This is a genomic window from Acinetobacter ursingii DSM 16037 = CIP 107286 (assembly GCF_000368825.1).
Lineage (GTDB): Bacteria > Pseudomonadota > Gammaproteobacteria > Pseudomonadales > Moraxellaceae > Acinetobacter > Acinetobacter ursingii.
This window is the reverse complement of the sequence record NZ_KB849717.1, coordinates 1206943-1264613: the sequence shown is the minus strand read 5'-3', so window position 1 is coordinate 1264613 and position 57671 is coordinate 1206943. Positions and strand designations below refer to the sequence as shown.

Annotated in this window: 52 protein-coding genes and 1 tRNA gene (2 of these 53 only partly in view); 30 read left to right on the top strand and 23 right to left on the bottom strand. The window is 41.3% G+C overall.

Translation table 11 applies throughout. The features are described from left to right. Both F944_RS13465 and F944_RS13460 read right to left on the bottom strand, forming a co-directional pair. Positions 1-1051: the 5' portion of a monovalent cation:proton antiporter-2 (CPA2) family protein gene (locus tag F944_RS13465; RefSeq protein ID WP_004991563.1), read on the bottom strand. It extends 803 nt beyond the left edge of the window; 1051 of the gene's 1854 nt are visible here — the first part of the coding sequence; its start codon is at positions 1049-1051; its stop codon lies beyond the left edge, outside the window. An 88-nt stretch (positions 1052-1139) separates the two neighbouring features. Beyond that, positions 1140-3368 (bottom strand): primosomal protein N', encoded by a 2229-nt coding sequence (locus F944_RS13460; RefSeq protein WP_004991560.1) that lies wholly within the window; start codon positions 3366-3368, stop codon positions 1140-1142. A 156-nt stretch (positions 3369-3524) separates the two neighbouring features. Here F944_RS13460 and gspF point away from each other — a divergent pair, with 156 nt between their 5' ends. The 4 genes from gspF to F944_RS13440 all read left to right on the top strand — a co-directional run bounded on the left by gspF (position 3525) and on the right by F944_RS13440 (position 6346). After that, positions 3525-4730 carry a type II secretion system inner membrane protein GspF gene (gene gspF / locus F944_RS13455; protein WP_004991557.1) on the top strand — a complete coding sequence of 402 codons (1206 nt, stop codon included), beginning with the start codon at positions 3525-3527 and terminating at the stop codon, positions 4728-4730. Positions 4731-4753: 23 nt separating this feature from the next. Continuing rightward, entirely contained in the window at positions 4754-5206 is a 453-nt protein-coding gene (gene gspG, locus F944_RS13450; protein WP_004991554.1) for a type II secretion system major pseudopilin GspG, read from the top strand. Between the two features lie 330 nt (positions 5207-5536). Further along, the gene (locus tag F944_RS13445) at positions 5537-5875 is read left to right on the top strand and encodes a hypothetical protein (protein WP_004991552.1); all 339 of its coding nucleotides are present in this window, start codon (positions 5537-5539) and stop codon (positions 5873-5875) included. A gap of 132 nt (positions 5876-6007) precedes the next feature. Beyond that, positions 6008-6346 (top strand): tRNA-binding protein, encoded by a 339-nt coding sequence (locus F944_RS13440; protein WP_004991549.1) that lies wholly within the window; start codon positions 6008-6010, stop codon positions 6344-6346. A gap of 65 nt (positions 6347-6411) precedes the next feature. Here F944_RS13440 and lnt read toward each other — a convergent pair whose 3' ends face one another. Then, a complete protein-coding gene (gene lnt, locus F944_RS13435) occupies positions 6412-7971 on the bottom strand; it encodes an apolipoprotein N-acyltransferase (RefSeq protein ID WP_004991547.1) in 1560 nt (519 codons plus the stop codon). Continuing rightward, positions 7968-8807, bottom strand: a complete 840-nt coding sequence (locus F944_RS13430) for an HlyC/CorC family transporter (RefSeq protein WP_004991545.1) — start codon at positions 8805-8807, stop codon at positions 7968-7970. Before F944_RS13430 ends, lnt begins: the two co-directional genes overlap by 4 nt. Positions 8808-8997: 190 nt before the next feature. On the opposite strand from F944_RS13430, the gene tusA reads away from it, so the two are divergent. Together tusA and F944_RS13420 are read left to right on the top strand one after the other, a co-directional pair. Further along, positions 8998-9255, top strand: a complete 258-nt coding sequence (gene tusA, locus F944_RS13425; RefSeq protein WP_004991544.1) for a sulfurtransferase TusA — start codon at positions 8998-9000, stop codon at positions 9253-9255. A gap of 2 nt (positions 9256-9257) precedes the next feature. After that, positions 9258-9854: a LysE/ArgO family amino acid transporter gene (locus tag F944_RS13420; RefSeq protein ID WP_004991541.1), complete on the top strand. Its 597-nt coding sequence runs from the start codon at positions 9258-9260 to the stop codon at positions 9852-9854. A 57-nt stretch (positions 9855-9911) separates the two neighbouring features. Here F944_RS13420 and F944_RS13415 read toward each other — a convergent pair whose 3' ends face one another. Further along, complete coding sequence (locus F944_RS13415) at positions 9912-11039, bottom strand: AOC03_06830 family ribosome hibernation factor (RefSeq protein WP_004991535.1); 1128 nt, start codon at positions 11037-11039, stop codon at positions 9912-9914. A 383-nt stretch (positions 11040-11422) separates the two neighbouring features. After that, on the bottom strand, positions 11423-13135 hold the full coding sequence (locus tag F944_RS13410) for an electron transfer flavoprotein-ubiquinone oxidoreductase (protein WP_004991534.1): 1713 nt from the start codon (positions 13133-13135) through the stop codon (positions 11423-11425). A 189-nt stretch (positions 13136-13324) separates the two neighbouring features. On the opposite strand from F944_RS13410, the gene F944_RS13405 reads away from it, so the two are divergent. The 5 genes from F944_RS13405 (at position 13325) to F944_RS13385 (ending at position 17767) form a co-directional block, all read left to right on the top strand. After that, positions 13325-13951 (top strand): DUF1285 domain-containing protein, encoded by a 627-nt coding sequence (locus tag F944_RS13405; protein WP_004991533.1) that lies wholly within the window; start codon positions 13325-13327, stop codon positions 13949-13951. A 47-nt stretch (positions 13952-13998) separates the two neighbouring features. Further along, on the top strand, positions 13999-14868 hold the full coding sequence (gene murI, locus F944_RS13400; protein WP_010588581.1) for a glutamate racemase: 870 nt from the start codon (positions 13999-14001) through the stop codon (positions 14866-14868). Between the two features lie 103 nt (positions 14869-14971). Beyond that, on the top strand, positions 14972-15997 hold the full coding sequence (locus F944_RS13395; RefSeq protein WP_004991531.1) for a DUF4062 domain-containing protein: 1026 nt from the start codon (positions 14972-14974) through the stop codon (positions 15995-15997). Between the two features lie 82 nt (positions 15998-16079). After that, positions 16080-17093 (top strand): ferrochelatase, encoded by a 1014-nt coding sequence (gene hemH, locus F944_RS13390; protein WP_004991527.1) that lies wholly within the window; start codon positions 16080-16082, stop codon positions 17091-17093. 29 nt (positions 17094-17122) lie between these two features. After that, complete coding sequence (locus F944_RS13385; RefSeq protein ID WP_004991525.1) at positions 17123-17767, top strand: MBL fold metallo-hydrolase; 645 nt, start codon at positions 17123-17125, stop codon at positions 17765-17767. Between the two features lie 52 nt (positions 17768-17819). Here F944_RS13385 and F944_RS17130 read toward each other — a convergent pair whose 3' ends face one another. Together F944_RS17130 and F944_RS13380 are read right to left on the bottom strand one after the other, a co-directional pair. Further along, positions 17820-17996 carry a hypothetical protein gene (locus F944_RS17130; protein ID WP_004991523.1) on the bottom strand — a complete coding sequence of 59 codons (177 nt, stop codon included), beginning with the start codon at positions 17994-17996 and terminating at the stop codon, positions 17820-17822. A gap of 136 nt (positions 17997-18132) precedes the next feature. Continuing rightward, positions 18133-18321, bottom strand: a complete 189-nt coding sequence (locus F944_RS13380; RefSeq protein ID WP_004991521.1) for a DNA gyrase inhibitor YacG — start codon at positions 18319-18321, stop codon at positions 18133-18135. A 96-nt stretch (positions 18322-18417) separates the two neighbouring features. Between F944_RS13380 and F944_RS13375 the strand changes: the two genes are divergently transcribed. The 7 genes from F944_RS13375 (at position 18418) to F944_RS13345 (ending at position 24282) form a co-directional block, all read left to right on the top strand. Then, positions 18418-19056 carry a class I SAM-dependent methyltransferase gene (locus F944_RS13375; RefSeq protein WP_004991519.1) on the top strand — a complete coding sequence of 213 codons (639 nt, stop codon included), beginning with the start codon at positions 18418-18420 and terminating at the stop codon, positions 19054-19056. Next, the gene (locus tag F944_RS13370) at positions 19046-20251 is read left to right on the top strand and encodes a TIGR03862 family flavoprotein (RefSeq protein WP_004991517.1); all 1206 of its coding nucleotides are present in this window, start codon (positions 19046-19048) and stop codon (positions 20249-20251) included. Before F944_RS13375 ends, F944_RS13370 begins: the two co-directional genes overlap by 11 nt. A 77-nt stretch (positions 20252-20328) precedes the next feature. Further along, positions 20329-20742 (top strand): GFA family protein, encoded by a 414-nt coding sequence (locus F944_RS13365; protein WP_004991516.1) that lies wholly within the window; start codon positions 20329-20331, stop codon positions 20740-20742. A 316-nt stretch (positions 20743-21058) separates the two neighbouring features. Then, positions 21059-22093, top strand: coding sequence for a DUF1852 domain-containing protein (locus tag F944_RS13360; protein ID WP_010588580.1), 1035 nt, complete (start codon positions 21059-21061; stop codon positions 22091-22093). Positions 22094-22116: 23 nt separating this feature from the next. Further along, positions 22117-23148, top strand: coding sequence for a methionine synthase (locus F944_RS13355; protein WP_004991511.1), 1032 nt, complete (start codon positions 22117-22119; stop codon positions 23146-23148). 80 nt (positions 23149-23228) lie between these two features. Then, positions 23229-23768 (top strand): flavin reductase, encoded by a 540-nt coding sequence (locus F944_RS13350; protein ID WP_010588579.1) that lies wholly within the window; start codon positions 23229-23231, stop codon positions 23766-23768. 172 nt (positions 23769-23940) lie between these two features. Then, positions 23941-24282: a hypothetical protein gene (locus F944_RS13345; RefSeq protein ID WP_004991506.1), complete on the top strand. Its 342-nt coding sequence runs from the start codon at positions 23941-23943 to the stop codon at positions 24280-24282. A 341-nt stretch (positions 24283-24623) separates the two neighbouring features. Here F944_RS13345 and F944_RS13340 read toward each other — a convergent pair whose 3' ends face one another. From F944_RS13340 to F944_RS13330, 3 genes are all read right to left on the bottom strand, one after another. Then, complete coding sequence (locus tag F944_RS13340; RefSeq protein WP_004991504.1) at positions 24624-24956, bottom strand: HopJ type III effector protein; 333 nt, start codon at positions 24954-24956, stop codon at positions 24624-24626. A gap of 260 nt (positions 24957-25216) precedes the next feature. Further along, positions 25217-25465: a type B 50S ribosomal protein L31 gene (locus F944_RS13335; protein ID WP_004991503.1), complete on the bottom strand. Its 249-nt coding sequence runs from the start codon at positions 25463-25465 to the stop codon at positions 25217-25219. 100 nt (positions 25466-25565) lie between these two features. Next, positions 25566-26858 carry an ABC1 kinase family protein gene (locus tag F944_RS13330; protein WP_004991501.1) on the bottom strand — a complete coding sequence of 431 codons (1293 nt, stop codon included), beginning with the start codon at positions 26856-26858 and terminating at the stop codon, positions 25566-25568. Positions 26859-27106: 248 nt separating this feature from the next. On the opposite strand from F944_RS13330, the gene F944_RS13325 reads away from it, so the two are divergent. Both F944_RS13325 and F944_RS13320 read left to right on the top strand, forming a co-directional pair. Further along, positions 27107-28375, top strand: a complete 1269-nt coding sequence (locus tag F944_RS13325; protein ID WP_004991499.1) for an SfnB family sulfur acquisition oxidoreductase — start codon at positions 27107-27109, stop codon at positions 28373-28375. 120 nt (positions 28376-28495) lie between these two features. After that, positions 28496-29749: an acyl-CoA dehydrogenase family protein gene (locus F944_RS13320; RefSeq protein WP_026039853.1), complete on the top strand. Its 1254-nt coding sequence runs from the start codon at positions 28496-28498 to the stop codon at positions 29747-29749. Positions 29750-29900: 151 nt separating this feature from the next. Here the strand turns inward: F944_RS13320 and F944_RS13315 are convergent, their stop codons facing one another. Both F944_RS13315 and F944_RS13310 read right to left on the bottom strand, forming a co-directional pair. Continuing rightward, entirely contained in the window at positions 29901-31250 is a 1350-nt protein-coding gene (locus tag F944_RS13315; protein ID WP_004991494.1) for an MATE family efflux transporter, read from the bottom strand. A 26-nt stretch (positions 31251-31276) separates the two neighbouring features. Then, complete coding sequence (locus F944_RS13310; protein WP_004991493.1) at positions 31277-31738, bottom strand: DMT family transporter; 462 nt, start codon at positions 31736-31738, stop codon at positions 31277-31279. A gap of 120 nt (positions 31739-31858) precedes the next feature. Here F944_RS13310 and hemW point away from each other — a divergent pair, with 120 nt between their 5' ends. Further along, positions 31859-33016: a radical SAM family heme chaperone HemW gene (gene hemW / locus F944_RS13305; protein ID WP_004991492.1), complete on the top strand. Its 1158-nt coding sequence runs from the start codon at positions 31859-31861 to the stop codon at positions 33014-33016. Positions 33017-33107: 91 nt separating this feature from the next. Here hemW and F944_RS13300 read toward each other — a convergent pair whose 3' ends face one another. Next, positions 33108-35576: a TonB-dependent siderophore receptor gene (locus F944_RS13300; protein ID WP_004991491.1), complete on the bottom strand. Its 2469-nt coding sequence runs from the start codon at positions 35574-35576 to the stop codon at positions 33108-33110. Between the two features lie 214 nt (positions 35577-35790). Here F944_RS13300 and F944_RS13295 point away from each other — a divergent pair, with 214 nt between their 5' ends. Both F944_RS13295 and F944_RS13290 read left to right on the top strand, forming a co-directional pair. After that, on the top strand, positions 35791-36309 hold the full coding sequence (locus tag F944_RS13295) for a sigma-70 family RNA polymerase sigma factor (RefSeq protein WP_004991490.1): 519 nt from the start codon (positions 35791-35793) through the stop codon (positions 36307-36309). Positions 36310-36336: 27 nt separating this feature from the next. Beyond that, on the top strand, positions 36337-37320 hold the full coding sequence (locus tag F944_RS13290) for a FecR family protein (RefSeq protein WP_004991489.1): 984 nt from the start codon (positions 36337-36339) through the stop codon (positions 37318-37320). A 47-nt stretch (positions 37321-37367) separates the two neighbouring features. Here F944_RS13290 and F944_RS13285 read toward each other — a convergent pair whose 3' ends face one another. Continuing rightward, positions 37368-38123 (bottom strand): SDR family oxidoreductase, encoded by a 756-nt coding sequence (locus F944_RS13285; RefSeq protein WP_004991488.1) that lies wholly within the window; start codon positions 38121-38123, stop codon positions 37368-37370. Between the two features lie 115 nt (positions 38124-38238). On the opposite strand from F944_RS13285, the gene F944_RS13280 reads away from it, so the two are divergent. Beyond that, positions 38239-39135 (top strand): LysR family transcriptional regulator, encoded by an 897-nt coding sequence (locus F944_RS13280; protein ID WP_004991487.1) that lies wholly within the window; start codon positions 38239-38241, stop codon positions 39133-39135. Positions 39136-39209: 74 nt separating this feature from the next. On the opposite strand, the gene ahpC is transcribed toward F944_RS13280, so the two are convergent. The 4 genes from ahpC to F944_RS13260 all read right to left on the bottom strand — a co-directional run bounded on the left by ahpC (position 39210) and on the right by F944_RS13260 (position 45746). Further along, positions 39210-39773 (bottom strand): alkyl hydroperoxide reductase subunit C, encoded by a 564-nt coding sequence (gene ahpC, locus F944_RS13275; RefSeq protein WP_004991486.1) that lies wholly within the window; start codon positions 39771-39773, stop codon positions 39210-39212. Positions 39774-39981: 208 nt separating this feature from the next. Continuing rightward, positions 39982-40057, bottom strand: a tRNA-Lys gene (locus tag F944_RS13270). Between the two features lie 243 nt (positions 40058-40300). After that, a complete protein-coding gene (locus F944_RS13265) occupies positions 40301-42142 on the bottom strand; it encodes a long-chain-acyl-CoA synthetase (protein WP_004991484.1) in 1842 nt (613 codons plus the stop codon). Positions 42143-42338: 196 nt separating this feature from the next. Then, positions 42339-45746, bottom strand: a complete 3408-nt coding sequence (locus F944_RS13260) for an Rne/Rng family ribonuclease (RefSeq protein ID WP_004991482.1) — start codon at positions 45744-45746, stop codon at positions 42339-42341. Between the two features lie 751 nt (positions 45747-46497). On the opposite strand from F944_RS13260, the gene F944_RS13245 reads away from it, so the two are divergent. Then, positions 46498-47430, top strand: a complete 933-nt coding sequence (locus F944_RS13245; RefSeq protein WP_004991479.1) for an RluA family pseudouridine synthase — start codon at positions 46498-46500, stop codon at positions 47428-47430. Further along, entirely contained in the window at positions 47427-48092 is a 666-nt protein-coding gene (locus tag F944_RS13240) for an HAD-IA family hydrolase (RefSeq protein ID WP_004991477.1), read from the top strand. The genes F944_RS13245 and F944_RS13240 overlap by 4 nt, the downstream gene beginning before the upstream one ends. A 42-nt stretch (positions 48093-48134) precedes the next feature. Here the strand turns inward: F944_RS13240 and F944_RS13235 are convergent, their stop codons facing one another. Next, entirely contained in the window at positions 48135-48830 is a 696-nt protein-coding gene (locus tag F944_RS13235) for a DUF1345 domain-containing protein (protein WP_004991474.1), read from the bottom strand. A 134-nt stretch (positions 48831-48964) separates the two neighbouring features. After that, on the bottom strand, positions 48965-49849 hold the full coding sequence (locus F944_RS13230) for a LysR family transcriptional regulator (protein WP_004991472.1): 885 nt from the start codon (positions 49847-49849) through the stop codon (positions 48965-48967). 226 nt (positions 49850-50075) lie between these two features. Here F944_RS13230 and F944_RS13225 point away from each other — a divergent pair, with 226 nt between their 5' ends. The 3 genes from F944_RS13225 (at position 50076) to F944_RS13215 (ending at position 54628) form a co-directional block, all read left to right on the top strand. Continuing rightward, positions 50076-51020 carry a cation diffusion facilitator family transporter gene (locus F944_RS13225; protein ID WP_004991468.1) on the top strand — a complete coding sequence of 315 codons (945 nt, stop codon included), beginning with the start codon at positions 50076-50078 and terminating at the stop codon, positions 51018-51020. A gap of 84 nt (positions 51021-51104) precedes the next feature. After that, complete coding sequence (locus F944_RS13220) at positions 51105-52160, top strand: MBL fold metallo-hydrolase (protein ID WP_004991466.1); 1056 nt, start codon at positions 51105-51107, stop codon at positions 52158-52160. A gap of 116 nt (positions 52161-52276) precedes the next feature. Continuing rightward, positions 52277-54628 carry a membrane-bound PQQ-dependent dehydrogenase, glucose/quinate/shikimate family gene (locus F944_RS13215; protein WP_004991463.1) on the top strand — a complete coding sequence of 784 codons (2352 nt, stop codon included), beginning with the start codon at positions 52277-52279 and terminating at the stop codon, positions 54626-54628. Positions 54629-54729: 101 nt separating this feature from the next. Here the strand turns inward: F944_RS13215 and F944_RS13210 are convergent, their stop codons facing one another. After that, positions 54730-56250: a catalase gene (locus tag F944_RS13210; RefSeq protein ID WP_004991461.1), complete on the bottom strand. Its 1521-nt coding sequence runs from the start codon at positions 56248-56250 to the stop codon at positions 54730-54732. 304 nt (positions 56251-56554) lie between these two features. Further along, a complete protein-coding gene (locus F944_RS13205; protein ID WP_010588575.1) occupies positions 56555-57181 on the bottom strand; it encodes a TetR/AcrR family transcriptional regulator in 627 nt (208 codons plus the stop codon). A gap of 68 nt (positions 57182-57249) precedes the next feature. Here F944_RS13205 and F944_RS13200 point away from each other — a divergent pair, with 68 nt between their 5' ends. Then, positions 57250-57671, top strand: partial view of an acyl-CoA dehydrogenase family protein gene (locus tag F944_RS13200; protein ID WP_004991457.1) — the start only. Its footprint extends 1243 nt past the window's final position; only the first 422 of its 1665 coding nucleotides appear in the window; it begins with the start codon at positions 57250-57252; its stop codon lies beyond the right edge, outside the window.

Sequence of the window (57671 nt, the reverse complement as noted above, 5' to 3'; positions counted from 1 at the left end):
CCTGAGTGAGGACTTTCTCGCTTTTTGCTGCACTGAGTACCACAAACGCAAACTCGCCCCCTTGTGCCAGACAGGTGCCCATCAACAGGCTATTTTTCCAACTGTACTGATTAAATCGGGCAATCCCCGTTAAAATGATCAGTTTGATCAGCATTAAACTGATTGCACCCCCAATAATCAGCCACGGCATATCGACAAATAGCGAGATCTGAGCAGTCATGCCCACAGTCATAAAGAACAGACCCAAAAGTAATCCTTTAAACGGGGCAATGCTGGCTTCAAGCTCATGACGAAATTCGGAATCAGCTAGTAATACTCCAGTTAAAAATGCACCCAGTGTCGTACTGATACCTAATAAATCCATCAGCAAAACCACGGCCAATACAATAAATAAACCAACCGCAGTAATCAGTTCACTTGCACCACTATCCACGACAAAGCGAAAGAAATAACGCAGAATATATCGACTAAATAAAAACAAACCAGTAAAGGTCGCTACAATGGCAGCAAAGTAAGCAATTCCATGATGTGTGGTCTGTGTGCCAGCCAAAAGCGGAATCACGGCTAATAACGGAATTGCGGCAATATCTTGAAAAAGTAAAATGGAAAAGGATGATTGTCCATAAGTTGTATTGAGTTGTTGTTTTTCACTTAATAATTGTAAGACAAAGGCCGTTGAAGACAGTGCCAATGCAAATCCGATCACAAAACTACTGGCTAGATTTTGCTTGAATAAAAGTAGTGTGATCAGCATTAAAATCACACCCGTGATCACCACTTGCATACTTCCCATGACAAAAATGGAATGTCGCATTTCCCATAAACGCTGTGGACGAAGTTCCAAGCCAATAATGAACATCAATAAAATCACGCCAAATTCTGCTAGATGCATAATGGCATTGGCATCACTGGCGATATTTAAAACACTGGGACCGAGTAAAATACCCGTAAATAGATAACCAAGTACCGTGGCAATGCCAAAGCGTTTACCCAGTGGCACGATCAGTAAGGCTGCGCCTAAAAATATAGTGATTTGTAATAATAATGACATGGATTACCTTGATCGTTTTGAGCTCAGTTCCTTATCTCACCAGTATAAACATCATTTAAAACAAGATAGATGTCAGATCATGAACATTTTAGTTAAATTCCTGTGGATCAACATCAATCGATAAACGTAATTGATGCTGTTTAGGTAAATGTACCACTTGCGCCCACCATTGCCGTAAAAAGAAGTGCATACGTGCGCGATCTTGCGACAAGATCACCATATGCGCCCGATAGCGTCCAGCTTTGCGTTCCATCGGCGCGGGAATAGGCCCCCAAATCTCAATACTATCCTGCGCCATTAACTGTAATTGGGCTGCGATGTCGGCTAAGAATTGCTGACTATAGTCACGGTTTTTAGAATCTGAACGAATCAATACTGCATAACGATAAGGAGGCAACAATGCAGCTTTACGCTCTTGCAGCATATGTTTGGCGACAGCACGATAATCTTTTTCGATCAGCGTGGTGAGCATGGGATGATCAGGTCTCAATGTCTGTAAATAAACGTCACCTTTATGTTCCCCCCGCCCAGCGCGACCAGACACTTGTACAATCAATTGTGCAGTACGTTCAGGTGCACGAACATCGACAGACAGTAAACCTGCATCAATATCTAAAATCGCAACCAAGGTGACAAAAGGAAAATGATGACCTTTGGCGAGCATTTGTGTACCCAGCAAGATCATGGGTTGATTTTGCTGAATCCGATCATAAATTTTCTGCCAGCTTCCGACCCGACTGGTGCTGTCGCGGTCGACCCGAATCACATCATGATCTGGAAAAAGTTCATTCAAATGTTCTTCAACTTTACCTGTTCCCATTCCGAGAGTCTTTAGGCTCTGATGCTGACACTCTGGACATTGATCGGGTAAGCGCTGAATCGTACCGCAATGGTGACAATGCAGATAAGTGTAAGGTTGAGTATGCAGCGTAAAATGCGCATCACAATGTGGACAATTGGCTTGCCAGCCACAGCTTTCGCAAACCAAAACAGGTGCATAACCCCGACGATTCAGAAAAATGAGCACTTGTTCTTTTTTATCCAGTTTTTTTTTGATTTGCTCAATCAGTTGTTGACTCAACCCTTGCTTTTTCTTGGCAACCTTTAAATCAATCACATGCATTTTGGGCATAAGTGCCACACCCGCACGTTGATTGAGTTGTAGCAGTTTTAATTTTTCCTGTTCGACCAGATGGTAACTATCAATACTTGGTGTGGCTGAGCCTAAAATAACAGGGCAGTTTTCTAAGTGCCCTCGATACAGCGCCACATCCCGTGCATGATAACGAAAACCTTCCTGTTGTTTGTAGGAAATATCGTGTTCTTCATCCAAAATGATTAAACCAAGATTATGCAAAGGCGTATAAATAGCAGAGCGTGTGCCTAAAATGATTGAAGCTTTACCCATTTTGGCTTGTTGCCATGCTTGCAGACGTTTGGAGTCGTTTAAGCCCGAATGCATCAACGCAACATCACAATGAAAACGCGATTTAAATCGGGAAATGGTTTGTGGGGTTAGTCCGATTTCAGGCACTAAAACCAACACTTGCTTCCCTTGTTTCAACACCTCATGCATGATGTGTAGATAGACTTCGGTTTTGCCACTGCCTGTTAAGCCGTCCAGTAAAAAAGCTTGATAATGATGGAGCGACTGAACCACATGTTGAATGGCTTTTTTCTGATCATCGTTGGGAGTGAGGGGCATTTGTGCCAATTGAACGGGTGTCGGTCGAAAATCTTGTGTTTCTAAATGACATTCGACCAGATCCTTTTTTGCCAAAGCGCGTAAAGTCGCAGTTTCTACTCCACTTAAATTTAAAATATTTTCGGTCGTTCCAGTTGGGTGTAATTTTAAAATTTGATAGGCTTCAAATTGCTTTTGCGAGCGTTTAAGTTTGGATTCTGCATCTTCACAAGGTTTGATTTTCCAGATATGCGCCAAAATATCCAATGGTTTGCCTTGTCGTAACAGTGCAGGCAAAGCCGCTTGCATCACCTCCCCAATCGGAAACTGATAATACTGTGCTGACCATGTCAACAAAGTTAAAACTTTGTCATCTAAAATGGCATCATCATCAAGCAACTCAAAAATAGCTTTGAGCTGAAACCGTGAATCCAGTGGAACATCTGGCGCGATTTTCTCGGTAATGATGCCAATCAGTTTTTGCCGACCGAAAGGAATTGCCACGCGCGCGCCAACCTGAGCCTGTTGATATTGAGCCTGAGTTAAGCTGTAATCAAAGGTCTCATACAGATAGACAGGTACAGCGACCCGAATACGGTAAATCTCTGTTTGAGGTGGCGGCGTGTTTGGCATAAATCTGTATCGTCACTATTTTTTAAGATGATTCGTTTTCGGATGATAGGCGCTGTGCTAAAGTGTGCAAAGCTGTAATGCTCCGAAATATGAGGGATTGTGTAGGAAAGATGCAACAGCTAACCGATTATTTTTTGGAAAAAATTAGAAAAGATCATGCCTGCCTATCAATTTACTGCCATTGACGCTTCGGGAAAACAGCAAAAAGGGGTGCTGGAAGGGGACTCTGCACGACAAATTCGCCAGCAATTGCGAGATAAAACTTGGACGCCGATCGCCGTTGAACCTGTTGAGCAAAAAGATAAACATCAGCAACGTTCATGGTTTCAAAAAAAGTTTAGTGCTTATGATCTAGCACTCATGACGAGGCAGCTTTCTGTATTGGTGGCAGCGGCGATTCCGCTTGAAGAAGCATTACGCGCCGTGGCTAAACAAAATGAAAAAGCCCATGTGCAGAATTTACTCCTTTCGGTACGTTCCAAAGTACTTGAAGGACATTCGCTGGCACAGGGCATGCAGCAATCAGGACGTTTTCCTGACTTATATATTGCCACCATTGCCGCAGGTGAACGCTCTGGACATTTGGATCTAATACTCGATCAACTTTCTGACTACACCGAAAACCGTTTTGCCATGCAAAAGAAAATTCAGGGTGCGATGATTTATCCGATTATTCTTTTGCTGATGTCTTTTGCAATTGTGATGGGGCTCATGACCTATGTCGTGCCAGATATTGTTAAAACGTTTGACCAGAGTAAACAGGCTTTGCCGTGGATTACCGTGGCTTTGATGAAAGCCAGCGATCTGATTCGTCATACATGGCCGTTCCTATTGCTGATCAGTATCATTGGCATTATTGCTTTTGTCCGCTTTTTAAAAACCACCGCAGGCCATTATGCATTTGATCGTTTAACGCTCAGATTGCCATTATTTGGTAAATTATCACGTGGTATAAATTCGGCGCGTTTCGCCAGTACCTTATCGATTTTGACTCAATCGGGTGTTCCCTTAGTCGATGCACTTAAAATTGGGGCAGCGGTGAGTAGTAATTGGGTGATTCGTGATGCGATTAATATTGCGGCGGAAAAAGTCACGGAAGGGGGAAACTTGGCAACCCAGCTTGAACGCTGTGGTTATTTCCCACCAATGATGGTACAAATGATACGCAGTGGTGAAGCATCGGGCGAACTAGACCGAATGTTGCAGCGAGCATCCGATATGCAGGATCGTGAAGTCACAACATTCATCTCAACCTTATTGGCGCTGCTTGAGCCGTTGATGCTGGTGTTTATGGCGGCCATTGTACTGGTGATTGTCATTGCGGTCATGCTGCCAATTGTAAATATGAATAATATGATTTAATGAGTTGTATGTTAGAGATGAAAATGAATAAGCAGAAAATGCAGGGTAATAAAATTATGAACAAACAGTCTGGATTCACACTTATTGAAGTGATGGTCGTGATCGTAATTTTAGGTGTTTTAGCTGCATTGATTGTTCCAAATGTGATGGGGCGTGGTGAAAAAGCCAAAGTCGATACCACACAAATCACCTTAAAAGGTGTGGCAGGAGCATTAGATCAATACAAACTAGACAATGGTCATTATCCATCTATGCAAGAAGGTGGTTTGGATGCGCTTGTGACTCAGCCTGCCACTGCGAAAAACTGGTTGCCCGGCGGTTATGTCAAAGGGGGCTATCCGAAAGATAGCTGGGAAAATGATATTCAGTTTGTGATTCCTGGTACCGAGGGCCATGCCTACGACTTATATTCTTTCGGGGCAGATGGAAAATCTGGCGGTGAAGGAAACGATGCGGATATTTACTACAAACCTTAAAATTTAGTTTTAAGATTATAGGTAGCATTTTTAAATGAAGTGCTATCTATTTAAAATAATGTACTTGGCTTGATGGGAATTATGGATGGGCTGAATCGAATTAAAAAATAAAACATTGTAATGATAATACATCTCAATTTGTAATTTTAATTTATTATATTGATTTTTATATAATTTGATAAAATATCAAGATATGAGATTTATAATAAGAACTATTCCCATATTTACTGATTACAAGATAAATGAATTATGAATAAAAATAGACTTTTTATTTAATTAAAACCTTGCATAATAGTTTTTAAGTCAGCCATTTTACTGTCGGAGGATAGCATGAAAGCATTATTTTTTTCGGATGAAATTCATCAGTTTCATTGGTCAATGCTCAAATCTGTTCTCCTGATTTTGAGTTTACTTCCACTGAGTCAAGGTATTTTAACCCTTTGGCAAATGTCAGACGCAACTAGCCAAATTATGGTAGGTTTCATTGCGCTGAGTATATTTAGTGCGATTCTGATTTTAAGTTTTTATTCAGCGTTAAAAGCAACGGTATTAAAAATTGTGCTTGAACAACAAATTTCAAATGTTGAGCAAGCTATCGTTTCTATTTATCGTTATGTTCCGATGTTGAGTCTAGCTGCTATGTTATCTTATCTGACTGCGACACTATAAAGATGATATATGATCGAACGAGGCTGATGCCTCGTTTTTTTATGGCGTAATTATTTTCTAATTTTTACTCTTTTCAATCAGTTTAAACAGTATGCATAATCCTCATTGAAATAAATAACAGGAATAAGTGCGATGGATTTAATCGAATGGCAGGATTTTTTAAAAGTAGAACTGCGTGTCGGTAAAATTATACAGGCTGAGGTTTTTGAAAAAGCACGTAAGCCTGCGTATATCTTGCATGTGGATTTTGGCGAAGAATTGGGGATTAAAAAATCCAGTGCACAAATTACCAAGCTGTACCAACCAGAAGATTTAATCAATAAACTGGTGGTTGCAGTGGTGAATTTTCCTAAAAAACAGATCGGCCCGATTCAGTCCGAATGTCTGGTTACTGGGTTTCATAATGCAGAGGGAGATGTGGCGCTTTGTGTGCCTGATTTTGACGTGCCAGTGGGAACAAAATTATTATAGTTTTGATGCATTTAAAAACCGAGATTCAGCAGAAATCTCGGTTTTTTGAAGCGGTCAATCGGACGTTAACGTCGTGATTTAAAGCTGACATCGACTTGTTTAGGGCGATAAAACCAACCCATGATTAAGAGTAACAATGAAAAGCCCAAGATTGGCCAGTCACTTAAACGGGTATATAGAGTCTCACCCTGCATCGCAGGCAATTCACCACGGAGTACAGCTTCTTTATCAATGGGTGCTTGTTTAACAATATGACCATTCTGATCGATAAACGCTGTTACACCCGTATTGGTGGCACGAATAAACCAGCGTCCATTTTCTTTAGCGCGCATCTGCACCATTTGTAAATGCTGCATGGGGCCTGCGGTTCCAGTAAACCATGCATCATTGGAAACCGTCACCAGAAAGTCACTATTTTCCGCATTACGTCGGGTTAAATTTGGATAAGCAATTTCATAACAAATGGCAGCAGCAAGTGGATGGCCTTTAATCATCAATGGTTTTTGATCACTCGCCCCCTGACTAAAACCACTCATCGAAGGATCATTTTGCAAGGCTGGTAACACCCAACTCAGTAGTCCAGAAAGCGGAATATATTCACCAAAAGGGACTAAACGTTGTTTTTTATACAGCCCTGATGAATCACTGCCCGAGGCCATAATACTGTTGTAGTACTGTGGCGTTCCAACCTGTTGAGAAGCATCCATATCCCAATACGGAATGCCTGTCACCCATGCTGAACCTGTTTTCTTGGCTTGCTGCTGCATGGCATCCAGAAAAGGTTCAATGTCGGTTTGAAACATCGGAATGGAGGATTCAGGCCAAACGATTAAATCACGACCCCATTCTGTGCGGGTCAAATTGGCATAGATCATCAAGGTTTTAACTTGATATTCAGTCAGCCATTTTAGATCTTGCGGAATATTACCTTGAATCAGTGAAACGGATAGGGGTTTGCTGTTTTTGGGCTGTACAAATTCAATTTTCGATGCTCCCCACGCACCCAATAATAATAAGGCTGATGGAATCACCCAGAAAATACGACGTTGTAAAATTTCAACCAATGCGCAGGCCAGTATGATGACCGCAAAGGAAACTCCGAAAATTCCGAATAACGGCGCATAACCATCCAGAAAACGTTCGGTGAAAGCATAACCTGCAAAAAGCCATGGGAAACCTGTAAACACCCAAGTTTTTGCCCATTCAAAGAAGATCCAGAGTGGTGCAAACGTCAGCGGTGTTTCGGGGAAAAACCGACGATATAGCCAAGTTTGAACTGCGCTAAACAGTCCCATGACTAAGGCCATAAAGCCAATCATGAGTACACTTAAAACAGCATTGGTATCGCCGTAGACATGGATCGAGGTATAGAGCCAAAATGCTCCGACAAACCATAAGCCAAAACCATAGGCCCAACCGATCCCAAACGCTTGTTTAGCTGTACGGTTTTTGAGAGAAGCATATAATAATGCTGGCGACAAAATCGCCAGCCACCAGTAATAGTAAGGCGCAAGTGCCAGACTAAAAATAGCACCAGCACAGAGTGAAATCAGCAGGGGAATAATAAAGGGGAGTTGTTTTTGTTGCTGGGAAGATCCTAACAATGTATTAAAATATGTTCTCATTTACGAACAGCTCGAATCAGATGAATGGTACGTGCATCTGCTTCAACGATGGTAAATTCCCAATTTTCAAGTTCAACGGTCTGACCCTGCAAATCACTGACTAAACCAATTTCCTGAAGCAATAAACCGCCCATAGTTTCTACTTCATCGTCAGAAAAGTCTGCATCTAAAACGGTATTAAAGTGTTCAATCGGTGTAAGTGCCTGTACCAACCAAGTGTTTGCTGTTTGCTGTGTCGGATCTGGCACAATGTACTGCGCCTCTTCATCGGCATTGTCATGTTCATCTTCAATTTCACCGACAATTTCTTCTAAAATATCTTCAAGCGTGACCAGACCAGATGTCGTCCCGTACTCATCAATCACAATCGCGATATGCGTTTGCGTGTGTTTAAGCATACGCAAAACTTGATCAGAACGAGCACTTTCTGGAACAAACAGCGGTTGTCGCATTAAGGCACGTACATCAACTTTCGCACCTTGTTCGGTCAGAAAAGGCAGTAAGTCTTTAGCAAGGAGAATTCCCACTACATTATCAGGTTGATCGGATGAGAAGACAGGAAAACGAGAATGTGCTGATTCAACCAGAACGTGCAAAATATCCAGTAATTCATCGTCTTCTTGCAAGCTGATCATGGCAGTACGTGGAGTCATGACTTCACGAATTTTGGTGGCAGGAAGGTCTAGAACGCCTTCTAGCATTGCCACAGTATCGGGTTCTAAAAAACGCTGTGAATCCTGAACGAGTTTTAACAGTTCGTCACGGGTTTCTGGTGCAGTGCCTAACCATTTTCTTAAGCCACGCATACCCCACGATGGGCCTGATTCCTCTTGCATGATCTTTCCTAAAGACTCTTAATGTGTCAATCAATGATTTTTAATCATACCGAAGAAAAATGGCTTATGCATTACTAAAACGATTGGAAAACGTAAATGATTCAAATTGATGAGTCAGCTTTTTTTGCTTTTTCTAGGAGACTTAACTTTATGGTAAACTATGCCCCTGTTTTTGAACTCAAGTATAGGCATGTTTTCACCAGATTTAACTCCGACCATTCAATTGAATACACGCGGTTTGCGTTGTCCTGAACCTGTGATGATGCTGCATCAAGCCATTCGGAAGTCTAAGTCAGGGGATGTGGTGGAGGTATTGGCGACTGACCCATCCACTTCATGGGATATTCCCAAGTTTTGTATGCATCTGGGACATGAATTGTTGGCTCAGGAAGAATTGAAGGATGCAACAGGTTTAAAAGAATATCGTTATCTGGTGCAAAAAGGATAATGATGTCGACCTATTTTTCAGGTTTATTACTAGGGTTTTCCTTAATCTTAGCCATTGGCGCACAAAATGCTTTTGTTTTAAAACAAGGTTTGCTCAGACAACATGTCTTTTGGGTGTGTTTAATCTGTGCGGTTTCAGATGCATTGCTGATTTCATTGGGTGTTTTTGGTTTCGCAAGTTTACTCAGCCAACAAGTATGGTTGATTCAAGCAATGAAATGGTTTGGTGCCATTTTTTTATTCGCTTATGGTTTACGCAGCTTTTATAGCGCTTATACCACCAAAGACGGGTTACATGCGGCAGGGCAGAAAGTCAATTCTTTAGCACAGACTTTAATTTTATGTTTAAGTTTTTCGTGGCTGAATCCGCATGTTTATCTGGATACCGTTGTGCTATTGGGTTCTATTTCTTCTCAATATGCCAATAAAACTGCTTTTGCTGCTGGAGCGGTGACAGCATCGTTTGTTTTCTTTTTTAGTTTGGGTTTTGGTGCAAGATTGCTTGAACCCGTATTCGAAAATCCAAAAGCTTGGAAGGTTTTGGATATCATTATTGGTGTAGTGATGTGGTTGATTGCATGGTCTTTGCTTGATTCATAAGCTTGCAATGCGTCAGTAAAATGATCAAGCCTTATACAAAGGCTTGATTTTATAAATTTAAATTGCATATCGACTAAGTAAAGTCACTGGGGTTTTGCCACTTAAATACACTTCGGGTAAAAATACAATATGACCGCCATGCGTCTGAGCCGCATCGATGATATGGTGAATAACATCGGTAGGCGTAGAATCATCTTCTGGTGCGGCGCTAAATTCTATACGCTGCTCGATTTCATCAATAAAACCATTTACCGAATAACCTTGTTGTACATAGAGCGTGTCGATATTGCCCTGTAAAGCAGCCTGATAAATGTGTTGTAAATCAGTCACAACCCGCTCACTTCCATAAACTTGATCCAGTTGATTGGCATGATTTTGATGAATTTTGTTCTGATAATCTTTTAATGCATTTTGAACACTGTCTACGATATGGCGTGGTTCGCTATTCTCCAGTTGAGTGACATTGTCGACCTTGATAATAATTTGGTTGGGATGATCGCAGATGGTTTCGTAGAAACTGATATTGCGACGATCAGCAACAAGCACAATTGGCAAAGGTTTTTGTGTATGAATCACCTGTACATTTTTATCCACTCGATTTAAAAACTCTTTAAGATAACGATCTTCCTGTGCAGCAGCAGATCGCTCTGCGGCAGTCAGACTATATAATGTTTCATTTTTGACTGGAAAAGCCCCATGTGGCAAAAGCGGAGTGAGTTCAAGATCCAGTTCTGAAAACTCGTGAATAACGCGATTGTTGGATGCTTGTATCAAGCGGCCCATTTCGCGGGTCACGACCACAATATAATAATCCAGTGCATAAGACAGTTCTCGAATAAAGTCGCGCAATACAAATTGCGTATCAATCATAATTCTGGCTTGAGTTTTAAACGGTAAACAAATCACCTCGACCTGATCAGCGGTCGCAAAAATGGCCAAAGTATCTAGATAATAATTGGGATTTAATTCATCCGTTTTTTCATGGATACGCTTTAAAAATTGGGCAACAAAAACTTTGTCATAAGTTTTCAGTAATTGTTCTTCGAGTTGTTTGAGTTGATTTTTTAGTGCGATATGGTCTTGTTGATTATCTGGAAAAGTACGATGGGTAGGAACAAAAATCGAAACTGCTGGGTTAGCACGTATATTTTGAAGTGATTGCAGTGTGTGTTTTAAATCAAGCATGACTCTCATCCTTTTTTCAAATCATGTGAAGAAAAGTGATCCCTTGCCCAAGATGTGATCTGAATATGGATTCATAGACAAAGACTTGAGTAAATTGGCTAAAAGGTGACAAACCCGCAATTAACAAAGGAATCAGAAAAAATAAAATGTTTAAAAATTAGTCTATGCATTTCTGCGCTCAAATTAGGTAACAAAGATTGATAGAAATGTAAGCAGATGAGCAGAATAGAAATAACGCACTGGCAAGAAATAAAAATGCACCGCAATTTAAATTACGGTGCATTTGAAAACAGATTAAGTTTTATCGTTCTGGGGATGAGAAGCCGTTATAGCTTCGCAAGATGAGATATAGCAAAGCACTGCTTTGCTATAACGCAAGGAATTTACATATTCGGATAGTTCGGACCACCGCCACCTTCAGGTGTCACCCAAGTAATGTTCTGTGATGGATCTTTAATATCACAGGTTTTACAGTGGACACAGTTGGCGGCATTGATCTGGAAGCGCTTATTGCCTTCACCTTCATCCACAATTTCATAAACCCCTGCTGGACAGTAACGCTGTGCAGGTTCATCCCATTTCGGTAAATTGACATTGACTGGAATACTTGGATCAGTCAATTTCAAATGTGACGGTTGGTTTTCTTCATGTACCGTGTTGGAGACAAACACTGAAGATAAACGGTCAAAAGTCAACTTGCCATCTGGTTTTGGATAAGTCGGTTTAAAGGTGGCTTTATCCTGAGTCTTTAATACGCTGTAGTCTGGTTGTAAGTCATGCAAGGTAAACGGCACTTTAAAGATATTTTGATCCAGAAAGTTAAACGCACCACCAATCCACAAACCAAACTTATGCATTGCAGGGCCAAAGTTACGGCTACGATGTAACTCTTCTTTGAGCCAGCTATTGTCAAACTTTTGCGTATAGGCGGTGAGTTCTTTATCAAAGAAGTCTTCACCTTCAAGCACACGGGCAATGGCTAAATCACCGCCTTTTTCTACACCACGCGCAATCGCTTCAAAGACTGCTTCACCACACAACATGCCTGATTTCATGGCAGTGTGAGAACCTTTGATTTTGGCAAAGTTTAAGAAGCCAGCATCATCACCAATCAGACAGCCACCCGGGAAAGTGAGTTTAGGTAAAGAGTTTAAGCCACCTTTAACAACCGCACGAGCGCCATAAGAAATGCGTTTACCACCTTCTAAATACTGCTTAATCAGAGGATGAGTTTTCCAGCGCTGCATTTCCATGAACGGGAACATATGCGGATTTTCATAGGATAAATCCACGATCATTCCCAAAGTCACTTGGTTGTTTTCAGCGTGATATAACCACCAACCACCTGAAGAGCCAGTTTCAGTCAGTGGCCAACCTGAACCGTGCATGACCAGACCTTCTTTATGTTTGGCTGGATCAATTTCCCACAGTTCTTTAATCCCGATACCGTAATGCTGCGGATCTACATCTTTATCCAGATTAAATTTGCTGATCAAGCGTTTACCTAGATGACCACGACAGCCTTCTGCAAACAAAGTGTATTTGGCATGGAGTTCGTAACCTGGCGCAAAATTATGCGTCGGCTCACCATCTTTACCAATGCCCATGTCGCCTGTTTGTACGCCTTTGACGGTACCATCTTCATGATACAAAATTTCAGCAGCAGCAAAGCCCGGGAAAATAGACACTTCTAATTCTTCAGCTTTTTGACCTAACCAGCGCACCACGTTGCCGAGCGAGATGACATAATTGCCATCGTTATGCATGGTTTTTGGCACCATCCAGTGCGGTGCTTCCTGCGATTTTTCATCAGAGAGCAGGAAGTAGGTTTTGTCTTCAGTCACAGGGACATTTAAAGGCGCACCTTCTTCTTTCCAGTTCGGAAATAGCTCATTGATGGCACGTGGCTCAAGGACCGCACCAGACAAAATATGAGCGCCCACTTCGGAGCCTTTTTCGACGACGCAGACGGATAGATCGGGTAAATTATGTTCAATCGCAAGTTGGCGAATTTTAATCGCAGACGATAGACCCGCAGGTCCAGCACCAACGATCACTACGTCAAACTCCATCGCTTCGCGTTCGATGTGCTCCATGTAGGACTCCTCATATTGCTAAGGGTGGCAACCGTCACATCAGCGCTTCGGTGCTGCCATGAGTGTTCTTTAATGTCTAGACACAAACAGACAATCGTGTCTTAAATAGTTTGCGGCTAGTATAGTTTCAAACCCTGATCTAGCCAATTGGCTGAGTCGTTATATTTTCTCGTCAGCAAGGCATAAACCATGGTAAATCATCATCATTCGTCTCAAGAGACAAACCAGTCAACATCGTTAGATGATAAAAACTTAATGAGTATCGCACAATATCTAAAAGATGCACAGCAAAGTCACAAAAGGTCAATTCCACCTCTTGACCAATGGCATCCAAAGCATTGCGGTAAAATGGATTTGATCATAAAAGCCAATGGAGAATGGTGGCACGAAGGTCAATTGATCAAGCGGCAGGCGCTTTTAGACCTATTTTCTAAAGTGCTTTGGAAAGAGGATGCAAAGTATTATTTAAAGACACCCGTTGAGCAAATTGAGATTGAAGTTGAAGATGAACCTTTGCTGGTCAATCAAGTCGATGTGATCGAGATTGATTGTAAATCTTTTATCCAATTAACCACCACCAATCAAGATATTGTGATCGTGGATGAGGAACATCCAATTTTTATGCGCGCCTATGTAAGTGAAGTAGGGGAAGAGGAGTTACGCCCTTATGTACATGTGCGCTTTGGTTTAAATGCTTTAATTCAGCGCGCCGCTTTTTATCATTTGATTGAGTTGGGTGTTTTGACTGAAAATTCTGATGGAGAAGCTGTTCTTGAGTTAAAAAGTGGTGATTTGCTCTTGCAATTGAGCAGTTGAGGTTTAAGCTTAATTCTGAATCTGACACGATGGATTTATCCAAAGAAATGACCGCAATACACCCTATTCATGCTGAATTAAAATCCAGACTTCAAGCATCTAAAGATGCACCGATTGGTATTTTTGATTCTGGTGTGGGGGGATTAACCATTGCACAGGAAATCGTTCAGCATTTACCCAATGAACAGATTATTTATTATGCCGATACTGCACATGTTCCTTATGGGCCACGCTCAGATCAGGAAATCCGACAGTTAACCGCACAGGCGATTGAATGGTTATATCGTCGTGGTTGTAAAATGGCAGTTGTGGCGTGTAATACAGCCTCAGCATTTAGTCTGGATTATTTGCGCGAACATTATGGAGCGTCTTTTCCAATCGTTGGCTTAGTGCCTGCGCTCAAACCGGCAGTGCTACAAACTCAGTCTAAAGTCGTTGCAGTATTGGCAACACCTGCAACATTTCGTGGGCAACTGATTAAGGATGTGATTCAAAATTTCGCGCATCCAGCAGAGGTAGAGGTCTTAGCTGTCACTTGTCTGGAACTGGTGCCTTTTGTTGAAGCCGGCGAACAAATGAGTCCCGCTTGTTTAACGGTATTGCAGCAATGTTTACAGCCTGTCGTGGATCAGCATGCGGATTTTTTGGTATTAGGCTGTACTCATTATCCGTTTTTAAATGAAGCAATTACCCATCTTTTTGGGCAGAAACTGACATTAATTGACTCAGGTTTGGCGGTGGCGAGGCAAACAGCCCGTATTTTGATTAAAAATGAGTTATTATTTGACGAAATTCGTCAGAATCATCTACAAATTGAGTGTTTTGTCAGCGGAAATAATGCAGATGAGTTAAAGTTTGTGTTAAAACATATGATTAAAGATCATATGACTTGGCGTATTCACAATATTGATGATTGAAGAGTATGGCGATGATTGCATAAATTTTAGATCTAAATTTGAGGTTATATATTCGTACATCACACGGAACGTGATGAGGAATGTTAAATTTTAGGGGATAACCATGCTGGATAAGCGTTATCAAGTGTTTATTTCAACTTCTGGTGCAGAGATGCAACCAGAACGTATGGTATTGGCACAGACACTCATCGGAATGGGATTTTTTTCATGGGGGCTTGAGCAACGTACACCACTGAGTACCTCCATTGCGCGTCGTCAAATTGACGATTGTGATTATGTTGTATTATTGCTTGGTAGTCAGTACGGGGAACAATCAGTTTCAGGGGTAAGTTATCTACATCTTGAATATATTTATGCCGTAACCAAACAAAAACCGATTATTGTCTTTATGCATGATGCGCCAGAAAGTCGTGACGCTGCGTTGCAGGATAGCAAACCAGAATTAAAAGAAAAATTTCATGAATTTCGTAAACAGCTCCAACAAGAGGTCGATCAGGTTTTTTGTTATCACAGCCTGCGCGACTTAGAACTGGCGGTGCGTTTCAACATGTCTCAAATGTTGGAACGTTATCCTGTATTGGGTTGGGTCAGACCGCAAAATACCCAAGTTTTACAAGATGAAATTGATAGTTTACGCGCTAAAGTCACTCGTCTGGAAACTGAGCAAGGTAAGCGTGAAAATGATCCCTTGGTCGCAATGCCAAGAGTGTATAACAATGAAATTTACTCTTTTGAATACCGTGTTCATGCCTATCAGGATGGTAATTTTCAGGAACTTAAACCTGAACGTAAGCTGACTTGGTTGCAGATTTTATCCATTTTAAGTGTGGTCTTTAAAATCCCGACACCTGAGGAATATTTTTCTAAAAGGATTAATGATTATCTGAATGAAACGGGGCTCGAAGATGCAAGGTTAGTCTTACCGCGAGCACATGCAGTTGCGCGTTCGCAAATTAATATCCGTGCATTACATCATATTAAAATGCAGATGCGACAAAATGACTGGATTGTCCCCGCTGGTCGTGATGAGCGTCAGCGTTTATTGTGGCAGCTTACACCTAAAGCTTTGAAATTACTGGAAACTCAACAGCCAGAATATCAACGCACGACGCAAATAAAAACAAATTAGTCATTTATTTTGAAAAAGCCATAAAACTGTTAAAGTAAGCGTACTCCACAGATTTTCATGTACGTATTGAACAGGAAAAAGAATGTCTACTGCATCTAAGCCAAAAGTGACTGTTATTTTAGCCAATTTGGGAACTCCTGATGCAGCCACTGTTCCAGCAGTGAGGCAGTTTTTAAAACAGTTTTTGTCAGATTCACGGGTGATTGAAATTCCCGTACTGCTTTGGCAAATTATTCTACGCTGTTTTGTTCTGCCTTTTCGTCCTAAACGCGTGGCGCATGCCTATGCAACAGTTTGGCGTAAAGATTCACCCATGCGAGAAATTCTTTTTGCGCAGACTGAACGTTTGAAATCTGATCTTACGGATGCTTATCCGCAGTTTGATTTAAGGGTGGTTCCTGCCATGACTTATGGTCAACCGGGAATCACCTCATTATTGCAACAATTGGCGCAATCTCCTCAGGATCATATTTTATTATTGCCTTTATTTCCGCAATATTCTGCGACCTCAACCGCGCCACTTTATGATGCTTTTGCCAAATGGATTCCGCAGCAACGTAATTTACCGGGCTTAAGCATTGTTAAAGAATATTATCGCCATCCTTTATTTATTCAGGCGCTAGTGCAAAGTATTCGGGATTTTCAGCATCAGCATGGGACAGCAGAAAAATTATTAATGTCTTTTCATGGAATTCCACAGCCGTATGCTGATAAAGGTGATCCTTATGCAGATCAATGTCGGGAAACCGCGCGTTTAGTTGCCCAAGCACTGGGGCTTGAACAAAATCAATGGGCCATTAGTTTTCAGTCGCGTTTTGGCAAACAGGAATGGGTTAAACCTTATACAGATCAATTGCTTGGAGAGTGGGCGCAACAAGGTGTGAAATCTGTACAGATTTTGAGCCCTGCTTTTTCTGCGGATTGTCTGGAAACCTTAGAAGAACTCGCGATTCAAAATGCAGAATTGTTTTTGAATGCTGGTGGTGAGTCTTATCAGTACATTCCTGCATTAAACGACTCAGATGCCCATCTACAATTACTCCGCCAACTGGTTCAAGCCCATTTAAATGCGCTTGAAATCACCTTAGCCCAATAAAACATCATGATTTTTCGCCAGAGGTTGTTATGCTGCAAGTTAAAATAGTTCCTGTAACGGCTTTCGCTCAAAATTGTTCTATTGTTTGGGATAGTGAAACTAAAGACGCAATTTTAATTGATGCAGGGGGAGATGCAGCCAAACTAAGACAAGAAGTCGAAGCACTTGGCTTAAAGGTCAAAGCATTGTGGTTGACCCATGGACATCTTGATCATGCAGGGGCAGTTGGTGAATTGGCTAGAATCTGGGGTATTCCTGTAATTGGCCCGCACAAAGAGGATCAATTTTGGCTAGATATGATTCAGGAAGTGTCGCAACGTTATGGATTTCCAATTCCTGAACTTGTACATGTAAATCAATGGCTTGAAGGTGGCGAAGTTTTGGCATTAGGTGAGCATCAGTTTGAAGTGCGATTTGCGCCAGGGCATACACCAGGCCATGTGATGTTTTATAACCAACAACATGCATTATTATGGACAGGGGATGTGTTATTTAAGGGCTCGATTGGGCGGACTGATTTTCCGAAAGGCAATCACCAACAACTACTGGATTCGATTCAACGTGAATGTTTTAGTCTACCCGATGATACACAGTTTATTTCAGGACATGGGCCGATGAGCAGCATTGGCTATGAAAAACAATTTAATCCTTTTGTTGCAGGTAAAGCAGGTTAAAAGAGACATAATAAAAGGACAATGATTGAACTTGCAATCATTGTCCCAGACGTCAAGAGTGAAATAAGCTATGGAAACGCTGTTTGGCTTCCAGTGCAATTAAAATGCTTGCAACTGCAAATAATACGGCAATAACAAATAAAACGGCATCTGAAGCCATAAAACCTAAAACGAGGAAGATTAAACAGCAAATAGCAAAAACAGCGAAAAGTAATCTCAACAAAAGCATCAAAATTCTCCTATTGTGAGAAGAGCCATATTATTGACGAGTACTTTAAGTCCTGTGTGTTTAATTTTGTTTGCTAATTGCACGATTTTGAGTAAATTTTGCAACAAAAGATGACCATCGAGGCGGGTATAGCAGTTTAGCTATCGTAATCATAAGGGTTGCCATTTTCCGATGTTGGAGCATCTTGAGTCTGTAATTTATAGTCCTCATTGGCCCATGCGCCCAGATCAATCAGTTTACAACGCTCTGAACAAAAGGGACGAAACTCATTGCCTTCCCAGACAGAGGGTTCTCCACAACGGGGACAGGGAAATGTGCGTGGCATAGTAAAATCCTCAAATTCATCATCAAGATATTAGGCAAAGCTCAAATCACTTGTTAGACTTAGCCTGATTTCAATACCTAGTTTGAATAGTTTGCTGTGATTATCTCGATTCGTCAATTTCAAGCCCAGCGTATGCAGGCGCCGCGTGATTTTAGTTCCATTGAAAATACCCCCATTTGTGTTGAAATTGGTGCGGGTAAGGGCAAGCATGCCTTGTTATTTAGTGGTGAACATCCAGAACAAACATTGTTTGCAATCGAGCGCACCAAAGAAAAATTTTTGGCGATGCAGAAACAAAAAGGATTGGAACCTAGAGATAATTTATATCCCATCCATGCGGATGCTTTGCCGTGGATCGTCCATGCGCTTTATCCTCAGCAAGTTGAACATTTTTTTATTTTATACCCAAATCCTGAACCGCATAATCCTGCACAGCGCTGGCTGAATATGCCTTTTTTTGAGTTTTTGCTGTCACGTTTAAAACCTCAAGGTACGATTACTTTAGCGAGTAACATCCCAGATTATATTGATGAAGCGGAACAGCAACTTTTGCACCTGTGGCATTTGCCTTACGTTAAACAACGCATTGCATCTGATTCGGCACGCACCCATTTTGAGGTCAAATATCTAGAGCGTGCTGAACTTTGCCAACAGCTCATCATCAGTAAACCTGAAAGCTATCAGACTCGGTTTGATGAATTTTTGCCATTGCAAGGGCAAGGTCATGCCGAGTAAGCGGGTCGTGATCGTTGGGGCGGGTCCTGCGGGACTAGCCTGTGCCGAAGTTTTGTCTGAACTGGGTGATTATAACATTACCATCTACGAGCAAAAGCCATCGGCAGCACGTAAGTTTTTAATGGCGGGAAAAACAGGGCTTAATATCAGCCACGCTGAAGATTTAGATCATTTTATATCACGCTATGATCATGCCAACTGGTTGCGCCCAATGCTTGAAACTTGCAATGCCGAAACCATTCAAGCGTGGATGAAAGGTTTAGGGATTGAATCATATATTGGTAGTTCAGGACGAATTTTCCCCAATGAGATGAAAGCCGCGCCATTATTACGCGCATGGCTCAGACGTTTGCAAGATCGCGGCGTAAAATTTCGTTACCGCCATCAAGTCTTGGCAATACAGAATCAGTCTTTGACGGTTCTGGATTTAGTGCAACAACAGCAGAATCACATTACGGCTGATGCGATTGTACTGGCGTGTGGGGCAGTATCATGGCCACAACTGGGAAGTGATGGCAAATGGCAAAACTGGTTAGAGTCATGCATGATTCAACCTTTTAGCGCCAGTAATGTCGGTGTATTGGTCAATTGGTCTGAATATTTGCAACCCATTTTCGGACAACCGCTTAAGCGGATTCAGGCGTGGGTAGCTGGTCAAGTACCTCAGTTTGGCGAAATGGTGATCAGCCATTATGGACTAGAAGGTGGCTTGGTTTATCGTTGTAATCGCGATTTGCGTGAAGCGATGCAGACGCAAAGTCACGCAATTTTATATTTGGATTTACTGCCAGACCTGAGCCAAGAACAAATTTTACAAAAGTTACAGCAAGGCAAAAAGCAGTCTTTAAATACCATATGGCAAAAGATTGGCTTGGATAAAACCAAAATTGCTTTGATTCGTGATGTCATCAGTAAAAATGACTGGAATGATCCTTTAAAAATGGCGCAGCATATTAAACAAATTGCCGTGCAGATACAGGGTTTTCGTCCAATTGAAGAGGCGATTAGCTGCGCAGGCGGTATTCGACTCGATGCATTAAATGAGCATCTGATGCTAAAGAATTCTCCTTATATTTTTGCTTGTGGTGAGATGCTGGATTGGGATGCACCCACAGGGGGGTATTTACTCACAGCTTGTCTGGCAACAGGACGAGCAGTAGCACAAGGTGTTCATGCACAACTAAATTCTGACTAAATTGAAATTCACTATTTTTGTTATCCTCAAAACCTGTTAATTTGGTTGAAAAATCAACAACTACACGGAGTATCTTTATGTCACAAGCTGCATTATTGTCGGGAAGCTGTTTGTGTCAGGGCATTCGTTATGAGATTTCAGGTCATGGCTTGGGTGATATTATTCAATGCCATTGCCAACGTTGCCGTAAAGCCAATGGTACAGCTTATGCAACCAATACGCCTGTGCATGTGAATGATTTTAAAATTGTGCAAGGCGAACATTTGCTTAAGAAATATCAATCGACCCCAACCACGCAGCGTTGTTTTTGTAGCGAATGTGGTTCGCCCATCATGAGCATCAAAATGGATACCCCTGAATTTTATCGTTTGCGGATTGGAACTTTAGATACCAAAATTGAGCAAAAACCGAGTTTGCATATTTTTGCCGCGCATAAAGCAGAGTGGGACACGATTTGTGATGACTTACCGCAGTATGCAGAACGACCATAGGTCGAAAAGCTAGGAGTTTACTGTTTTTATCTCAAATAGCGGACTTTGATAGAGTTTAAGTGAATCATTGAAATAGTATCTAAGATTTTGATAAAAATAAAAAATTAATTTTACTGTAAAGGCGGGAGGGCCGTTTTATTAGACTGCCTTATTATCCCAAACTTCTGCAAAGACATGACTCGCATTATCCATCTTCAATTGAGCTAAATTTCTAAACATGAATTTGGCTCATCTTTTAATGAAACAAAATCGTTTTTATTCATGTTTGTCTTTAGGTATAAATGACCCTATAGAATTTAGGGTAGTAGATTTTGCCATGAGTAAACAGTTCGCATGTTCAATTAAACGTATTCGTTTTGATGAAAACTATCAACCCGCAGATAGTACACGTCTTACAACTAATTTCGCCAATTTGGCACGTGGTGAAAGCCGTGAGCAGAATCTGCGCAATACCCTCCGCATGATTAATAATCGTTTCAATGCTTTAGCACAATCAGACAATCCCAATGGTGATCGTTACTCACTTGAAATCGATATTATTTCTGCCGATTTGGATATTGAAGGGAATGGTACAAGCTTCCCAATCATTGAAATGCTGAAAAGTACAATTATTGATCATAAAACCAATCAGCGTATTGAAGGAATGATTGGAAATAGCTTTTCATCATACGTTCGTGACTACGATTTCAGCGTGGTGCTTAAAGAACATAATAAAGAAAACTCAACATCGTATGCACCTGAAAACTTTGGTGATTTACATGGCAAGCTATATCAATATCTTGTAAATTCTGACACCTTTAAGGCAGAGTTTAATCAACAACCTGTGATTTGCCTGAGTGTTTCGACCGCGAGAAAGTATCATCGCACGAGCAATGAACATCCTATTTTGGGCGTTGAATACAAACAAGACCAATATTCACGGACTGATGAGTATTTCCATAAAATGGGCTTACAGGTTCGCTTCTTTATGCCAAAAGGGAGCGTTGCACCTTTAGCCTTCTATTTTGCAGGTGATTTACTGCGTGATTACACTGATTTTGAATTGATTAGTGCAATTAGTACCATGGAAACTTTCCAAAAGATTTATCGCCCTGAAATTTACAATGCAAACTCATCAGCGGCACAAGTCTATCAAGCAAGTCTGGAATATCCAGATTATTCATTAACACGCATCGTCTATGATCGTGTGGAACGTGGTCAATTAGCAGTAAAACAAGGTAAATGGACTGAGGAAAACTTCATTAAGCCTTACCAGAATATTCTTGAACGATGGGCTGCCAATTACTCCGATAAAAACAATTCGGATAAAAGTTTGGATAGAAGTCACTCGAATAAAACCGCCGCTGTGTAACTGAATATAGAAGATTATTGAAGATGAAACGATTATTACCAACCTCAACTGCGGGTAGCCTACCAAAACCATCATGGATTGCAGAACCTGAAAAACTCTGGTCACCGTGGAAATTACAAGGTGATGAGCTGGTACAAGGCAAACGTGATGCTTTGAGTTTATCGCTACACGAGCAGCTATTGGCAGGCATTGATATCGTGAGTGATGGTGAACAAACTCGCCAACATTTTGTCACCACATTCATTGAACATCTTGATGGTGTTGACTTTGAAAAACGTGAAACAGTTCGGATTCGTAATCGTTATGATGCCAGCGTACCGACCGTTGTCGGTGCAGTATCGCGTCAAAAACCCGTATTTGTAGAAGATGCCAAGTTTTTACGTCAGCAAACGACTCAACCGATTAAATGGGCATTACCTGGTCCAATGACCATGATTGATACGTTGTATGATGCGCACTATAAAAGCCGTGAAAAATTGGCTTGGGAATTCGCCAAAATTTTAAATCAGGAAGCTTTGGAGTTAGAGGCCGCGGGTGTCGATATTATCCAGTTTGATGAACCTGCATTTAACGTATTTTTTGACGAAGTGAATGATTGGGGTGTTGCCACCTTAGAACGTGCGCTTGAAGGTCTTAAATGTGAAACTGCCGTACATATTTGCTATGGCTATGGTATTAAAGCCAATACCGACTGGAAAAAGACCTTAGGCTCAGAATGGCGACAATACGAAGAAGCTTTTCCTAAGTTACAACAGTCCAAGATTGATATTATCTCACTGGAATGTCACAACTCTCGCGTACCGATGGATTTGATCGAGTTAATTCGTGGCAAAAAAGTGATGGTCGGCGCGATTGATGTTGCCACCAATACCATTGAAACGCCTGAAGAAGTCGCTGATACCTTGCGCAAGGCACTGCAATTTGTGGATGCAGATAAACTGTATCCATCGACCAATTGTGGTATGACGCCACTTTCTCGTGATGTGGCACGAGGCAAGTTACAAGCACTCACCGCAGGTGCAGAAATTATCCGAAAAGAACTCGCAAACGGGTAATACTCGGAATAGTCAGATCTAAGCTCAATCGTTTGATGCTATGGGTGATCAAACGATTGAGCTGATTGAGGAATAAAATGATGATTGAAGCGTCAGACTTTCGAAATGCAATGTCTTTATTAAGCAGTGCGGTCAGTGTGGTAACCACAGCAGGCGCGTCTGGCCGTTATGGCTTCACTGCATCTGCGGTATGCAGTGTGACCGATACACCGCCGACATTGTTAGTTTGTATGAATCAAGCATCAAGTTCCCATGCACACTTTTTAGAAAATAAAATTTTAACGGTGAATGTATTAGGCGCAGATCATCAGCATATTTCTCAAGCATTTTCGTCAAAATTGAGTCCTGAACAAAGATTTGAACACGGATTCTGGACGGAACTCGAAACAGGTGCGCCAGTTTTAGAAAATGCTTTAGTGAATTTTGATTGTGAAATTGATCAGGTTCAGGACGTTGGAACCCATACGATTTTGATGTGTCGTATTGTTGCGATTCAACAAAGTCAGCAGACTCAAAGTTTGGTGTATTTTAATCGTGGCTATCATCAGGTTGGGCATAAGATTGAGCAGGATGAAGCACATTCTATTTTGCATCGTGTAAAGCAAGTCGAAGGTGTTTAATATCATTGCTTGTCTAGTTAGCTAGGTAAATTGTTTATTTGGATCAGCATTAAAAAAAAGCATTCTAAAGTTCTGATTTTTAGATTTATATTGTTTAAGTTTTTTAAGAGTATACATTTGGTATAAGCTGTATGATGTTCATTCTATATAAAATAAATAATCGGTGATCAGGATGTCATTTATAGTACCTGTACAAGTTGATTATGGAGCACTTGAAGTTCTCTGGTATAGCTCTTTTAAAAATATTGAAAGTATTATTTTATGGTGGAAAGTTCAAGAAGATATTGATATATATAAATATAATACAGCTTTAGAAGCTGCTAAAAATATTTTAGGCAATGAAAAATTAGTTGGTATTAAAACGGAAGAAGAATCTAATCTCTTCTATAAGCTATATGTAGATTCAGTATCCCTCATGATTGATAATAATTACACATCTTACTTATCATATGGAGGAAAGAAATATTTTCATAAAGGAAAGCTTAATTTTTCCTCAGCTCCACCTCCGATGTAAGATCATGGCGTTATGAAAAAAATTATTTTTATTATTTAGAATTATGTGTTTATATCTAAAATGCAACCATGAAAACACTAAAAGTCGATTGAGAAACAAATCGGTATTTTAAAAGCTATTTCAATGTGAGCTTTGGCTTACATCAATTCAGGAAAATTGCCCATAGTCATCACAATCCAATTTTCCTATGATGAACTCATACAGAACAGGATGTTCGAAGACGTAAAACAACAACAATTAGTCAATCATCAGGATCGTGAGGGATGACAGGAGTTAACCCTAAAACGGAAATGCGAAAAAACCCAGACAGGATGTCTGGGTTTTTTTATGACTTTATTATTTTATTTTGCAGTGAGTGCCTGACCTTCAAAAGTCACACCATCCCAGCCATGTTGCATAAACTGACGAATGTTTTGATGATCTGTACTTTCTGGTGTTGCAAGCACAGAAGCATAATGTTCTGCAAACAGATTTAAAGTTTGCGCTTGATCCAGACCTTCAATTTTGGCAAATGACAATACTTTAGCACTGCCTTGATTTTCAGTGGCAGCATTGTGTTGTTGACCGTTTTTAAATGCTGTTGGGTGATGTTCAAAACGTGCTTCGATATGCGCCAAAACATCAGCAAATTTGGCTTCACCATTTTGAAGCTGTTGCAAGAGTTCGTGTACCATGATTTTCCGTGATTCAATGACAAGTCAAAAGTATCACGAAGCATAGCATTGAATTTATGGGTTTCAGCATTCATTTGAGCAAATAAGCTGAAGAAAACTTAGTTGCAATTGCTTTTACCAACAAGAGAAGGGACAACTGTGGATAACTTCATGTTTATACACAAGGCCGAATTTTAGCCAAAAAAAGAAGCCTAAGTGGAGGAGATAGTTGCTTAGGCTTCGAATAGGATTCAGTATAAAACTAAAAACTTAAGGCAAGATTAACGCTTAAAACGTGAAAAACGTTTGTTAAAGCTTGCGACACGACCTTCATTACTGGCTTGACGGACTTCACCTGTATAAAACGGATGAGATGCACTGGAAATATCCAAAGTCACATAGGGATAAGTCTTACCTTCATATTCACGTGTTTGCTTGGTTTGGATAGTGCTACCAATCACAAAATAGGCATCTGCATTGGTGTCATGAAAGAGCACTTGTTGATAGTCAGGATGTATACCGTTACGCATGGGAAACCCTCCAATTGAGTTATTTTTAGTTATGTTATAATATTTCATTTAATAAGTCAAATAAGGAACTGGATCGTCAATATCCTGACTGTTTTCTCAGTTAGTGAGGAACAAGTTCTTCAAATAAATCATTCAGATTATCATCGACTTTTAAATGAATCAGATTCCAGTAATGTCCTGAAATAGTTCGATTCACCATCAGCGTATCTGGTGATGGCTTAAACACATCCCAGTATTTCAAGGATTTTTTCACTAAAATAACGCCATCATGATGTGCAGAATTTTGAGCGAAATCATATTGGGTGGTGAGTGGGCGTAATAATACTTCAAGCCATTCTAAATAAAGCGCTTGGGGAAATAATCCTTTCTCTGAAAGCGAATGTAAAGCATCCAGATGATTTTCGATTGCTGCAACATCTTGTTGGCGGGCAGCTTGTACCAAATGTTTAAAGTGTTCAATCACCTCGGTACTTAATGTTTTTACGCCGCCAAAATCATAGATAATCACACTGCCATCTTTACGAAAAGCAAAATTTCCCGGATGTGGATCACAATGGAAGCGTTTTAAATAAAAGATTTCCTGACCTAAAGCGCGTATTAGACGGCGACCAATTTCATTACGAATCTCAATAGGCCATGTACTGGCTGTTTCAATCGACTCTCCACGCTCTAGACTTAAAGTTAAAATACGCCGTGAAGAATAGTTTTTATATACCGTTGGAATAATGATTTTATCATCTAGTTGTTCATGGAACGTTTTAAAAACCTCAAGGTTTTGCGCTTCAATTTCATAATTCAATTCATCAGATAGACTGTCCTGAATTTCTGCAAAAAGTTTATCCTGAAGTTTCTTATCAATCTTGATCACACCCATCAAGCGCAAAGCTAAACGGACTTGTTTGAGATCACTCTCGCAGGCTTCATCTACGCCCGGATATTGCACTTTGACCACCACCTCTTGTCCATTGGGTAAAACAGCACGATGAACCTGTCCAATAGATGCAGCGGCAAAGGGTTGTTGTTCAAAAGATTGAAAAATGGTCAGTAAAGGTTGTCCTAATTCTTTTTCAACTTGTTGCTGAATCGCGCTAAATGGAACAGCAGGTGCTTGGCGTTGCAGTTTGGCAATGGCTTTGGCGACTTCTGGTGGAAAAATGTCTTTATATTGCGAGGCGATTTGTCCAACTTTCATGACTGCGCCTTTCATTTCGCCCAAAGTATCTGCAATTTGAACGCCAATATCCTGAAAAAGTTTGGTTTTCGCCGCAAGTTTTTGTTCATCATCCGCGGTTAAATTTCGAATCGAGCTTGAGACTGTTTTAGTCGCGATACTGGCAGTCATTCCCGCAAGTTTCATAAAACGTCGACCTGGAGAACTCGTATTTTTAGCCATCTCTATTTTACCTTTTATCCGCGCTGGATTCAGTCTTGATCATAGGTGACAAAGTCTAAATTGCCTACTTCAAATTGTTAATAAATTAGAATCAATTCTAAAAACAAGGGTTTAAATATATTGCATTTTTTATGCAAAGTATTGCAAAAACCATTTCATAAACAATGCGTTAATCACTATAACAGCTTCATTTTTTTGGTGCTATGTTGATTTGCATAGCCTAAAAAACACTGAAGAGATTTTCCACTATGAGCCAACTAAATACAGCGGTTTCTTCCCATACTTCTTATGCTCATCGAGCAAATTCTGTGCCATTACAGGTGTTTGAACAACCACAAAATGCACATATTATTCAAAACGATGCCGAAGCAATTCAGGTTGCCAAGCAATTGGCTCACGAATTTGCCAAAGAAGCTTCCCTGCGTGATCAAGAACGCCGTTTGCCTATTAATGAAATTCAGCAATATTCACAAAGTGGTTTATGGGGAATTACCATTCCTAAAGCCTTTGGTGGCGCACAAGTTAAATATCGTACTTTGGCGGAAGTGGTCAAAACCATTTCTAGTGTCGATTCTTCACTGGGACAATTACCACAAAACCACTGGGCATTTTTAGAGCATTTACGTCTGGATGCCAGCTTGGAGCAGCAACGTTTTTTCTTTGATCTGGTGCTCAAAGGTATTCGTTTTGGTAATGCTTTTTCAGAAAAAGGCAGTAAAACGGTCGCAGATTTGACCACCACGATTCATAAAACCGCATCAGGATATGAAATCAATGGACAAAAGTTTTTTGCCACAGGCGCATTGTTAGCGCACTGGATTCCGATTGTAGCGATTAATGAATCAGGTCAGCCCTTTGCTGCTTTAGTCCCACGTGAAACCGAAGGGGTGAATGTTATTAATGACTGGTCTGGATTTGGGCAACGTACCACTGCCAGTGGTAGTGTTGAATTGAAAAAAGTTCCTGTACGTGAGGAATATGTCGTTCCGATTTATCAAGCCTTTGAACGACCGACCGCAGCAGGCGCAATTTCCCAGTTCATACAGGCGGCGGTAGACGCTGGGATTGCGCGTGGTGCGATTGAAGAAACCATTCAATACGTAAAAAAATACAGTCGTCCGTGGATTGATTCAGGTTTGGAACGTGCGACCGATGATCCCTATACCATTGCCAGTATTGGTGACTTAAAAATTAAACTTCGTGCAGCAGAAGCGGTATTGGATTTGGCTGCCGACCAGATTGATCTGGCGATTGATGAGCCGACAGAACAGCATGTTTCTCAGGCGACTTTACTGGTTGCAGAAGCAAAAGTGTTGACCACTGAAGTGGCAATACTCGCAGCGAATAAGCTATTTGAATTGTCAGGCACGCGCTCAACTTTGTCTGAGCTCAATCTGGATCGACATTGGCGCAATGCACGTACCCATACGTTACATGATCCTGTGCGCTGGAAATATCACATTGTTGGAAATTACTACCTTAATGGTGTTCAGCCTCCGCGTCATGCGTGGAGTTAAGGACTTGAATATAGGACTTCTTTCATTATTATTTACCTCTTCTTTATTTTTCTCCTATAGGCAGAAAAAAAGGGACTTATGAAAGAAGTCTATAACAAAAAACAAAATGAGGATAAAAAGATGAGTCAGTTTGAGCAAATTAAAGATCAGCTTTCTTTGGGCGCAGATTATGAGGCGGTCGCTGCAAAGTACCGCCCTATTTTTAACAAAATTGAAGCAGGTGCCTTAGAACGTGAACAACGCCGTCAGTTGCCTTATGAGCAAATTCAATGGTTAAAACAGGCGGGTTTCGGTGCATTACGTGTTCCTGTTGCCTATGGCGGGGCAGGTGTGTCATTGCCACAGCTATTTCAATTATTGACTGAATTAGCTCAAGCCGATTCTAATATCGTACAGGCATTACGTGGCCACTTTGCTTTTGTAGAAGATCGTTTAGTTGCACATAGCACGCAGCCACAAAATGACTGGTTTGAACGGTTTGTATCGGGTGATATTTTTGGCAATGCATGGACAGAAGTGGGTTCTGTCCAGATTGGCGATGTAAATACGAGAATTACGCAAGATGAAGCAACAGGTAAGTTGCTGGTCAATGGAGAAAAATACTATTCAACTGGCAGTATTTTTGCAGACTGGATCGATTTATTTGCCTACGATGAAGTCAGTCAGCAGCATGTGATTGCCGCGATTGATCGGCATGCTTCAGGGGTTCAGGTTGATGATGATTGGGATGGCTTCGGTCAAAAAACCACAGGAAGTGGAACACTCCGTTTGGAACAAGTAGAACTGCCTGCTGCACATATTATTCCCTTTGATCAGCGTTTTAAATATCAAACCGCTTTTTATCAGGTGGTGCATCTGGCAACGTTGTCGGGGATTGCTCAGGCTGCGGTAGACACCTTTAGTCAGGAAGTTCGTGAGCGTAAACGTATTTTTAGTCATGCCAATACTGATCTGGCACGACACGATCCACAAGTACTACAAGTGATTGGAAAAGCATCTGCACAGGCTTATGCTAGTGAGGCAATTACGCAAGCTACAGCCGAAGCATTACAACGGGCTTATCTCAGTCATTTTGCCGAATCTGATGAAAAAGAACGTCTGGCCAACATTGATGCTGAATTGGAGTCTGCACAAGGGCAAGTGGTCATTGCTGATTTAGTTCTAGAGCTTACGACTAAATTGTTTAACGCGCTCAGTGCCTCTGCGAGTAGTACAGCCAAGCAACTCGATCGTTTCTGGCGTAATGCTCGAACGGTGTCTTCACATAATCCACTTATTTATAAAGAAAAAGTCATTGGTGACTGGATCGTGAATCAAACCGAACTTCCTTTTGTCTGGCAAATTGGTGCCAGTCCGAAAGCCAAGTCAGCCTGATAAAAAAATAGGTAATAAAAATGCCAATCAAATCCGATTGGCATTTTCTTTTAAATCAAACATATTGGATGATCAGATTTCTTTCATCATTGTTCAAACCCTGTTTATTTTTCTCATATAGGGAAAAGAAAAAGGGACTGATGAAACAAGTCTATGGTTGTGCCGCAAGTTTACGATTATTGCTATACAACCGCGCCAAAAGTAGAACGCAAGCAATGCTGAGACCAATAATAAGTCCGAGCCAAACTCCAGCAGGCCCCATCTTTGCAACCCGTGCCAGATAAATCCCGACTGGAAATGCAATCACCCAATAAGCAATCAACGTAATCCACATCGGGCCTTTGGTATCTTGCATGCCACGCAGACAGCCTGCCGCACCTACTTGCCATGCATCCATCAATTGATATGCCATTGCAAACAATAACAAATATAAAGCCACGTTAAATACCGCAGGATCCTGAGTATAAATGGCCACAATTTGTGGACGGGCAAACCATATTAAACTCATGGTGCAAATCGCAAAAAAAGTCGCAGTTGCTAAACCCAGTTTTTGTACATGACGCATGGCTACCCAGTTTTTTTCCCCATAATACATCCCCACCCGAATGGTCAGTGCAATTGCGAGTGACATTGGGATCATAAAGAGTTGTGAGGTGACTGACATCGCGATTTGATGTGCAGCAACCAGCGTATCGCCGAGTGGACTTAAAACAATTGCACCTGTACTAAAAATACTGACTTCAAAAAATACAGCCAATCCAATAGGAAGCCCCAGTTTTAAAATTCGTTTCACTAAAACAGGATTGATTTTTTCCCAATGTGAAAACACTTGAGTAGATCGATAAGCTTTGGCGCGATAAATATAATTGGCCAAAGTTATAAACATCAGCCACTGTAGCGTTGCGGTTGCAAAACCACAGCCTGCACTCCCTAAGTGTGGAATAGGACCGATTCCATACATAAACAGATAATTGAGTGGAATCAACACTACGAGCGCCAATAAGCTAATGACCGTCACAGGGCGCGGATAACCTAAAGCTTCAGAATAACCGCGTAATGCGGCATACATGGTTACCGCAGGCATACCAAAACCAATGGCATGTAAAAATAATCCTGCTTTCGCTTGCAAGCTTTCTGGCACACCGAGTAATGGCAACAAAAATGGCATGATCTGTAAAATCAGCATGGCGATTACGCCCAGAATAAACGCGACCCACAAAGATTGCCTGACAATCACAGGAATATTTTCTGGCGTTCTTGCCCCTTTGGCTTCTGCAACTAATGGTGTGGTGGCAATCATGATTGCACTAAACAGCAGCATGACAGGCATCCATAAACCGACACCTACAGCAATGGCTGCTAAGTCATTGGCAGACAAATGTCCTGCCATAATCGTATCAATAAGACCAAGTCCTGCTTGGGCAAATTGTGTGATCAGAATCGGCCACATTAAGTGAAACAATTGTTTTAATTCAAAGCGGAAACCCGCGACATTTGACACAAAAAATACTCATCTATAAAAGAAAATTATCGTTGTAAGGTCAACAAGACTCCAACGAAAATGATGATCGCCCCAAGTAGGCGTTGCCAATTGACAGGCATTTTCTCTGTCCCGAGCCAGCCAAAATGATCTAACAATAATGACATTGCCAGTTGGCCAAAAATAATCAATCCAGATAATGTGAGAAAACCCAATTTGGGTGCAGTATAAATGCTCAGGCTAATCGCATAAACCCCTAAAAAACCACCAAGCCACAAAAACCATGGGATTTGGCTGAGTTGTTGCAATGAAGGTTTAGGCTGATTTTGTAATAAAACCATCAGCGCCAATAAAATTGTACCGACTAAAAAAGATAAAAAAGCAGCTTGTAAAGGTGAATGTAGATAACTACGTAACTGCGTGTTTAATGCCGTTTGAATCGCCATCGCAACGCCAATCCCTAGCGCTAGAGGTAAAAAGAATAGCAACTGTGAACTAATTTTGAGCATTGTTTTTCCATGTCATTATTCTTCATTTCACTTCAGTCTAAAGCAATTCAACGCGCTTCGGCACAACGAATTGCGGTAGTCATGTTACACTAATGCAGTTGTATTGCCTGAGCGTTGTTCTTGACTGGTTTACTTGATCCTACCCAAATTCCACTTTCTTTATATATTCATATGCCGTGGTGTGTGCGTAAATGTCCTTACTGTGACTTCAATTCGCATGCTGTACCCAACGGTGCATTGTCATTGGAACTTGAACAACAATACTTAAAGGCATTAGTGGCTGATTTTCAAACACAGCTTGATTTTGCTCAAGGACGTAAAATTCACAGTGTGTTCATCGGTGGAGGAACGCCTTCGCTGATTTCGGCACAAGGTTATCAATGGTTATTTACACAATTACGATCTTTGCTTGAGTTTGAACAAGGCTGTGAAATTACCTTGGAAGCTAATCCGGGAACAGTGGAACATGATCCTTTTGCTGATTATTTAAAATCTGGGATTAATCGCTTGTCAATTGGGGTGCAAAGTTTCAATCAGGAGCATTTACAACGATTGGGACGTATTCATAGTTCTGCCAATGCGATTGAGGCGATTCAACTGGCAAAACAGGCAGGTTTTGAGCGTGTTAATGTTGATTTAATGCATGGCTTACCTGAGCAAACTTTAGAGCAGGCATTACTTGATTTAAAGATTGCAACTGAACATGGCGCAACGCATATCAGTTGGTATCAACTCACGATTGAACCGAATACCGTATTTTTCAGAACACAACCTGTCTTGCCACAGGATGAAACCCTTGAACAGATTCAATTACAAGGCGAGCAATATTTAAAAGCACAGGGCTTTATCAATTATGAGGTTTCGGCATGGCGTAAAGAGCGACCGTCTGCCCATAATTTAAATTACTGGCAATTTGGCGATTATCTGGCGATCGGGGCAGGAGCGCACGGTAAAGTGACTCAATCTGACGGCATTTATCGTTTTCAAAAAACCCGATTGCCTAAGGATTATCTCGCCAAAGTACCCGCTGAACATGGTCAATGGAAACGGATTGAGGTAGATGAATTGCCATTTGAATTTATGATGAACGCGTTACGTCTAAATGAGGGTGTGCCAACCTATTTTTATGAACAGCGCACAGGTTTATCCCTGTCTGAAATAGAACCTGCCCTAAATGGTTTGCGTCAGAAAAAATTACTTGTCGCTGATTCTGAACGTATTGCCTGTACGGAACAGGGACATTTGTTCTTAAACTCGGTACTTGATGCTTTTTTGTAATCTTGCAATAAAAAACACAGATCCTGAAAATAAAGAGCGCCCCAAAATCAGTGAAATTCATTCTGATTGGGGGTGCTCTCATTTTGATTATTTAGAATTTATAGGTGAATGTTGCGGTAAAGTTTCTTGGATCGCCATAGACGTTATAAACGCTTTGTTTATATTCTTTATCAAATAGATTGGTCAAATTGATACGAACGTCCATATCTTTATTAATTTGATATTTTGCCATCGCATTCACCAGTGCATACGATTTTTGTCGATCTTCCTGTAGCTGCAAAGGTTTTAGATTTGCAACTTGACTGTATATTTCACTTTGCCAATTCACACCAGCACCGACAGTCAATTGATTAATTTTATAACTGGTAAATAATTTGAATAATTGTTTAGGAATTTCTGCTGCATTTAAGCGAATACCATTATTGTCTTTGGCATCCGTATAAGTATAGCCTGCCTGAATATTCCAGTTTGGTAGGATTTCACCTGCAACGGTCAATTCCCAGCCTTTGGTTTTCGTGTCGTTGGCTTGAACATAATAGGTCGAGCCATCTGCTTGAGTACCACCAACCACCGAGGTATCCATTTTTGAGATAAAATAAGCCAGACTGGTATTCAGTAGACCATCGTAAAATTCAGATTTTAAACCGAATTCAGAGGTATTTCCTTGTTCTGGATCGAGGTAATTATTGTCAATATCTTTGCGTGATGATGGGTTAAAAATCGAAGTATAACTGGCATACGCAGATAGATAATGATTAATGTCGTAGATTAAACCTGCATAAGGGGTGAACACGCCATTTTCTTTTTGTTTGTTCTCTGGGCCATTGTCACGCTCCCAATAACTCAAACGGCTACCTAAAACTAATTTTAGCGGGTCAAGTAGTTGCAGATTTGCCGCGCCAAAAATACCCAGTTGTTTCGAGTCAACATCAGTTGCCAAGTCTTTGGATGGAATATCTCCGTAACTAATCGGTTGTCCATTCCAGTTTGAAATGGATGCAACGCCATTACGAGCCAGTTTAAATAAGTTTTTATCTGTGAGGGTGTAGCCATTTACACCAAATGAAAGCGTATGTTCATGGTCGAATGCTGTAAATTTCCCTGTTGTATACAAGTCTAAAGAATGGACTTTAGGGGCAGTATAAATACGACCATAGACAATAGACATTCGATCCTTGTCTGGATCAAAGAAAGTTGAACCTGCCACACCCACCACACGATCCATTTCCGAGTCAGAGTAGCTATAATTTGCAACGCCTTTCCAGTTGTCATTAAACTGGTGTTCGACACCTGCCAGTATATTTAGACGTTCCGTATCTGAATAGGCGAAATCTGTTGCAGGATTATCCTTTCGGTCAAAGATGGTCTGTACTGAATTAATTACACCCGTCTGGGTTCGGGTATAAAAAGGGAAACCTTGTGCTGTTGCGTCATTGGCACGTGTTTTTTCATAAGTTAACGCACTGGTCAGTACCGTTTTATCGCTGACATCATAATCCAATGCACCATATATGAGTTTGTCGGAAAAATCATAGCGATCTTGCCAGTTGTCTCCCTCCTGAGCGGACATGACCATTCTTCCTTTAAGATCACCTGATTGATCCAGTGGGCCTGATACGTCTACTGTGCTGCTATAATTGTTCCACAACCCTGCTGAAACTTGGACAGAGCCTTTTAGATCATCAGTTGGTCTTTTCCGGACTAAATTAATACTGGCGGCTGGATTTCCTGAGCCAGTGGTTAATCCTGTTGAACCACGAATGACTTCAATTTTTTCATAGATTGCCGAATTTTCTAATGCGGCAATATCCTTGCCATAAGTTGCCCCATAAGACGTGGGAATACCATCGCGTAAATAGTTTGAAATGGAAAAACCACGAGCACTAAAGGTACGATAGCCTGCGGCGCGTTGTCCTTGTTTGAAGGCTGAAATACCTGGCGTTTGATCCATGACATCTTCAAGCGAGGTCAGATGTTGGTCTTGTATCTGTTGACTGGTAATGACTGAAATAGATTGAGGCGTTTCTTTCTGGGACAGATTGAGCTTGGTCGCACTGGTGGATTTACGTGAGGTATAAGTTGGATTGTCTGCTGTCACTGTTATCAGTGGAAGCTGTGCAGAATTAGATCTCTGACCTTGCTGTGTTGCAGTTGAATGAATCGACTGTAACTGACCCACTTCACGCGGTTGAGTTTTTGAATTAATGATGCCCCACGTACCATCCTGACGCTTCACTAAAGTTAAGCCAGTTCCTTTTAATAATTGGGTAATCCCTTGTTCAAATGTATATTGACCATTTAAGCCTTGTGTCTTTTTACCTGCGACCAATATTGGATCATAAGAAAGTTCTGAATTGGTTTGGCCTGCAAATAGTGCCAGAGCTTGATCTAGATTCCCTGCGCGAATTTGAACAGACTGAGTCTTAGATAAAACAGGGGTTGTTTCTGCGGCTAAAGAGATTGTTGAAAAACTACTGAATAAGGTGCCTAGCATGATCGAATGGATGGCGATGGTTAAAGGACTTTTAAATCGAAAAAGTGTAGTAGATACTGCTGACATGAAGATTCCCCATAAAAATTGTCTGTGATCAAAAGATGTTCTGCTTATAGCCTTATCACCTGAGAATCAAAAACAGCTCATAGATTCGTTATTTATTTTTTTATTTTGATTAACTTTATGAAATTTATAGTTTTAAAAATTATAAAGATTAAGTTATTTACAAAACGTCACATAGTATCGATAATTATTATTATTTTCTCTTTGGTTTAGCAAGATGCTTTCCGATCAGATTTTGACAAAACAACAAGTCAATCAACACATTGATGGTTTATATCGCGAACATCAATCATGGTTATATGCTTGGCTGTGTAAAAAAATGAGTAATCACTGTGATGCAGCCGATTTGACTCAGGATACTTTTGTCAAAATTATGAGCCGTTACGCTGACTATTATTATTATGAGCCTCGGGCGTTACTGACGACTATCGCCAAAAGCTTGATGTTTAATTTGTATCGACGCAAAAAAATTGAACAAGCCTATTTGAGTGCTTTAGCCGACGCTTATCCTGAACATAGCATTTCTCTAGAAGAGCAGATGTTATGGATCGAAACCTTATGTGAGTTATGTGACATTATCGACGCACTACCAGAACGGCAGAAGCAGGTGTTTATGCTGTCACAATTACAGGGTTTAAATTATGCCCAAATTGCACAACAACTTGATATCTCAATTTCAACGATTAAGCGTGATTTAACCCATGCCATGGCAGCTTGCTTTATGGCGATGGAATGATGCCAGTTTTAATATTTTGGCTGTTATATGAATATCCCTTTAAAGACTAAAATAGATCGTGCTAGACAGCGTGCCTATCGTGAAGCTGCTGAATGGTATATGCAGATGCAGGAACAGGCTTTGGATGCAAAGCAAAAAACATGCTTTGATCAATGGCTAGCTGCTGACGTATTGCATCAAGAGGTCTGGGCAAATGTCATCATGTTTGATGAAAAATTAGGTCTAGTTCCCAAGACGGTCATGGCTCAAACCATGCAGCAACTCAAGTCAAAACCACAATTTGCGACTAAATTTAGCCTCATTTTGTTTGCGCTATGCATTGCGCTTTATGCGGTGCAGGGAATTCGTCAACAAGACTATGCACCTGATCTATTCTGTTTTGACTCGGTTGATATTTATAAGACGCAAATAGGAGAGCAGCAACAGCTCAGTTTGGCTGATGGCAGCCAAGTTTGGCTAAATAGTCAGAGTAAGATTCGTGTGAAATACAATGCCAATCAACGCCGTATTGAGCTTGCTCGTGGTGAAATTTATATTGAAACACATCAGGATATTCAGCAGCGACCATTTACGGTACATACCGCAGATGGAGATTTATTGGCACTGGGAACGGTGTTTAATGTGCGCCATTTAACAACCCAGACTGAACTGATCGTCAAACAGGGTATTGTACGTACCCAACCACGTTATGCTACCGATTATCAGGATATTGCTGCACAGCATACCGTGAGATTTGATGCACAACAGATCTATCACGAAAATTATAGTGATATGCCACTACTCTGGCGACAGCAGCTTTTGGTGGTACATAGTATGTCGTTAAAACAATTTATCACTGAGTTATCCCGCTATCATCAACAACAAATTGATATTGACCCTAGTCTGGAAAAAATTCTGGTTTCTGGTGCGTATTCTACTCAGGACTTATCCAGAACATTGAATATGTTGCAAACTACTTATCATTTTAACGTTGTGCATAATCAACAGAATCGCATCGCTCTACAACCATAAAAAAAAGCTGAGGAAAGAGGGCCCTCAGCCTATAAAAGATAGTTTGATTAACGTGTGGTATAACCACCGTTGGCAAAAATCGTTTGACCTGTAATCCACCAGCCTTCTGTCACCAGAAAACGTACTAAAGGTTCGATATCTTCAATTTTGGTAAGCCCGCCAAGCGCAGAAGCCGATTTATGATAAGCCACGGCTTCTGGTGCTTCCTGACCATAGAAAAATGGTGTATCCATGGGACCCGGTGCCACCGCAGTCACTGAAATACCGCGTTCACCAAACTCTTTAGATGCAGCGCGAGTATAATGTTCAACTGGTGCTTTTAAGCCCTCATACGTCGAATAAAGCCCTGTATATGCTGCGAGTAATGAGGTCACAATGGTACAAATTTTGCCACCATCATTGAGATGACGACCTGCCGATTGAATAAAGAAATAGGCAATTTTGGAGTTGATGTCGCTCATCGAATCGAATTCAGCTTCGGTGGTATCCACAATCGGTTTTTTAAGAACTCGGCCTACAGTATTAATGGCAATATCTATTCCACCAAAATGTTGTTTAGTTTTGACAAAAAGTTCTTCAATCCGATCAATTGAACTGAGATCTGCTTGTAGCAGAATTGCATCGATACCTAAAGCTTTCACCTCAGCCAAGGTTTTTTCTGCATCAGCTTTGCTCGATTCACTGTTGTAATGAATGGCCAGTTTGGCTCCTTGTTCTGCAAATTTACGCGAGATTAGTCCGCCTAAATTTTTCGCACCGCCTGTAATTAAAACCACTTTATCTTTTAACGTTTGTGCCGCCATGATGTTCTTTCCTTTTAATGGAACTATTTTTGGATGTTTATTAGTCTAGTTCTGAATCATGTAACCATCAATTATGCTAATTTAGTTTCACTATTCAGAAATCACGAACAATCAGATGGATCGTTTACAGCAATTTGAAATCTTTGTAGAAGTTGCCAAAAGAGAAAGTTTTAGTGAAGCGGCATTACGGTTGGACTTACCCCGATCTACGGTGACTTCAGCCATTCAAAGTTTGGAGTCATTTTACAAAGTCCGATTATTTCAACGAACCACACGACGGGTGAGTCTGACTCAGGATGGAAAACGAATTTTGCCCGATTGTCAAAATCTTCTCATGGATTATCAACTGCTTGGACAGATGATTCAGACTCATCATCAGGATTATCAGGGGATTTTAAAAGTGGATATGCCGGGCCGTATTTCGCATCAAATCGTGGTGCCTGCATTGTCTGATTTTTTTCAACAATATCCTGATATCAAAATTCAACTGCATAGTTCAGATCATTTAACCAATCTGGTCGAACAAGAAGTTGATTGTGTGGTGCGTGTCGGAGCACTTGAAAATAGCAGTCTGATTGCCAAGTCTGTCGGGTTGTTAGCAATGGTGAATTGTGCCAGTCCAACTTATTTACAGCGCTGTGGTGTTCCGCAAACATTAGAGGATTTACAAAATCATATTATGATTAATTACCCGAGTGGCGTAGGCGAGCAACAGGGTGTCTTCTTTTACGGGCAAGAGCGGGTCAAATTAATGGCTCAATTAAGTGTCAATAATACTGAGGCTTATATTCAGGCAGCACGTTCTGGACTCGGAATTATTCAAATTCCTTATTATGATGTGCGTCAGGATCTGGAACAGGGCAGATTGATAGAAATTTTAAGTGATTACACTTGTCCTGCCTTACCTTTAAATGTGCTGTATCCTAATCGTCAGTATATACCTCGTCGTCTGGATGTGTTTATGAGTTGGCTGATTCCTGTGTTGAAGCAGCAGTGTTGCTTAGAGTCTTAAAACAAGACCACCTCCATGTTAGGACGTGGTCTACAAAATGATCGAGCTCTATTCAGTGATGTGATGGCTCAGGTTTAGATTTTACCCACCAGATCAATGGATGGCGCAAGCGTTGCATCACCTTCTTTCCACTTGGCAGGGCAGACTTCACCCGGGTGATTATAGACATAAACGGCTGCTTTGACTTTGCGTAGTAATTCCTGAGCATCACGACCAATACCCCCTGCATTGATCTCTACGATTTGGATTTTACCTTCTGGATCAATTACAAAGGTTCCTCGATCAGCCAGACCTTCAGCTTCGATTAAAACTTCAAAGTTTTTAGAAATGGTCCAAGTCGGATCGCCAATCATGGCGTACTGGATTTTACCAATCGCATCTGATGTATCATGCCATGCTTTATGCGTGAAGTGAGTATCTGTAGAAACAGAATAGATCTCAACACCTAGCTTCTGAAATTCTGCATATTGATCGGCAAGGTCTTCAAGTTCAGTGGGGCACACAAAGGTAAAGTCAGCAGGATAGAAAAATACTACAGACCATTTTCCTTTTAGATCAGCGTCAGAAATATCAATAAATTGACCATTTTGGTAAGCAGTAGCTTGAAAGGGTTTGATTTCAGTATTGATTAAACTCATTGTCTTGATCCTCTTAATGGTATGAGAAAGCTCTTAATGTGAGAACCAAGATAACGCATTTATTTAAATCGTAAAAACAGGTATTTTTTATAAAATTAATCGAATATTTAGATTTTAGATCGTATTGAATGTCATGAAATATTCATGCTGAAAAATAAAGTATCCATAAAAAAAGCCTCAACATGATGTGTTGAGGCTTTTTAGAATCTGGTGGGTCGTCCGCGACTCGAACGCGGGACCAACGGATTAAAAGTCCGCTGCTCTACCAACTGAGCTAACGACCCTGAGTGAGGATAAGTAAACTTAAAATATTGCTTTAAGGATTTACCCGAACGCAAAAAGAAAAATTAATTTCAAAAATTGTTCAAACTCGACTGGATTCAGAGGAAAGTAAACTTTCTAACACTGTATCGTTTTGATGGAGCGTATTTTAGCAAGATCTTCAACTAACACAAGAGAAAATTGAAAAACAATCGAATAACTGTTTATAAAAAGCACGATTTTCTCTTGTTTAGTCAAAAAATATGCTAGAAACGGTATTTATACGCCTGAATGTTCTCAAAAATCTCAGCAGTTACATCACAATAGGCTTCTGCATTTGGTAACAGTACCAGTAAACGCTCATCGGTTTGACTCGGATCAAATGCCTGTTCCTTGAGTTTATTTTTCTGATATTTAAAGGTTCCAGTGGTTTCTACCACTGCTTGAACACGTAAAAATACAGGGATAGCATAGGCTGGCAAATTCTTTTTGAACTGATTGACCATTTCGGTCAAATCCTGCTCATTTAATTCTGCGCCATCGCTCAGTGTGATAGCCGCCATACCTGCTCGACCATTGGTATTTGGAATTTCAACACCATAGACCACTGCTTCTGCGATTTTGTCATAGTCGCAAATCATATTTTCAACTTCAGTGGTCGATACGTTTTCACCTTTCCAGCGGAAAGTATCACCCAGACGATCGACAAACTGTGCATGGCGAAAGCCAATGTCACGGACCAAGTCCCCAGTATTAAAGTAAGAGTCACCTTTTTTAAACACATCTTTTAAGATCACAGACTTATTTTTCTCAGGATCGGTGTAACCATCGAAGGGTGAGCGACGAGTAATTTTACCAATGAGCAGTCCAACATCGCCTGTTTCAACTTTGATACAGTGACCTTTTTGATCGCGAATGACTTCCCCTTTTTCTTTGTCATATTGCACAATTGCATAAGGAGTCGGAGAGAAGCCAACAGTATTGTCAAAGTTGAAAATATTGCTAAAACCGACATTGCCTTCACTCGACGCATAGAGCTCTAAGACTTCTTTTACCCCAAAACGTTGTTTGAATTTGTCCCAGATATTAGGACGCATGCCATTACCAATCATTTTCGTCACACGATGGGCACGGTCAATTTCTGAGGGTGGTGCATCCATAAGATAGCGGCACAGCTCGCCTACATAGCCAATCGCAGAGGCATTAAATTTTTGTACATCTTTCCAGAAGGCACTGGTCGAATATTTACGACGAATAGCAAGCGTAGCACTCCCCGCAATCACGCCACACCAACACACCACAATACCCGTTGCATGGTAAAGCGGTAGGGTAACATACATGACATCATCAGGTTTTAAATCAAGGATATGCCCATAAGTTCCATACGCCAGTGTCCAGCGACTATGGGTGAAAATCACCGCTTTAGGTAATCCTGTAGTGCCTGAGGTATAGATATAAAACAATCCATCCTTACCCTGAACAGTATGGGTGGTCGCTGGATTGAATTTTGCAAAATGATCAATTTTTTCTGCCAGATTGACATAACCAGCTGGAGCAGAACCCACATTTTGACGTGTGGCCTGATCTGCAAACCAATGAAAGCGATCTTCAGCAAGTTTGATATCGGCACGAATGTCATCAATACAGGATTGAACTTCCTCGCCCAAAATCAGCGCAATTGGATTGACCAGATTGATACTATGCGTGAGTACCTTACCTGTTTGAGAGGTATTGACCAATGCACTGGTGACACCAATTTTAGCCAGACCAATAACTGTTGCGATCAGCTCGGAACGATTTTCCAGCATCACCGCAATAACATCACCCTTACGCGCACCTATCGAAAGATAATAGTGTGCAATCTGGTTGGCCCATTCATTTAAATCTTGATAGCTGTAGCGCTCATCTTCAAATAATAAAGCATCACCTTGAGGATTACGTTTGACTGCTTTTTCAAAGGCAATACCCAAACCTGCTGGTGTAGATGATGTACGCAAATAGGCTTGCTTAAGACCTGCAAGAATGTGCGGCACTTTGGGCAAAAAAGCAGGGAGGCGTGAAGCAACATTAGCAAGCGTAATGATATCGGGTTGTGCAGTCTGGCTCATATACATCCTATTATTTTTCGATCTATCCAATACAGTTTTATGACTACGGGCTACGACGACGTAGACATTAAAATGACGCAGAAGTTGTTTTAAAGGTTTTGCACTAGTGCAATCAACCTAATCTGACATAAAGTATCAAAAAAAACCTAGTCACCGAAATGACTAGGCTTTCATAACTTACATGCAATTGTGCAAATTATTCCGTAGTTGTGCTGGCCTTTTTCGGCGGACGACCACGTGGACGACGCGGACGACTTGGTTTATCCGCATCAGCAGCAGTCTCTTGAGTGGCTGATTTTTCAGTTGTTTCATCATTGGCTTTCACTTCTGATGCTTGCTCTGAAGCAGTTACTTCATTTAATTCAGCTTGCACAGGTTCAGTTTGAGCTGCGGTCGAAACTTTTTCTAATTCAGCTTTTACTTCAGGCTGTGCGGTTTCTGTCGGTGCTGTCGCTTTTTGCTTAGAAACAGGAGTTGCTGTTTCAAGCGATTGCTCAGGCAATACGACAGTTTCAGGAGCTTCAGTTGCACTCGCTACGGTTTCAGAGGCAACGGCTTCGATTTCTGCACCTTGTTCATTCCCCGTTTCAGCTTTTGGCACAGCTTGAGCTTGTTTGGCTTGCTCATGCGCTTGTTCTGCCGCAAGTTTCGCTAAACGACGACGTTCACGAGGGTCATTGGCTACACGCGTTGCAGGCGTTTCTGGTGGCGTTAATGGTAACACCTCCGCTGCTTCACTTTCTTCAAGCGCTTTCTTGCTTGGAAGTTGTGCATCACGTGTTACAGGTTTTTTGTCTTCCTCAACCGTTTTTGCTTCTGCGACCTGTGAACTGGCATATTGCTCAGTAAACTTGATCAAAGCCCGATTAAACGTTGGCACAAGTCCAAACTGTTCGATCAGTACGGTACAGTCTTCACCATAGATATGGCGAATGAGACTACCCAACGTATAGTTGGCCAGCTCAGGAATTTGTGATGGCTGTACTTTTGGTGCTGCTACTTTAGATTGCTGTGCTTCACGTTGCTGACGACGACGCATACGCGGATCATTGCTAGCACGTTTCACTTGTGAGCGAGTTTGCTCGGTCGCAACTTCAGTGGATTTAGTCGCTGCTTCAGAAAGTTGAGCTTCAGTTACAACGACTTCTTCAACTGGATTTGCAACAGGATTTTCAGCCTGTTTTGGTGATTCCTGTGGTTCAACTTGTGGATTCAATGCCACAATTTCGCTTTGCGCTTGATCGACATTAATCACCAGTGCTGTCGTCATCATTTCATTACGTGGCGCATCAACCACATCGACTGTGACCTGTTTTGCATCATTGGCTACAGGTTTATTGGTCGTTTGATGGGCATTGTCTAATACACTTTGGTCACGGTTGCGATGTGGGCGATTTGGACGTTGCTGATTGTTACGGTCACGACGTGGTACGGCTTCTTCTGCATGTACTTCAGTTTGCGCCTGATTTTGCGAGTGGTTTTGTTCTTGTGGCTGCTGACGCTTTTGCTGACGTTTGAGTTCACGTTGCTCATGGCGTGACAGTTGGACCACTTCTTCATGAACTTGAGCCGGTTGTTGCTCTTGATTTGGCTCACGTTGTTGTGGTTGTTCACGCTCGGTACGTTCGCGCTGATCTTTGTGTTTACGCTTTTTGTTGTTATTTGGACGATTATTTTTCTCGTCACGTTCAGTGGTATTGTCACGTGCTTCCTGTTTAGCTACAGGCGTTTGAGACATATACGCATTGTTGCCAGATGCTGCAACAGTGACAGTTTCGGTCACACTAGCAACGTTGACCTGACCAAATTGACCACGACTGACTGCACCACCATTCACCATTTGCTCAATCGCTGATGCTGCATTTTGGGCAGAGCGTGACTGATCAACGGTTTGAGCCTGTTTTTGTACAAATAGATTCTCTAACCATGCGCATGGGCTTGCGGCTTTAGGAGCAACCGCGGTTTGTGCTGCTGGCGCAGGTGTTTGAGCCGTAGCTTTACGTTTATTTTGCTCAGACTGAACAGGTACAGCAGCATGACTATGATCTGCTTCTTCTAAATGCCATTCAGATGACTCGTAGCCAAGTTCCTTTTCACTTGAACGTGTCGCTTCAGTACGCTCATAGCTAGAAGGTGCAAAACCTTCAGGATTATACTGAATTTCGTAGTGAGGTGTTTCCAAGTGAGGGTGTGGCAACACGGTGACACGAACACCTGAAGTTTGTTCTAAATACACCAGACTATGACGTTTTTCATTCAGCAAAAATGCTGCAATTTCAACAGGAACTTCAACCTGTACTTCACCATGGCGTTCACGTAGTGCAATTTCTTCCACTTTACGCATAATCGAAAGTGATAAAGAACGTAGATCACGCACCATGCCTGTACCATGACAACGCGGGCAGACATAACCTGTGGCTTCTTCTAAAGATGGACGTAAACGCTGGCGGCTCATTTCCATCAAGCCAAAACGTGAAAGCTGACCAAACTGGATACGTGCACGATCACTTTGGGTTGCTTCACGCAATTTGGCTTCGACCATACGCTGGTTGCGGTCTTTGGTCATGTCGATGAAATCGATCACTACCAAACCACCAATATCACGCAAACGCAATTGACGTGCAATTTCTTCAGCTGCTTCAAGGTTGGTATTCAGTGCAGTTTCTTCAACATCATGACCACGCGTTGATTTAGCCGAGTTAATATCAATTGAAACCAATGCTTCAGTCTGGTCAATCACAATTGAACCACCAGATGGAAGCTTCACTTCACGTTCATAAGCGGTTTGAATTTGACTTTCAATACCAAAGTGAGCAAACAAAGGCTCATTTAATGTATAGGTTTTTAGCTTGTCTAATTGACGCGGCATCACTGCTTTTACAAAGTTATAAGCTTCGTTATAGGCCTGTTCGCTATCAATCAGGATTTCAGAGACATCATCACGCAAGTAATCACGAATCGCGCGAGTCACTACGCCAGCTTCTTGATGTACCAACATCGGAGATGGACCCGAGTTTGCTGTGTTTTGGATTTGATTCCATAAGTCGAGCAAATGTTGCAGGTCAAGCTGTAATTCTTCTTGTGAACGACCAATCCCCGCAGTACGTACAATCACGCTCATTCCGCGAGGAATATTGAGTGATGCCAACATTTCTTTCAATTCTTCACGAACTGAACCCGAAATTTGACGGCTAATACCGCCACCTTTAGGATTATTTGGCATGAGGACCAGATAACGACCTGCAAGTGAAATAAAGGTGGAAAGCGCAGCACCTTTATTGCCGCGCTCTTCTTTTTCCACTTGTACCAAAAGCTCAGTACCTTCGGTAATCAGTTCGCGGATATTTGAAGTTTGACGTGGGTCAGCCTTAAAGTAAGTATTGGCGATTTCGCGCATGGACAAAAAGCCCTGACGCTGCGCACCATATTCAACAAATACGGCTTCTAGAGAAGGCTCTACGCGAGTCACATGACCTTTGTAGATGTTAGATTTTTTTTGTTCGCGGGTACGATTTTCTAAGTCAAAATCGTAAAGACGATTACCAGTGATAAGTGCAACGCGTACTTCTTCAGCATGGGTTGCATTAATCAACATACGTTTCATGGGTGTGACACCTAATAGTGACTCACTCAGACAAAATGCGAACATCGATAAAGCGGACAACTGTCGGCAGTCATCATGCATCTTATTTAACCCAGATCACAAAAGTTTTTTGCTCTGGCTGCTAAATTCCCTGATCTCACGTGTAGCTTCGGTGAATGATGCTGGTGATGATGTCAGCAGTCGCGTATTCATCCCGTTTCGATTAACGGCGAGTCCTGACTTTTCACTGGCGAGTGAGCGGTGCATTGGATGATGACTTTCACTGTCACGGAGCTTGAAGACTTATCTTGTAAAGTCTTGATACGGAATGATCATCGTATCGGTGCTCGGCAGTTCCAATGCATCAACGCTTGAGCCTGAAAGGTCATGATGACGCAACGTGTCTGATGTGCATCAGTTTACGTTTAATAACCAACATTAACGGTTGGCGACATATATTTTTCAACAAACTGCATATGCAAAAGCATAATTAAACGCAACAGTTTGTCATTTTGCCGATATAATAAGCCTTCGGCGTCGGCATATTCTTTTGGGACCTTTCCGAGATTTTGATGAAATCTTGAACGAAAATCAATTTCATAAACATTGAAATATTTTTCGTTTTTGTTCACTTACGGCGGTATCCGTGCGCTGACTATATCAAACCTTGCAGCATCTGCCTATGGGCTAAATAGATGTTTCTTGTGAAATCAACTGTCTAAGTGGTTATTTTTCACTCAAATTTAATAAATAATCGGGTTTCAAATACTGTATGAATTCTACACAGCAATGGCAAAGTGTCACTTGGTTTGACGTGGACGAGCATCAAGCCGGGCAGCGTATTGATAATTTTTTATTTAGCCGATTAAAAGGAGTGCCGAAAAGTCGAATTTATCGGCTGATTCGTGAAGGACAAGTGCGGGTCAATAAAAAACGCATTAAGGCAGAAAGCAAGCTTAATATTGGTGATCAAATTCGTGTGGCTCCGATTCGTTATGAACCAAAAGATGAAACTGCTGCGCCTGTGAGTGATCAAGTGGCACAAAGCTTATTAAAGCGTGTGGTCTATGAAGATGAAGGCTTATTGGTTGTGAATAAACCAGCGGGAATCGCGGTGCATGGCGGGAGTGGTGTCGCATACGGTTTGATTGAGGCAATGCGTGCCGCAACAGGTAAAAAGTATCTGGAACTGATTCATCGGATTGACCGAGATACCTCTGGGTTGGTCATGATTAGTAAAAAACGCAGTACTTTAAAACATCTACAGGATCTATTACGCGAGCATAAAATTCGTAAGACTTACGCCGCCTTAGTGAAAGGTCAGGTCAGTCTGGATAAGCAGCTGATCGATGCACCATTGTTACGTTATGAACTGGCCAATGGCGAGCGCCGTGTCCGTGTGACTAAAGAGGGCAAGCCGAGTAAAACCGAATGGGTGATTGCAGAGCGCTTTAAGGAAGCCACTTTGGTTTATGCTTCGCCTTTGTCTGGGCGTACCCATCAGATTCGGGTACATGGTTTGAGTATTGGTCATCCATTGGTGGGTGATGATAAATACGGGCATCAAACGATTTACACGGGCCCAGAAGCGCGACGTTTGTGTTTACATGCCATGCGTCTGGAAATTCCTGATTATCCTGTGATTGAAGCACCATTGCCTGAAGATATTCAAAGTGTCGTGGCACAGTTGAGAGCGCAAAAATGAATCGACCAGAACTGATTATCTTTGACTGGGATGGCACACTATTTAATTCAGTGGGGCAAATTGTGGAAAGCCTCAAATTTGCCGCAGCAAAATATGAACAGCCTTTAACAGACGAAGCTGCTCAAAGCATTATTGGTCTGGGTTTGCCTGAGGTGATGCAAACCTTGTTTCCGCAAGTTCCACATTTGCAACAGGATATCTTGGTCAGTTATGGCGAGCATTATGTGCAAAATTCTAAGCATGATGCTTGGTTTGACGGTGTAGCCGAGCTTTTGCAGGATTTAAGAGATCAGGGCATGAAGCTGGCGGTTGCCACGGGTAAAAGTCGTCGTGGGTTAGATCGTGTTCTCAGCCAGACCCAGAGTCATGAGCTCTTTGATATTACCCGCGCAGCCAGTGAAACTATGTCTAAACCGCATCCCTTAATGCTTGAAGAGATTTTGGCGATTACAGGCGTAGATGTTCAACATGCGATTATGGTCGGAGATAGTAGTTATGATCTTGAAATGGCGATGAATATCGACATGCCGCGTATAGGGGTGAGCTATGGCGTGCATGATATAACCGTGCTTCAACAATATCAGCCCTTAACCATTGTTGATGACATTGCGGGATTACATCATTATTTGAATCAATTGATTCAAATAAACATAGACGCATAACATTCAAATCATTTTTTCCAGCGCTAGTTTTAGACTCGTCTATTAACCCGATATAAAACTGGCCGCGATATTAATACAAATGGCTAAAATGGTCGTATTAAAGCCAAAGGCCAACATGGCATGGAAAATATTGAGTAGCCGCATGGGGCGGGAGGTAATCGACACATCAGCGGTTTGAGCTGACGTACCAATGATATAACTAAAATAAACGAAATCTGGATACATCGGATCTTGAGTTTTGGGGAAATCTAAACCGTCATCTTTGCCATCAGAACGCGCCATATAAAAATCATGGGCATAGTGCAAAGCAAATGCAGTATGCATAAATAGCCATGCCGAAATAATGGTTAATATGGATAAACCCAAGTGCCAATATTGAAAAGGCGTATTTTTAGTGATCGAGGAGAGTTGCATGACAATCGCAATAAGACACATCAATAGCGCCAGAATGACCAAAAGCATGATCACCCATTTACTTTCATCCTGTTTTTGAGCTTGAGATTGCATGGCAGAATGATCTGCCTGCCACATCATTTTTTTGGCATGAATGAGATATATGCCGACAGAAATATTCCAGCTCAACAAAATGATTGTTGACCAATGCCAAGTTGTGCTGAACGTTAACACTAAGGCAATCACGACGCCAATGCATAACGAAATAAAAAAGTGGGGACGATTATAAATACCGCTTTTCAGCCCCTGTAATCCAGTTTTCAACCCATGTAATACAGATAACATGCTCAGGTTTCTCCTGAAAAAATCGTTTTAATTTATTTGAGTGTTAGGTTTATTGATTTCGCAGAACTGATGTGGCGACTGTGCCTGTGATATTCATCGATCATGCAGCCCTGATCATTTACTTTAGTCAGGATTTACTCAGAACAAAATACTTTTGATAGCTGTTCGAGTAATATTTTTGTATGGTTTGACGTCTGCTGCGAATTAAAATTGATAAATAAGGGTAACTTTGGCAAATCAATCGCCAATGTCGCAATCACAAGATCAGAACTGAACATGTTCTTTGCATATGCAGGTAAAATCGTGCACCAATTCTGGTGTTTTAGCTGATTGATTTTGATCAAAACATCAGTCATTTCCTGAGTATGTAGAGTAAAATCATGCTGCTGGATAAATTCGCAAATGAGTGCATATAAGCTGGGAAATTGTTCTGCACTAGGTAATACAAAATCCAGATAGCCCAAGGCATGTGAAGGAATCACTTTTTCTTTGGCGAATGGATGATTCTTTGGCAAGACAAAAATTAGAACTTCATCGAATATTTTTTGACTGCAAATGGTCTCGGTATTGAGATTTTGATGCGTAAAGGCAATGTCGAGCTGATTTTGCATCAGGGCTTGAATATTCTGTTGTTCATCCAGATAAGTGAACTCAGTGATCAGTTTGGGGTGTTGAATACGTAATTGTGGCAGTACTTGCGGAAAAATGTGTACCTCGGCTGTTGCTACAAAACCAATGCGTAAGCGTTGCTGTTTTGTTTTTGCAATTTGTCTTGCTGTGGCGACTGCTTTATCGGCTTGCATCAAAGTTAAACGAGCTTGCTCTAAAAAAGCCGCGCCTTCCTCGGTTAGCTCAACTTTACGTTTGGTTCGATTGAATAATTGAACACCGACATATTCTTCTAAATCTTTAATCTGTTGGCTTAACGAGGGTTGAGCGGTATACAGTTTTAGCGCTGCTTTGCTAAAATTTAATTCTTCAGCAACAGTGACAAAGTATCGAAGATGTCTTAACTCCATCGAATGAATCCAAAAATATGAGCAATACAATTGGATTTGAGTATAAAGCACAAATCAGGCAAGCAGAAACAACAAGTAGAACCGATATATTTTAAACGCTAATATTCAGGGTAAAGGATCGTTATAGAGACCCTTTAACAACAAATGACAACAGGAAAAGTCTTTGTAAATAAATCGAGTACCGCTATAACAACAATGAATGAAAAAATAAGAACAGGGTTTTGCGATGGCTGAATCAAATAAAATCGTGGTGTATGCGGCGTTATTGGGCAATCTCATCATTGCTTTGGTTAAATTTGTCGCAGCTTATATCACCAATAGTTCGGCGATGCTGAGTGAAGCCGTACATTCTGTGGTGGATACACTCAATGAAATTCTATTGTTGCATGGATTAAAACAGTCACAAAAACCAGCCAATTTTCGCCATCCTTTTGGTTATGGCCGTGAACTTTATTTTTGGGCTTTTATTGTATCTTTGCTGGTTTTTGCATTGGGTTCGATCGTTTCAATTTATCAAGGTATACAACATATTCGCCAACCCGAAGAAATGGTTTCGCCCATGATTAATTATATCGTGCTTGGCATTGCGATTATTTGTGAAGGGATATCCTGGCGAGTCGCACTGAAAGGATTTCGTAAAGAAAAGGGTTCATTGGGTTATTTTGAAGCATTTCGACGCAGTAAAGATCCGACGACCTTTACTGTATTATTTGAAGACTCTGCCGCATTGATTGGTCTATTTATTGCTTTAATTGGGATTACCGCAGCGCATTATTTCAATATGCCCGTATTGGATGGTGTGGCATCTATCCTGATTGGTGTGGTATTGGCGATTTCTGCTTTTTTATTGGCACGTGAGACCAAAGGTTTGCTGATGGGGGAAACGGCCAATCCAGAGCTTCGCGAAAATCTTTTACTCATTGCGCAACAGGATATTGCTGTTTTTTCAGCAAATGGTGTGTTAACTGAGCAAATAGGTGCGCATCAGGTCATTGCATCATTAAGCCTTGAATTTAAAGATAGTTTAACTTCAGATGATATCGAAATCTGTGTGAATCGTATCGAAATGAAAGCTAGAGAAATTCACCCTGAAATTGTTGCACTGTTTATCAAGCCTCAGTCGAAGCAGGTCTGGTTGCAACGAATGAAAGGACGGTTACAAGACAAATAAATTGAGCAGTAGCATAATTTGATTTAATCGTTAAGATGAATAAACACCCGACCCTAAACTATTGCTGTATAACCGAATTACCCTATGAAAGAGAAGCCGACATTAACGTATCAATTGCCGACTCAATCCTGCTGGACACATACATGGAGTAAACCACCATTTCGGTATGCAGATTCAGAACATGCGAGCAGCAATCACTTTCACAATCAGATTAAACGCTCTGGTGCAAAAGGATCAAAAGAATTATTACGTTGGCTTGCCACGCGTGAATCATTTACATGGCAGGTCGATATTCAGCAGGAATATGAGTCTAGAATCAATACACCAATTGGATTACCTAAGAATCGTCCTAATGCAGATATGGATGATTGGCAAGTCTGGTTTGTAGGACATGCCACTGTTTTGATTCAAATAGGACCCTTTAATTTTTTGACGGATCCAGTCTGGTGTGAATATGCCAGTCCGTTGCAGGGGCGTGGTCCTCGTCGGGTTTGTCCAGCAGGCATTGCACTGGAGCAATTGCCTACCATTCATGGTGTGTTGCTCAGTCATAATCATTATGACCACATGGATCTGGCAACGTTACACTGGTTACACCAGAAATTTGCCATGCCGATTTATACGGGGTTGGGCAATCGTTATTATCTTTCTAAAGATTTTCATGTGATCGAAATGGATTGGTGGCAAATGATTCCGTTTCATGATGAAGTCACCATTGCCTACACCCCTGCACAACATGGTTCGGGGCGCGGCTTGCGAGATCAAAATAAGGCATTGTGGGGCGGATTTTCACTGATTACTCAAAAGGGACACTGTTTCTTTGCAGGAGATACCGCTTATTCTCCACATTTTAAGGAAATCCATGAACGCTTTGGAGATGCACGGATTGCTTTGTTACCGATCGGAGCTTATGAACCGCGTCAATTGATGCATTATGTGCATATGAATCCGCAGGATGCTTTGCATGCACATTTGGACTTACAAGCACATCGCTCTATGGCAATTCATTATCGAACCTTTCAGCTGACGGATGAAAGCCGTGATGAGCCTGAGCAGGAGTTGAGTCATCTACTAAAAACTTCATCGAAATTTGTTAATCCATTTTATTGTATTAGAGAAGGACATAAGTTAACGGTTTAATTCATTTTTTCTTATTTTATGTGAAAAGTAAAATAAATTTTCACGAAGTGACAAGCATATTATGTTAAACGTATGCTATAAAAAATAAAAAGATCAAAAAAAGAGGTCACTTCAGTATGAAAATAATGAGGATTTTAATCATTCTCATCACGCTATTTACCAGCTTATTTCTCATCATTGGAGGAATAAGCTTAATTAGTGCAGGTGGATCGTTTTATTACCTTTTACTGGGTTTAATTTATCTAGCAAGTAGCTTTTTATTATATAAAAATAAAGCACTTGGTTTTTATTTAACGATTATTGCGCTGGTTTTGACTGGTCTTTGGGCAATTTACGAACGGGGTTTTGCGTTTTGGCCGATGCTCGCAAGGATCATGGTTCCGTTGGGCTTGGCTTTCGTTGCGTTATATGCGTTACGAAAAGAGCATTACAATGCCAAAACGCTAGGTTTTAGTCTAGGTTCACTGGTGATTTTCATTGGTATGGCGATTGCCGCTTTCTTTCCGCATGATGCCCAATATGCAAATGGCAAGTCTTACCAAGCGCATACGCCTTTTGGAATGCCTGAAAACTGGACAGCCTATGGCCGTACCAATGAAGGAACCCGATTTTCACCGTTTACCTTGATTAACCGTGATAATGTCAAAAATCTGCAAGTTGCTTGGACCTATCAAACTGGCGATAAAGGTCCTGGGGTCGATCAAAACACGCCACTACAAATCGACAACTTGCTCTATAGCTGTTCACGTAACGGCATTATTGCTGCTTTAGATGTCGATACAGGAAAATCAGTCTGGAAGTTTGATGCCAATGGTCGATCACCTATGTGGCAACGCTGTCGAGGACTGGGATATTTTGATGCACGTGTGGCAACACCTCAACGTTCAATTGGGCAAGTCGCATTAACCCGTGAAAATCATCGGGCACAATGTCAGCAGCGGATTGTACAAACCACCAATGATGCACGTTTATTAGAGCTTGATGCTAAAACAGGTCAACCTTGTCAGGAGTTTGGTCGGCAAGGCTATGTTGATTTGAAGACAGGCATGGGAGATGTGAAACCTGGTTTCTATTTTCAAACGTCAGCACCACTGGTTGCAAACGATACTATCGTGATTGGTGGATGGGTGGTCGATAATCAGGAAGTTGCTGAACCTTCGGGAGTGATTCGTGGTTTTGATGCCAAAACAGGCGAACTGAAATGGGCATGGGATTTGGGTAATCCTGCGATTGATAAATTACCGCCTGAGGGGCAAACCTATACACGAGGTGCGCCAAATTCATGGACGACTTTAAGTTATGATGACAAACTCGGATTAGTTTATATTCCATTGGGTAATAACACGCCTGATTACTATGGCAAAGAACGCCCTGAATTTTCGAATCAATATAATTCATCTTTGGTGGCATTGGATGTGCGTACTGGTAAAGAAAAATGGCATTTCCAAACCACACACTATGATCTTTGGGACTATGATTTGCCATCGCAGCCTGCATTGATGGATGTTCCAGATCAAAATGGTCAGATCGTTCCAGCAGTAATGCAAACCACGAAACGTGGACAAATCTTTCTGCTAAATCGTGAAACAGGTCAGCCAATTGCTGATGTGGTTGAAAAACCAGTACCTTCAAAAAGCCCGATTCCAGATGAAAAACCACTTTCTCCAACTCAGCCATATTCAGTGGGTATGCCAACCATTGGTGCTGATCATTTAAATGAGAAGAAAATTTGGGGTGTTACCTTATTTGATCAACTGGTATGTCGGATTCAGTTTAAAAAAATGAGCTATGAAGGCGACTTTACGCCAGTCGGGTTCAATAAAACATTGGAGCAGCCCGGAAATTTAGGTGGAATGAACTGGGGAAGTGTGGCCTATGATGCTAAAAATCAGATTGCCTATATGAACGATATCCGTATTCCATCTGTATTCTGGTTGGTAAAACGCGATGAGTTTGCACAGGTTAATAAAAAATATCCATCCGATGGTACAGGACATGGACCTTCACCACAGACGGGTACGCCGTATGGGATGGTCACCATGATGTGGACATCTGCCATGGAAACTCCATGTACTGAGCCACCATTTGGTACGATTAGTGCGATTGATATGAAAAGTAAACAAGTGCTGTGGCAAGTTCCAGTAGGAACCACAAAAGACTTAGGGCCTTGGGGCATCAAGTCTCATATTCCTTTAGCGATGGGAATGCCAACCTATGCAGGTACATCGGTAACTGCTGGCGGGGTGCTATTCTTTGCGGGGAGTCAGGATTATTATCTGCGTGCTTATGATGCAGCAACAGGTCAAGAAATCTGGAAGTACCGTTTGCCAGTGGGTTCTAGTGCCACTCCAATGACTTATGTGTCGCCTAAAACAGGGAAGCAATATATAGTGGTTTCTGTCGGCGGTGCAGCACATTCTAGCGAAGTAGGAGATTATGTGATGGCTTTTGCCTTAAATCAGTCATGATCGATTAATAGGTTAAAATACAAAACAGCCAGTAATTTTACTGGCTGTTTTATTTTAGATGAAAGATCAATGAAATAATTCAATCTATCTAATTTAAAGATTTACAATAAACCAGGATTACCTTGAGCTGGATCAGTGGCACGAGCTGCTTGTGCATCTGCAACAGTTTTACCCAATGCTTTTGCGACACCTTCGCCATAAGCTGGATCGCAGGCATAACAGTTACGAATATGACGATATTGGATAAAGTCTAATGCGCCACCGACATTACGTGCGGTATTGTCAAATAAAGCCTGTTTTTGTTCAGCATTCATCAAATTGAACAAAGCACGTGGTTGGCTGAAATAATCGCTGTCGTCTTTACGGTAATCCCAAAAATCTGCATCCCCATTAATTTTTAATGGTGGTTCGCGGTATTGAGGCTGTTCTTGCCACTGATGGAAACTATTTGGTTCATAGTGTGGAAGCCCACCATAGTTACCATCCATACGGCCTTGCCCATCACGGCGGTTACTGTGAACAGGACAGCGAGGAGCATTGACTGGAACCTGAATGTGATTGACACCTACGCGGTAACGATGTGCATCAGCATAGTTCACCAAACGTGCCTGTAACATACGGTCTGGAGAGTAGCTGATACCAGGAACTAGATTACTCGGTGCAAAAGTCGCTTGTTCAACATCTTGAAAATAGTTTTCAGGGTTGCGATTCAGTTCAAATTCACCGACTTCAATCAGTGGATAATCGCCATGTGGCCAAACTTTGGTTAAATCAAATGGATGGTATGGGACTTTTTCCGCATCAGTTTCGGGCATAATTTGAACACATAATTTCCATTTTGGAAAATCACCACGTTCAATGGCATTAAACAAATCAGATTGACTACTTTCGCGGTCTTTACCAATGAGAGCTTCGGCTTCAGCATCGGTTAGGTTCTTAATCCCTTGTTGAGTGCGGAAGTGAAATTTAACCCAGAAGCGTTCGTTATTGGCATTGATAAAGCTATAAGTATGGCTACCAAAACCATGCATATGACGATAACCATCTGGAATACCACGGTCAGACATTACGATGGTAACTTGGTGAAATGCTTCAGGTAAAAGTGTCCAAAAATCCCAGTTGTAAGTAGGATTACGTAAGTTGGTTTTAGGATCACGTTTAACTGCTTTGTTGAGATCAGGAAACTGGCGAGGATCACGGAAAAAGAACACTGGCGTATTATTTCCCACCATGTCCCAGTTACCTTCTTCGGTATAAAACTTTAAGGCAAATCCACGAATATCACGCTCTGCATCAGCTGCACCACGCTCACCTGCCACGGTAGAAAAACGGGCAAACATTTCAGTTTTTTTACCAATTTCACTGAAAATTTTAGCGCGGGTATATTGAGTGATGTCATGGGTTACAGTAAATGTTCCAAATGCACCCGAACCTTTGGCATGCATACGGCGTTCTGGAATGACTTCACGGGCAAAATTGGCTAACTTTTCATTGAGCCAGAGATCTTGAGTAAGAAGAGGGCCACGTGCACCTGCCGTCATACTATTCTGATTGTCTACAACAGGCGCACCTGCATCAGTAGTAAGGTGGGTGACTGGACACTTTAGTTTATCGTCACTCATTTTAATTCTCCATAAAACAGGGTCTTGTGATTAAAATTCTAATAATGTCATGGGTATAGCAATACTATATAACTAACATTCCCAACCTTAAATGACATTGGATATTTTGTAAAAAATAATCGAATCTGTGATGCCTGAGGTCAATATCTTATGCAACATAAAAGCGCTGTATTGCAATATGATGAATCGACTTAAAGAGGGCAATCCATTCCGTGTAAATGATTCATACATTTAACATACGCTGTATTTTGTACAATGTAAAAACGATTAAATTTATTTTTATAAGAGATAAAATCGATTATTATCAAGATGTTTGGATAAATCCATAAATGGCGATTTGAATATCCTGTTCAAGGCATTCCCAGTCAGTTGTTTGATCGTGTTGCGAAACCATCAGCGTTTGGGAAATAAAACCATAACTAATACGATGAATATTGAGTGCAAGCCATTCAACATCCATCAGCACATGTTCGGGATGTTGCTTTAGCACAAAACACCACGCCTCTACGTGTTGTGAATAATGCTTCTGATAAATCTCGGTATTTGAAATTTGTCGTTCCAGAAGAAATAATTTCTTCCAGAGAGTGCCGTGTTCAGCAATCCGTTCAAGCTGTAAGTGGATCAATGCCTGAATATAGGTATTGAAATTGGGACTTGGTTTGAGAGCTTTTTCAGACGCTTGCTGTAGAGACAGCGCATTACGCTGCACATAATGATGAATGGTCAGCGCGAGTAAATCTTCTTTTTGGCTGAAATATTCATAAAAAGTGCCTAGACCAACACCTGCCAGATCGGTAATTTCCCGAATCGTGATTGTATTCGCTTCTTTCTCCAGTAAAAGCTGAACAAAGCTATCCATCAGTGCATCCTGAGTAAATCGGGCTCTCGACTGCTTGGGCTTTCTACGCACTTTGATACTGGTGATTTTCATAAATTAAATCCGAACACTTCAGGTCTGATTTGTTCCTATACTGTTATAAAAATAATCAAGGATAGGCAATGAATACAAGGATGATCCATCAGATCGAAAATCAGTTTGATGAGCTACAGAACTATAACTTATATCGAACCGATCCTGTTTTACAAGAAATCCTGATGCGTTATGGCAGTCAGGATCAAGCGTTGCTTGTAGAATTGGGCGAGAAAGTGGGCACTAATCAGGCCTATCTATGGGCTGATCAAGCCAATCGGCATACGCCAGAATTACAAACTTTTGATGCACGAGGTCGTCGTATCGATAATCTGGAATTTCATCCCGCATGGCATGCATGGATGAAGTTAAATCGTCAATATGGCGTACATGCGCATCCGTTTATTGCCGCGCAGTCTAAGACAAACTGGGTCGACTGGGCTGCACGGTTTTATCTCAGTGGACAAGTGGAATGTGGAAATTTATGTCCAAATGCCATGACTTTAGGCAG

Bases quoted from the DNA above. Each gene is read 5' to 3' on its own strand.
- F944_RS13215 (WP_004991463.1), top strand. From the start codon at position 52,277: ATGAAAATAATGAGGATTTTAATCATTCTCATCACGCTATTTACCAGC.
- F944_RS13440 (WP_004991549.1), top strand. From the start codon at position 6,008: ATGGATTTAATCGAATGGCAGGATTTTTTAAAAGTAGAACTGCGTGTC.
- F944_RS13355 (WP_004991511.1), top strand. From the start codon at position 22,117: ATGAAACGATTATTACCAACCTCAACTGCGGGTAGCCTACCAAAACCA.
- F944_RS13385 (WP_004991525.1), top strand. From the start codon at position 17,123: ATGCTGCAAGTTAAAATAGTTCCTGTAACGGCTTTCGCTCAAAATTGT.
- F944_RS13220 (WP_004991466.1), top strand. From the start codon at position 51,105: ATGAAAGAGAAGCCGACATTAACGTATCAATTGCCGACTCAATCCTGC.
- F944_RS13285 (WP_004991488.1), bottom strand. From the start codon at position 38,123: ATGGCGGCACAAACGTTAAAAGATAAAGTGGTTTTAATTACAGGCGGT.
- F944_RS13310 (WP_004991493.1), bottom strand. From the start codon at position 31,738: ATGCTCAAAATTAGTTCACAGTTGCTATTCTTTTTACCTCTAGCGCTA.
- F944_RS13295 (WP_004991490.1), top strand. From the start codon at position 35,791: ATGCTTTCCGATCAGATTTTGACAAAACAACAAGTCAATCAACACATT.
- F944_RS13370 (WP_004991517.1), top strand. From the start codon at position 19,046: ATGCCGAGTAAGCGGGTCGTGATCGTTGGGGCGGGTCCTGCGGGACTA.
- F944_RS13240 (WP_004991477.1), top strand. From the start codon at position 47,427: ATGAATCGACCAGAACTGATTATCTTTGACTGGGATGGCACACTATTT.
- F944_RS13335 (WP_004991503.1), bottom strand. From the start codon at position 25,465: ATGCGTAACGGTATACATCCTGACTATCAACAAGTGCTCTTTCATGAC.
- F944_RS13235 (WP_004991474.1), bottom strand. From the start codon at position 48,830: ATGTTATCTGTATTACATGGGTTGAAAACTGGATTACAGGGGCTGAAA.
- F944_RS13430 (WP_004991545.1), bottom strand. From the start codon at position 8,807: ATGCAAGAGGAATCAGGCCCATCGTGGGGTATGCGTGGCTTAAGAAAA.
- F944_RS13380 (WP_004991521.1), bottom strand. From the start codon at position 18,321: ATGCCACGCACATTTCCCTGTCCCCGTTGTGGAGAACCCTCTGTCTGG.
- F944_RS13350 (WP_010588579.1), top strand. From the start codon at position 23,229: ATGATTGAAGCGTCAGACTTTCGAAATGCAATGTCTTTATTAAGCAGT.
- F944_RS13265 (WP_004991484.1), bottom strand. From the start codon at position 42,142: ATGAGCCAGACTGCACAACCCGATATCATTACGCTTGCTAATGTTGCT.
- F944_RS13320 (WP_026039853.1), top strand. From the start codon at position 28,496: ATGAGTCAGTTTGAGCAAATTAAAGATCAGCTTTCTTTGGGCGCAGAT.
- F944_RS13260 (WP_004991482.1), bottom strand. From the start codon at position 45,746: ATGAAACGTATGTTGATTAATGCAACCCATGCTGAAGAAGTACGCGTT.
- F944_RS13325 (WP_004991499.1), top strand. From the start codon at position 27,107: ATGAGCCAACTAAATACAGCGGTTTCTTCCCATACTTCTTATGCTCAT.
- F944_RS13345 (WP_004991506.1), top strand. From the start codon at position 23,941: ATGTCATTTATAGTACCTGTACAAGTTGATTATGGAGCACTTGAAGTT.
- ahpC (WP_004991486.1), bottom strand. From the start codon at position 39,773: ATGAGTTTAATCAATACTGAAATCAAACCCTTTCAAGCTACTGCTTAC.
- gspF (WP_004991557.1), top strand. From the start codon at position 3,525: ATGCCTGCCTATCAATTTACTGCCATTGACGCTTCGGGAAAACAGCAA.
- F944_RS13230 (WP_004991472.1), bottom strand. From the start codon at position 49,849: ATGGAGTTAAGACATCTTCGATACTTTGTCACTGTTGCTGAAGAATTA.
- F944_RS13410 (WP_004991534.1), bottom strand. From the start codon at position 13,135: ATGGAGCACATCGAACGCGAAGCGATGGAGTTTGACGTAGTGATCGTT.
- F944_RS13365 (WP_004991516.1), top strand. From the start codon at position 20,329: ATGTCACAAGCTGCATTATTGTCGGGAAGCTGTTTGTGTCAGGGCATT.
- murI (WP_010588581.1), top strand. From the start codon at position 13,999: ATGACCGCAATACACCCTATTCATGCTGAATTAAAATCCAGACTTCAA.
- F944_RS13280 (WP_004991487.1), top strand. From the start codon at position 38,239: ATGGATCGTTTACAGCAATTTGAAATCTTTGTAGAAGTTGCCAAAAGA.
- F944_RS13420 (WP_004991541.1), top strand. From the start codon at position 9,258: ATGTCGACCTATTTTTCAGGTTTATTACTAGGGTTTTCCTTAATCTTA.
- F944_RS13205 (WP_010588575.1), bottom strand. From the start codon at position 57,181: ATGAAAATCACCAGTATCAAAGTGCGTAGAAAGCCCAAGCAGTCGAGA.
- F944_RS13340 (WP_004991504.1), bottom strand. From the start codon at position 24,956: ATGGTACACGAACTCTTGCAACAGCTTCAAAATGGTGAAGCCAAATTT.
- F944_RS13210 (WP_004991461.1), bottom strand. From the start codon at position 56,250: ATGAGTGACGATAAACTAAAGTGTCCAGTCACCCACCTTACTACTGAT.
- F944_RS13225 (WP_004991468.1), top strand. From the start codon at position 50,076: ATGGCTGAATCAAATAAAATCGTGGTGTATGCGGCGTTATTGGGCAAT.
- tusA (WP_004991544.1), top strand. From the start codon at position 8,998: ATGTTTTCACCAGATTTAACTCCGACCATTCAATTGAATACACGCGGT.
- F944_RS13330 (WP_004991501.1), bottom strand. From the start codon at position 26,858: ATGGCTAAAAATACGAGTTCTCCAGGTCGACGTTTTATGAAACTTGCG.
- F944_RS13405 (WP_004991533.1), top strand. From the start codon at position 13,325: ATGGTAAATCATCATCATTCGTCTCAAGAGACAAACCAGTCAACATCG.
- gspG (WP_004991554.1), top strand. From the start codon at position 4,754: ATGAATAAGCAGAAAATGCAGGGTAATAAAATTATGAACAAACAGTCT.
- F944_RS13360 (WP_010588580.1), top strand. From the start codon at position 21,059: ATGAGTAAACAGTTCGCATGTTCAATTAAACGTATTCGTTTTGATGAA.
- F944_RS13300 (WP_004991491.1), bottom strand. From the start codon at position 35,576: ATGTCAGCAGTATCTACTACACTTTTTCGATTTAAAAGTCCTTTAACC.
- F944_RS13460 (WP_004991560.1), bottom strand. From the start codon at position 3,368: ATGCCAAACACGCCGCCACCTCAAACAGAGATTTACCGTATTCGGGTC.
- F944_RS13245 (WP_004991479.1), top strand. From the start codon at position 46,498: ATGAATTCTACACAGCAATGGCAAAGTGTCACTTGGTTTGACGTGGAC.
- F944_RS13445 (WP_004991552.1), top strand. From the start codon at position 5,537: ATGAAAGCATTATTTTTTTCGGATGAAATTCATCAGTTTCATTGGTCA.
- F944_RS13395 (WP_004991531.1), top strand. From the start codon at position 14,972: ATGCTGGATAAGCGTTATCAAGTGTTTATTTCAACTTCTGGTGCAGAG.
- F944_RS13415 (WP_004991535.1), bottom strand. From the start codon at position 11,039: ATGCTTGATTTAAAACACACACTGCAATCACTTCAAAATATACGTGCT.
- F944_RS17130 (WP_004991523.1), bottom strand. From the start codon at position 17,996: ATGCTTTTGTTGAGATTACTTTTCGCTGTTTTTGCTATTTGCTGTTTA.
- hemH (WP_004991527.1), top strand. From the start codon at position 16,080: ATGTCTACTGCATCTAAGCCAAAAGTGACTGTTATTTTAGCCAATTTG.
- lnt (WP_004991547.1), bottom strand. From the start codon at position 7,971: ATGAGAACATATTTTAATACATTGTTAGGATCTTCCCAGCAACAAAAA.
- F944_RS13290 (WP_004991489.1), top strand. From the start codon at position 36,337: ATGAATATCCCTTTAAAGACTAAAATAGATCGTGCTAGACAGCGTGCC.